The sequence below is a fragment of the Bradyrhizobium sp. LB11.1 genome (genome assembly GCF_040549385.1).
Classification (GTDB): domain Bacteria; phylum Pseudomonadota; class Alphaproteobacteria; order Rhizobiales; family Xanthobacteraceae; genus Bradyrhizobium.
In genome coordinates this window covers 1-56494 of sequence record NZ_JBEPTH010000020.1, presented here as the reverse complement: position 1 = coordinate 56494, position 56494 = coordinate 1, and the positions used below count along the sequence as shown (strand labels likewise).

The window sequence follows — 56494 nt, the reverse complement described above, 5'->3', positions numbered from 1 at the left end:
CACCCTGGAGGAGCGCCTGGTCTACTTGCGTGAGCTGGAAGACCGCCGCAAGGCCATCCTCGAATCAGTCCGCGAGCAGGGCAAGCTCGACGCGGCACTGGAAGCCTCCATTCTCGCCGCCGACAGCAAGGCGCGCCTCGAGGACATCTATCTGCCGTTCAAGCCGAAGCGCCGAACCAAGGCCGAGATCGCCAGGGAAGCCGGCCTCGAGCCGCTCGCCAATCAGCTGATGGCTGAGTCCGGCAACGATCCCAAGGTCGTGGCGGAAGCCTTCATCAACGCGGAGAAGGGCGTTGCGGACGCGGCTGCCGCGCTGGACGGCGCCCGTGCCATCCTGGTTGAACGCTTTGACGAGGACGCCGATCTGATCGGCGTGTTGCGTGAGGAGATGTGGACCAATGCGCGCATGGCGTCCAAGGTGCGCGACGGCAAGAAGACTGAGGGTGAGAAGTTCGCCGACTACTTTGAATTTTCCGAGCCACTGACAAAATTGCCGTCGCATCGCATCCTCGCGATGTTCCGCGGCGAGAAGGAAGAGATCCTCGATCTTCAGATGCAGGCCGAGGCCGAGGCGCCGCCGGCGGGCGTGCCCGGGGCCTATGAGCTGAAGATCATGAAGCGGTTCGGCATTACCGACCTCAAGCGCGCCGGCGACCGCTGGTTGATCGATACCGTGCGCTGGGCCTGGCGCACCAAGATCCAGGTGCATCTCAACATCGATTTGCGCATGCGGCTGTGGAATGCGGCCGAGACCGAGGCCGTGCGCGTGTTCGCCTCGAACCTGCGCGATCTCCTGCTGGCCGCGCCGGCCGGCACCCGCGCCACCATGGGTCTCGATCCCGGCTTCCGCACCGGCGTCAAGGTCGCCGTGACCGACGCGACCGGCAAAGTGGTCGATACCGCCGTGATCTATCCGCACGAGCCGCAGCGGCAGTGGAACGAGGCGCTCGCGATCCTCGGCAAGCTCGCGCTGAAGCATCGCGTCGAGCTGATCGCGATCGGCAACGGCACCGCCTCGCGCGAGACCGACAAGCTCGCCGGCGATCTCGTCAAGGGTCTGGCCGAGCTGAAGATGACCAAGATCGTGGTGTCGGAAGCCGGCGCGTCGGTCTATTCGGCCTCCGCCTTCGCCTCGGAGGAGTTGCCGGGCCTCGACGTCACCCTGCGCGGTGCGGTCTCGATCGCCCGCCGCCTCCAGGATCCGCTCGCCGAACTGGTCAAGATCGAGCCCAAGGCGATCGGCGTCGGCCAGTATCAGCACGATCTCGGCCAGGCCAAGCTCGCCAAATCGCTCGACGCGGTGGTCGAAGACTGCGTGAACGCGGTCGGCGTCGACGTCAACACCGCTTCGGCGCCGTTGCTCGCCCGCGTGTCGGGCGTAGGCTCCGGCCTGGCGCAGAGCATCGTGGCGCACCGTGACGCCAATGGACCGTTCAAGTCGCGCAAGGCGCTGAAAGAAGTGCCGCGGCTCGGCCCCAAGGCGTTCGAGCAGTGCGCCGGCTTCCTGCGCATCCTCGGCGGCGAGGACCCGCTCGATGCCTCCGGCGTGCATCCGGAAGCCTATCCGGTGGTGCGCCGGATTCTCAGCGCCACCAAGAGCGACATCAAGGCGCTGATCGGCAGCAGCGAGGTCGTCCGCACGCTGAAGCCGAAGGATTTCGTCGACGAGACCTTTGGTCTGCCGACCGTGACCGACATCCTGCGCGAGCTGGAGAAGCCCGGCCGCGATCCGCGTCCGGCGTTCAAGGCCGCTGTGTTCAAGGAGGGCGTCGAGGAGATCAAGCATCTCCAGAAGGGCATGATCCTCGAGGGCACCGTGACCAACGTCGCCGCGTTCGGCGCCTTCGTCGATATCGGCGTGCACCAGGACGGCCTCGTGCACATCTCGGCGATGTCGAAGACCTTCATCAAGGATCCGCGCGAGGTGGTGAAGCCCGGCGACATCGTCAAGGTGAAGGTGCTGGACTTCGAGGTCGCCCGCAAGCGCATCTCGCTGACCCTGCGCCTCGACGACGAGGTCGGCGCCAAGAAGGACGCCCCCGGCATGCAACGCGACAACACGCGCAACACCGCCCGCATGACGTCGTCGGCGCCGCGCAAGCAAGACGCTTCCGGCGGCGGTAGCGGCGCGCTCGCCGAGGCGATGCGTCGTGCGGCGGAGAAGAACGGCGGCAAGCGGGCGTGAGTCTTCACCTCTCCCCGCGCTTCTGCGGGGAGAGCTGCTCGACGTGTGTGAGCTCCATCCACGCCGTCATTGCGAGCGCAGCGAAGCAATCCAGAATCCCTCCGCGGAAACAGTCTGGATTGCTTCGCTGCGCTCGCAATGACGAGGAGAGCGCGACGCCTCCCTGACTTCCGCGTCAGAATCTGGCGCGTTTGTAAGTTGAAGGTGCTTGTCCCTTCCTCTCATCTGATCCTCTTGGCGCGGCAGAAATATTGCCCCGCAGCACGGAGGATGCTTCGATGGACAACAGGCTTCTCAAACGTCTCACCGCGGTGACGATCGTCGCAGCGATGGCGCTTGCTTCACCAGTGCTCGCCCGAGGTGGCGGCGGAGGTGGCGGTCACGGCGGCGGCGGCTTCGGCGGTGGTGGCCATTTCGGTGGCGGCGGCATGGGCGGGATGCACGCTGGCGGCATGGGCGGGATGCACGCTGGCGGCATGGGCGGGATGCACGCTGGCGGCATGGGCGGGATGCACGCTAGCGGCTTCGGCGGAATGCATGTCGGCGGCGGCATGGGTGGCGGTGCGCACTTCGCCCATGTCGGCGGCCCCGGCTTTAGTGGACCGGCCTTCGGCGGCGCACGCTTCGCACATGCGGCGATCGGGCCGCGCTTCGCCGGCGCCGGCTGGCATGGTCGGCCCTTCATCGGCCGGCATGCCTTCTTCTTCCACCACCATCATTTTCGCCGTTTCGCCGTCTTCGGCGCGCCTTACTACTACTCCAACTACTACGACGATGGTTGTTGGCGCAGGAGCTTGACGCCCTCAGGGTGGCAATGGGTCAATGTGTGCGGGGAGAGTTGGTACTAGCATCGCTGGACCGCACCATTGTCGCGATCGCCACCGGGTGGTTCCGCTCAGCCCCGGAACGGGATAGTCTGGTGGCGATCGTCGCGCGGAGTTTGTCATGACCGGAGGCCATCGCCGCATCCTCGTCGTCGAGGACGATCCGGAAACCGCAGGGCAGCTCGTCGAAGAGCTGACGACATCAGGCTATGACGTCGATCTTGCGGCCACGGGCCGTGAAGCCCTCAGCCACGGCGTCGCGCGCGACTATGCCGTGATCACGATCGACCGCATGCTGCCCGATATCGACGGCATCACCGTGATGCGGCAGATGCGCGACGATGGCGTTGTCTCGCCCTTCCTGATCATCTCCGCGCTCGGAGAGGTCGACGACCGCGTGCGCGGCCTGCGCGCCGGCGGTGACGATTATCTCGTCAAGCCGTTCTCCTTCGTCGAGCTGCTCGCGCGCCTCGAAGCGCTTGGTCGCCGCAGCGAGACCATCGCCAAGGAAACGATTCTGCGCGTCGGAGATCTCGCGGTCGATTTGATCGCGCGCAATGCCAGCCGTCGCGGCCGCAAAATTCCGCTGCTGCCGCGCGAATTCCAGCTGCTCGAATATCTCGTTCGCAACGAGGGGCGCGTGGTATCCCGCGCGATGCTGCTCCAGCATGTCTGGGACCTGCATTTCGATCCGTCCACCAACATCATCGACGTCTACGTCGGGCGCGTCCGCCGCAAGGTCGACGATGCCCAGGCCTATCCATTGATCCATACCATCCGCGGCATTGGATATTGCCTCCGTGCTCCTGGCTAACACGCTCCGTTCCTCCACCTTCCGCCTGGCGCTGATCGCGATTGCGATCTTCGGCCTGATCGTCGCGGCGATCATGGCCTACGTCTATTTTGGCACGCTCGCCTATGTGCGAAGCCGGGTCGGCGATGTCGGCGATCACGATGGCTTCATTGCGATGCTCGAGCTTGCGATGATCGCAGTCGCCGTGCTGCTCGTGGTGCTGGCCGGTCTCGCGGCCGTACTGGTAACGCGACGCACGGTCGGGCGGATCGAGGAGATCAATGCTACCAGCCGCGCCATCATGCTGTCCGGCCTCGACCGGCGCATTCCCCTGCGCGGCAGCCACGATGAATGGGACCGCGTTGCCGAAAACCTCAATCAGATGCTCGATCGCATCCAGACGCTGATGGGAGAGGTCAAGCAGGTCAGCGACAATGTCGCCCACGATCTGCGCACGCCGCTGACGCGCATGCGTGGTCGGCTGGAAAAGGCCTATCACCACGAGCGCAACAGCGAGGCCGATGCCGGTCTGATCGGTGATACCATCGCGGATCTCGATGCCGTGCTCGGCATGTTCGCCTCGATCACGCGGATCTCGGAGATCGAGACTCGCGCCCGCAGGAGCGCGTTTCGCGCACTCAACCTCGCCGAGATCGCCGGCGAGGTGGTCGAGCTCTACGACGCCGCCGCCGAGCAGGTCGCGACGCGCCTGAGCCTCGGCGGTGACCGCGAGGTCGCCGTGATTGGTGATCGCGATCTGTTGTTCGATGCCATCGCCAATCTCGTCGACAACGCGATCAAGCATGGCCGCGCCGGCGGACAGGTCACCGTGATCTGCCGCAATGCCGGCAACAGTGCGATGATCGCCATCGCCGATGATGGTCCAGGCATTGCCGCCGACCAGCATGATCACGTGTTCAAGCGCTTCTACCGACTCGAGCAGAGCCGCTACACGCCGGGCAATGGCCTGGGCCTGAGCCTGGTCGCGGCGGTGTCGCGCCTCCACGGCGCCGACATCGCGCTGCATGACAACGCGCCGGGCCTGACGGTCCAGCTCAGCTTTCCGAGCGCGCTATAGCTCGATCACGCCGCGGCGCGCTGCATGCGCCACCGCGTCGGTGCGGCCGGTGGCATCCAGTTTGTCGAGCAGCGAGCCGACATGGAATTTCACGGTATGCACGGAGATGTTGAGCTGCCGCGCGATCATCTTGTTGGAGGCGCCCTCCGCCATCAGAGCCAGCACGTCGAGCTCGCGCTGCGTCAGCGCGATGTCTTCCGGCATGCTGCGGGGATCGCGCGCGACCACCGTCGCCGCAGCGGTCTCGCCGGGCGCGGCAAGGCGGAGCCCCGCGACACTGCCGAGCAGCGTCGCGAGGCGATCGGCGAGGGCGGGATCGTCGACCTCCAGGGACAGCACGATATCCGGCGTCTTGTCTTCGCTCACGCCTCCGGCCTCTCGCCGATCGTGACCTTGAAGATCGCCGGATCGCCGCCGCGGCGGACCGCGACATCGACCACCTGGCCGACGCTCGCGGGTCCCAGTGTCCGCAACAAGGCGCGCACGCCGGAGAGCTTTTGGTCGTTGACCGCCACGATCACGTCGCCCTGGCGGATGCCGGCTGTGGCCGCCGGACCGGCCTTGTCGACATTCATCACCATCGCGCCGATGCCGTCGTCGAGCCGCAACGGCTGCAGCCCGAGCCCGAGATAGCCGCGGGCGATGCGGCCTCGCGTCTCGAGCTGGGTCGCGACGCGCTCGATCGTGGCCGTTGGAATCGCCAGCACGCGCCGCGGTCCCAGTACGGCCATGCCGAAGGCCTCGCCCGATGCATCGAGTGCAAGGCCGCCCTCCTGGCTCGGACGCAGGCGAACATCGAGCTCGATCCGCGCATCGATTTCGCCGCCGCGCAAGGAGCGCCAGCTCTTGCCTGAAATCGACACCATCCCAAGCGCCGCACTCGCCGCATCGCGGTTGGTGGCGACCACGACCGACAGCGCGCCGAGGGCAGGGACCGTCGTGGCCAGCTTGACCGGGGCGATGGTGGTATCAGCGCGCAGCACGGCGATATCGGTCGTATGGTCGCGGCCGACGATTGTGGCGGTAACCGTGCTGCCGTCTGCAACCACGATCTGGACGTCGCCTTCGTCGGCCAGTGCCTCGTCGGCAGTCACGATCAGGCCTGATTTCCAGACGAAGCCGGTTGAGCGGGAGCGATGCGAATGTACGGAGACGACGGACGGCGCGATGCGCGCCACGACATCCGCAAGCGCGGACGAGAGTGAAGACAGAGGCGTGGGTTCGGTCATGGAAGGCTCCTGTAAGCTGTCCACAATCTGGGATGTCGCGGGCGATTGCGAAACTGGCCGGGTGGCCAGTCCCCTGGCTGATCACGGCCGACGACCATGTGAGGGGAGCCACTCACGGGAACGTGTAGCAATCCCAAAATGCGCCATATGGCTTTACACGGATGCGCGCAACGAAGCCCGCCAACGCTGCAGGAGAATTCCCAAACCACAAATACGCTCTTCGAAGGCCGATCGCTTGCTGGCAATAATGCCCCATGGTAGCACGCGCTGGATCGTGCCGCCTGTTAAACAAGACTCAGCTCCTTCGGAAGTTATTCCCCGACATGACCGATTTTCGCGGCGTCTTCCCCTATCTCGTTTCGCCTATCGGCACTGACGGCACCGTGCGAACGGACGTCCTCGCGAAGCTTTGCGACGATCTGATCGGCGCGGGCGTGCACGGGCTGACGCCGCTCGGCTCGACCGGAGAGTTTGCCTATCTCAATGCTGCGCAGCGCACCGTGATCGTGCAGACCACGATCGAGGCCGCGAAGGGCCGCGTGCCGGTGGTGGCGGGCGTTGCGTCCACCTCCACGGCGGACGCGGTGGCGCAGGCGCAGACCTATCAGAAGCTCGGCGCTAACGGCATCCTGGCAATCCTCGATGCCTATTTTCCGCTCGCCGACGCCCAGATCGAATCCTATTTCCGTGGTATCGCGGACGCCGTGGATATCCCCGTCGTCATCTACACCAATCCGCAATTCCAGCGCTCCGATCTCACGCTGGACGTCATCGCGCGCCTCGCCGGGCATCCGCGCATCGGATACATCAAGGACGCCTCGACCAACACCGGGCGGCTGCTCTCGATCATGAATCGCTGCGGCGATGCTCTGCGCGTGTTTTCGGCCTCGGCCCATATCCCGGCCGCTGTGATGCTGATCGGCGGCCTCGGCTGGATGGCGGGACCAGCCTGCATCATCCCGCGCCAGAGCGTGGCGCTCTACGACCTCTGCCGGGCCGGCCGCTGGGACGAGGCCATGGCGCTCCAGCGCAGGCTATGGCGCATCAACGAGGCCTTCGCCCGCTTCAATCTCGCAGCCTGCATCAAGGCCGGCCTCGCGATCCAGGGCTACGACGTCGGCGACCCCGTCCCGCCGCAGGCCGCGCTGACGGCTGACGCGCGCAAGGTGGTGGAAGCGGCATTGCGGGAGCTTGATTAGCAAGCCGTCGTTCCCGACACGATCGGTGCCGTAGGGTCGGCAAAGCGAAAGCGTGCTCACCATCTGATTGCGTCCGTCGAGCAATGGTGGGCACGGCGCTTTCGCGCCTTTGCCCACCCTACGAAATCGCAGATTTACGAGACGGCATGCCGAAATCGTGGATATGCCGCCCAAAACCGCGGCTGGTATGCCTCAAATCGATCCGCTAAAAGGCAGCCGCATTTCAAGAGACTTCAAGGACCCAGCGGAATGAACATTCTTCCCGGCAATTTGCGTTTCGGAGCGGGCCAGCCCGTCAAGCGTTTGGAAGACCAGCGGCTGCTCACCGGGAAGGGGCAATTCATCGACGACAAGCCGGAGGACGGCGCGCTGTGGTTGCATGTGCTGCGCTCGCCGCATGCGCACGCGAAGATCGTCTCGATCGACACCGGCGCGGCTGCGTCGATGCCGGGCATCACTGCGATCTATACCGGCGTTGACCTCATCAAGGACGACGTCGGCACCATCCCGACTCTGAGCATCTTCACGCGCCCCGACGGCAAGCCGATGACGGTGCCGCCGCGCCGGCTGCTCGCTCATGAAGTCGTGCGTTACACCGGCGAGGCGGTGGCGGCGGTGGTGGCTTCGTCGCGAGCAGAGGCCCAGAGTGCGGCCGAAGCGATCGTGATCGAGTATGACGTGCAGCCCGCGGTTGTCGATCCCGTCGAGGCCGTGAAGCCCGGCGCTCCGGTGGTGTGGCCGGAAGCGCCTGACAATATTGTCGGCGCGATGAGCTATGGCGACGCCGCGAAGGTGGATGAGGCTTTCGCCAGGGCCGCGCACACGGTCGAGCTCGATCTCGTCAGCCAGCGCCTCGTGCCTTCGGCGATGGAGCCGCGCTCGACCATTGCCGAAATCGACAAGAAGACCGGGCGACTTCTGCTCCATGTGCAGTCGCAGACCCCGGCCTCGACTCGCGACGTGCTCGCCGAAGCCGTGCTGAAGCGTCCCAAGGACAGCGTGCGCGTGCTGGTCGGCGACATCGGCGGCGGCTTTGGCCAGAAGACCAATCTCTATCCGGAAGACGGTATCGTCGCCTATGTCGCGACCAAGCTGAACAGGAAGATCCGCTGGCGCGGCGACCGCACCGACGAATTCGTCGGCGGTACCCATGGCCGTGATCTCACCTCGACCGCGTCCTTCGCACTCGATGAAAAGGGCAAGGTGCTGGCCTATCGGGTCAAGTCGATCGGCTGCACGGGTGCGTACTCCTCGGGCGCGGCCAACATCATCCCGCTGGTGCTCGGACCGTTCGTGCAGACCGGCGTCTACGATCTGCCGCTGGTGCATTTCGAAGTACAGTCGGTGATGACCAACACCGCACCCGTTGGCGCTTATCGCGGCGCGGGCCGGCCCGAGGCCGTCTTCATCGTCGAACGCCTGTTCGACGCGGCCGCGCGTAAGATCGGCATGGATCCGCGCGCGATCCGCAAAGCGAACTACATCAAGCCGGCACAGCTGCCCTACACCAACGCGGCCGGGCAGGTTTACGATTCCGGTGCCTTCGCGCACATGCTCGATCGCGCCGTGAAGCTCGCCGACTGGGACGGCTTTGCTGCGCGCAAGAAGGCCGCGAAGAAGAAGGGCCTGCTCTACGGCCGCGGCCTGACCTCCTACATCGAATGGACCGGCGGCCGCGCGCATACCGAAAAGGTCAGCCTGCATGCGACCTCGCAGGGCCGCGTCGTGCTGCATTCCGGCACCATGGCGATGGGGCAGGGGTTGCAGACCACCTACACCCAGATGATCTCCGACACGCTCGGCATCGCCATGGACAAGATCGACGTCGTCCAGGGCGACACCGATCTCGCCATGGGTTTTGGCAGCGTCGGCTCGCGCTCGCTGTTCGTCGGCGGCACGGCAGTTGCGGTCTCCTCCAATGATCTGATTCAGAAGGCGCGCGAGAAGGCGGCGAACGTGCTCGAGACCTCGGTCGAGGACATCGAATATCAGGATGGCATGCTCACTGTCGTCGGCACCGACCGCCGCATCAGCCTGTTCGACATCGCCGAGAAGGAGAGTGGCTCAAAACTCAGCGTCGATTCCGAGGGGGAGGTCGATGGTCCCAGCTGGCCGAACGGCACGCATATCTGCGAGGTCGAGATCGATCCCGAGACCGGAATGTCCAAGGTCGTGCGCTATACCACCGTCGACGACGTCGGCGTCGCCGTGAACCCGATGCTGGTGACCGGCCAGATCCATGGCGGCGTCGCGCAAGGCATCGGCCAGGCGCTCTATGAAGGCGTCTCCTACGACGCCGACGGACAACTCCTCACTGCGAGCTACCAGGATTACTGCATCCCGCGCGCCGACGACGTGCCGCCGATCGTGGTGACGCTGGATGATTCCGCGCCCTGCCGCACCAATCCGCTCGGCGCCAAGGGCTGTGGCGAATCCGGCGCCATCGGCGGCCCGCCTTGTGTCACCAACGGCGTGATGGACGCGCTCGCCGAGCTCGGCATCACCCAGCTCAATACGCCCCTGACGCCGCAGAAGATCTGGAAGGCGATCAAGGACGCGAAGGTGAGCTAGTTGCTCGGTGCGTAGCCCGGATGGAGCGAAGCTCCATCCGGGCTACGAAGCCCGTCAAATCCCCAACATCATCTTTGCAATAATGTCGCGCTGGATCTCCGACGTGCCGCCGAAGATCGTATAGGCCCGGCCGTTGAGATATTCCGGCACCACGGTCAGCATGTCCTCCGGCATCGCCGGCTCGTGGTTGAGCTTGTAGAGCGGGCGCATCGGCTCGACAATGAGCGCATCGTGGCCGATCACGTCGACGCCGAGTCGCGTCACTGCTTGCCGGATCTCGCTGTTGCGCAGCTTCAGGATCGACGACACCGCGCCGGGGTTCTGCCCGGTCTGGAGCGCCGAGAGCACGCGCAGCTCCGTCATCTCCAGTGCGTCGATGTCGACCTCGACCTCGGAGATGCGCGTGGCGATATCCGGACTGTCGATGGCGCGTCCTGTGAGATCGGACTCCGCTAGCTCAGTGATGGCACGAAGTCCCTCGCGCAGCTTGGCGGAGGCAATGCCGGCGCCGCGCTCGAACTCAAGCAGGTACTTGCCGTAGGTCCAGCCCTTGCCTTCGTCGCCGACGCGGTTGGCCACGGGCACGCGCACATCGTCGAAGAAAACCTGGTTGACCTCGTGGTCGCCGCCGATGGTCAGGATCGGCCGCGTCGTGATGCCCGGCGTCTTCATGTCGATCAGGATGAAGCTGATGCCGTCCTGCTGCCGCGGCCCGTCGCTGGTGCGCACCAGTGCGAACATGCGGTTGGCATAGTGCGCATGCGTGGTCCAGATTTTCGTGCCGTTGATGATGTAGTCATCGCCGTTGCGCACCGCGCGTGTCTTCAGCGACGAGAGATCGGAGCCGGAGCCCGGCTCGGAATAGCCCTGGCACCAATAGTCCTCGCCGGAGAGAATGCGCGGCAGGTAGAAGTTCTTCTGCTCCGGCGAGCCGAAGCCGATGATGACGGGCCCGACCATCTTCACGCCCATCACGTTGACATTGGGCACGCCGGCGCGCGCGCTTTCGCTCTCGAAAATCCAGCGCTGCGCCGGGGTCCAGTCCGGGCCGCCATGGTCGACCGGCCAGCCCGGTGCACCCCAGCCCTGCTTGTGCAGCGCGCGCTGCCAGGCCATGCCGATGTCGGGGTCGGAGAACACCGACGGCGTCAGCGCGGTGGCGCGCTTCATCTCCTCGGTGAGATTCTTGGTGATGAAACCGCGCACCTCGCTCTGGAAGGCGCGCTCTTCGGCATTGAACGACAGGTCCATGATGCGCTCCTCGTGTCAGGCCGGCTGGTCGGTGCGGCCAAGCTGGGCATGGCGGCCGTAATGGTGGGCGGTGCCGCCGAACAACGTGTCGAAGGCGATGAGGCGCTTGAAATAGGCGCCGACCTCGAGCTCCTCGGTGACACCCATGCCGCCGTGAAGCTGGATCGACTGCTCGCCGACGAAGCGCGCACATTTACCGATCTTGGCCTTCGCAGCTGACGCCGCCCGGGCACGCTCGACTGGCGCGCTATCGGCCTTCAGCGCGGCGCGCAGCGCCATGGAACGCGCTTCGTCGACTTGGATCGCCATGTCGGCGAGGCGATGACGGATAACCTGGTTCGCGGACAGCGGCCGGCCGAACTGCTTCCTGATCTTGGTGTAATCGAGCGTGGTGTCCAGCAGCGTCTGCATGATGCCGACGGCTTCCGCGCCGAGCGCGGCCATGGCGCGATCGACGGCCCATTCGATCGCCGGCAGCGCGTCCTTGCCGTCGCCGAGCAGTGCGTCTTCCGGCAGCTGTACGTCGGAGAGTTCGATGTTGCAGGCGCGTCCTCCGCCGAGGCGCGGATAGTCGGAGATCGCGAGGCCCGGCGCCGTTGCCGGCACCAGAAACAGGCCGATCCGCCCCGACGGTCCCTGATGATCATGCAAGTGCGCGGAGACGATGATCTGGTCGGCGGCGTGGCCGTCGAGCACGGCGATCTTGCTGCCGGAGAGATGCCAGCCTTGCGTCGTCTTGTTGGCTGATGTCGCGACCTTGGCAAGATCGAACCGCGCGGCGCGCTCGGAATGTGCAAACGCAAGTTTCAATGACCCATCCGCGATCTTGGGCAGGCTCGCCTGCTGCTGCGCCGTGCTGCCGCATTTGTCGATCAGCGCGGCCCCGAGCACGATCGTCGCGATATAGGGCTCCGACACCAGCCCGCGGCCAAAGGCTTCCATCAAGATTCCGATCTCGACTGGGCTGCCGCCGAGACCGTCAAACTCTTCCGGGATCGGCAACGCGAGCCAGCCGAGCTCGGCGAACTGCTTCCACACCGCCGGAGTGAAGCCGAGCGGATCGTTCGCCGTCTTGCGGCGATGCTCGGCATCGTAGCTCTCGGCCACGAAACGTTCCGCGCTCTCGCGCAGCAGCCGTTGCTCGTCGGTGAGATTGATATCCATTGCGTCTACTCCGCGGCCGCCGGCTTGCGCACGGAGGGATGCAGTCCGGATGGATCGACGACCATGCCGAACTCCTGAAGGTTGTGGGCGTGACAGAGCTGATGCAGGGCAAAGGCCTGGTCGATCGCGGCGGGCTGGCCCATCACGTCGACGGAGCGGTTCACCGCCTCCTTGGTCAGCTTCAGTGCAAAGGACGGCTTTGCCGCGATCCGGCGCGCCAGCTCCAGCACCCGCGCGGACAATTCCGCGCGCGGCACGACCTGGTTCACCATGCCGAGTTGGTGCGCCTCCTCGGCGCTCCAGCTGTCGGCGGTGAACAGAAATTCCTTGGCCTTGCGCGGGCCGAGCTCCCAGGGATGCACGAACCATTCGACGCCGCAGACGCCCATGGTGACGACGGGATCGCAGAACTGCGCGTCGTCGCTGGCAACGATGAGGTCGCAGGCCCAGGCCAGCATCAATCCGCCGGCAATGCACTTGCCGTGCACCTCTGCAATCATAGGCTTGGCGAGGTTACGCCAGCGCCGTGTGATCTGGAGATAAATTTCCTGCTCGCGCGCGAAGCGGCCGTGCGCGTTCGCTTCGGCAAAGCCGCCCCAATTTCCGATCGGCGGAAAATCGACGCCTGCGGCATTCTTACCCCCGGGGCGCAGATCGTGGCCAGACGAGAAATGCGGCCCATTGCCGGCGAGGATAATCACCTTGACTGCATCGTCCTGGACCGCCGCATCGAAGGCGGCGTTGAGGTCGTAGGTCATTTGCAGGTTCTGTGCATTGCGTGCGTCGGCCCGGTTCATCACAATCCGGGCGATCGCTGGCTCCGGCCTCTCCACGAGGATGGTCTCGAACGAGGACATGGCGCGCTCCCCTTGTGTTTTTCGTCTTGTTTGCTTCGAGTTGACTATGTCGCCCGGTGCTAGGCAAGAGGCTTGCGTCAGCCGGCTGCTTTTCGCGCCGTCAGCGCGGGACAGCTGGCGTCCTGCGGGCCCAATCTGGTAGTTTGCGCCCGATTCCATCGGGAGAAATGTGATGCGCAAGATCCTGACCGTGCTGGCAGCGCTGGCTTCGCTCAGCCTCACCAATTGCGGCTACAACGCGATCCAGAGCGAGGACGAGCAGATTAAGGGCAACTGGTCCGAGGTGGTGAACCAATATCAGCGCCGCGCCGACCTCGTGCCCAATTTGGTCAATTCGGTGAAGGGCTTTGCGCAACAGGAAAAGGACGTGTTGCTCGGCGTCACCAATGCTCGTGCCAAGGTTGGCAGTATCCAGGCGACGCCGGAAGTGCTGAACGATCCTTCCGCCTTCCAGAAATTCCAGGCCGCTCAGGGCGAACTCTCCGGCGCGCTGTCGCGGCTTCTCGTGGTTACGGAGAACTATCCCCAGCTGAAGTCGGACGCGCTGTTCAAGGATTTGATGTCGCAGCTTGAAGGCACCGAGAACCGCATCACGGTCGCGCGCAACCGCTACATCAAATCGGTGCAGGAGTATAACGTCACCGTCCGATCGTTCCCGAACAATCTCACCGCGATGATGTTCGGCTACAAGGAGAAGCCGAACTTCTCGGTCGAGAATGAGAAGGAGATATCGACCGCGCCGAAGGTCGATTTCAATCCCGCGCCTGCGCCGTCGAAGTAAGCGCGTTCGCCCCCGATGCGCGCCCCACCCACCGCCGTCATTCCCCGCGAAAGCGGGGAATCCAGTACGCCGCGGCTTCTCCGTATATCGCTGGCGTCTCTGGAATACTGGATCGCCCGGTCAAGCCGGGCGATGACACTGAGGGTGTGGTGTGCGGCCAACGTTGCAGCGCTCCTCCTGGCTTTCGCCTCTCCTGCCTCAGCTGATGTGGCGGTGCCGCAGCTCACCGGCCGTGTGGTCGACCGGACCGGTACGCTGTCGAGCGGCGACGTCGCCGCGCTGTCGCAAAAGCTCAGCGATTTCGAGACGCGCAAGGGCAGCCAGATCGCCGTGCTGATCGTGCCGACGACGGACCCGGAGACGATCGAGCAGTTCTCCATCCGCGTCGCCGGGGCCTGGAAGATCGGCCGCAAGAAGGTTGACGACGGCGCGATCCTCGTCGTTGCCAAGAACGACCGGCATCTGCGCATCGAGGTCGGCTACGGCCTCGAGGGCGCGCTGACCGACGTCACCTCGCGGCGGATCATCGACGAAGTCATCACGCCGAAATTCAGGGACGGTGATTTCGCCGGCGGCATCTCGGCCGGTGTCGAGCGGATGATGCGCGTCGTCGATGGCGAGCCGTTGCCGGTTCCCTCACGCAGCGTGAATTTAGCCAATCTCGACGAGATCGGGCCGCTCGCGCCGGTCGTCCTGTTTGCCTCGCTCATCGTCGGTGGCTTCCTGCGCGCGCTGCTCGGGCGATTGCTGGGCTCGGTCGCGACCGGCAGCGTGATCGGCCTCCTGGCCTTGCTCATCATCGGATCCGGCGCGTTAGCCTTACTCGCTGGGATCATCGGCTTCGTGCTGTCCTTCATCGCCGATCTGTTTCCGGCATCGACGGGTTCATCGCGAGGCGGCTCGTGGTCGAGCGGCTCCTCGTCCGGTGGCTGGAGCAGCGGATCATCGTCCAGTGACAGCGGCGGCTTCAGCGGAGGCGGCGGCAGCTTTGGTGGCGGCGGCGCCTCGGGGAGCTGGTAGTCATGAGCATTGGGCGTATCGTCAGACATCTCTTCCAGCATCACTGGCGCGCGAAGCGGGTGTTCCCGCAAGCGGTGCTTGAGCGCGTCGAGCGGGCAATCAGGCAGAGCGAAGCAACGCATTCCGGCCAGATCCGCTTCGTCGTCGAAGGCGCGCTCGACGGCCGTCCGCTGTTCCGCAACCAGCATGCCCGCGAACGTGCGCTCGACGTGTTCTCGCATCTGCGCATCTGGGACACTGCGCACAACAACGGCGTTCTGATCTATCTCCTGCTCGCCGACCGCAACGTCGAGATCATCGCCGACCGCGGCATCGATGCGAAGGTCGGCGCTGCCGGCTGGGAGACGATCTGCCGCGCGATGGAATCGGAGTTCGGCTCCGGCCAGTTCGAACGCGGTGTGATCGATGGGATCTCGGCAGTGTCGCGAGAGCTGGCAAAGCATTTCCCGCCGGACGGGACGCATCCGAATGAGCTGCCGGATAGGCCGGTGGTGATGTGAGGGCCGCTCTCTCCGCCGTCATTGCGAGCGCGCTCGCAATGACGAATTAATCGTCCAGCTTGTTCAGATCCCGCACTGACTGCATGATCGGCTCGAAGTTTGAGCGCGCATCCAGCGCGTCGAACAATTGCGCGGTATCCTCCAGCAGACTGTGCGACCGCGCGATGGCAATGCGTACGTCGTCCTGCGGCGTGTCCGACAGCCTTCCGTGCCCCGACAGCAGGATCTTCGTGTTCAGCCCCTTGATGCGTTCCAGAGACTGGATGTAGTCGGAAATGCTGCCCGAGCCGAACACGCCGCCCATCACGCCGCCGGGCATCACGGTGTCGGCGGCGAACAGCAGGCCCTTGTCCTGGTCAAACAGCGTGATGCAGGCCGAGGTATGGCCCGGCGTGTACATCACGTTGAGGCGGAAATTGCCGAGGTCGATCAGATTGCCTTCCTCGAGCCAGATGTCGATATTGATCGGTACGTTCGGCTCGTTGAACATTTTACGCAGCATCGAGAAATCGTCGCGCAGCATGATCTTGTTGGCGGCGAGCCGATGGGCAGCGACATAGGTGCGGCGCTCGTTGAAGTGCCAGGCCGCGCCGATATGGTCGAGATGCTCATGGCTCAGCACCACCATGTCGATCTTCTCCGGCGGGCATCCGACGAAGCTCAGACATTCCACCATCGCCGGATAGTTCGAGGACAGGCCGACATCGATCAGGATGGTGCGCGCCGAGCCGCGCACCAGGTAGGCGTTGGCAGCGCGGTTGGAGAAGCGGATCTGGTAGACATCGTCCGCCGCCTGGATCAACGAGCAGATGTCGTTCTTCATCAGGATCGGGAATGCGCTCGGCTTGCGCTCGCTCATGATTGCGCTCCCCGGTAGGTGACCGCGTTGGAGGCGCGCAGGCGTTTCGACAGTGCGTCCATCACCATCAGCGCGAACGCCGGCTGCTGGCTGACGAGATAGACGAAGCGGGCGTGGTTGATCCGCATCACCTTCGTGTTCGGCGCCGATGCGATCGCCGTGGCCGAACGGGCCGAGCCGTCGATCACGGCCATCTCGCCGAAGAACTCGCCCTTGCCGAGCTTGATGATGCTGGTCTTGTTCGCGCCGTCGAGTTTGGCGATCTCGACCTCGCCGTCGAGTACGACGAATAGCTCGCGGCCGGTCGAGCCTTCCTCGAAGATGACGTCATCCACACCAAACGCGTTGATGCATTTCTCGATCGTCATGGCACCCTCAAACGCCTTCTGGCCGACGGGACCGCCCATGTTAACCGCGGAACAGTGACGGGCAAACAACCCCTTCGGCTAAACCCGGCGGTCTGCCGCAGGGCAGCATCGGCTGACAATTTGTTGCACGCCGCCACGCCGGTTCCACTTTCCCGACCCAATTCGGCCTCGGACGAGTTCCTAAAATTTCGGTAAGCGGGTCCCGAGGTAAGGAATTCGCAAGCAATGAAAGTTACCAAAAAGTCAACCTAGACTGGAGTATTTGAGCCGTGAGCGAAGCAATGCCCGAACTGGCCGGCCAGGCTACTGGTGCCACTGACGCCGCCGCAACCGCGCCGCAGGCCGTCGAGGCTGCCGCCGGCATCGAGGCCCCCTCGATCGCCCCAGATCATGAGACGCCGCCCAAACCGGATGCTCCGAAGGTCGAGCCGCCAAAGATCGAGGCATCAAGAATCGAGGTGCCCAGGATCGATGCTGCACTGCAGGCCGAGCCCAAGCCGGAGCCCAAGCCCGGCAAGCTGATCGTGATGGCGCCCTCCGAGCGGTCCTGGGACCATGAGGAGTTCGCCCCGCATGTGAAGGCGGACGAGGTGCGTGATACCGGCGGCAAGCGCCGCCTATCGGCGATGGCTGCGGTGGTGGCCATCGCGGCTGGTGTCGGAGCCATCAGCGGCGCGCTCGCGACCGCCGGCATGATGCATTTCGCCAGCCCGGCGCCGGCGCAAGTCGCCGATACCAGCGCGCTGGATGCGTCCGTCTCCCGGATCGATGCCGACATCGTCGCGCTCAAGGCCAATGTCGAGCACAGCTCGAAGACTGGCGTCAGCCAGTTCAATCGGGCCAACGACCGTCTCGACAAGCTTGAGAAGGCGCAGGCCGAACCGATGGCCAAGCTCGCAAAGCTGTCCGAGACCGTCGACAAGCTCCGCACGCCGCCGGCCGCGGCCGCGCAGGCCGCAGCGGCAGTGCCCGCGAAGGAGACCACCGGCTCGATCGCGCCGGCTCCGACCCAAGTTGCGACCGCCGCTGCCGCGCCCAAAACGGAGTTCGGCCGCCTGCCGACGATTGACGGCTGGCGGCTCCGCGATGTCGCCAATGGCGGCGCGCTGATCGAGGGCCGGGATGGCCTGTACGAGGTCTATGCCGGCGATCCCATCCCCGGAATCGGCCGCGTCGATGCGATCCGCCGCCAGGACGGCCGCTGGGTGGTGGTCACCAGCAAAGGCATGATCGTCGCGCGTTGAGCGCTCGATATCCGACTTGCCACAAGAGGCGCTTCACCACGATGTGAAGCGCCTTTTTGCTTGAATAGGCGGACTTGCGCGGTGTTAGTGAAGGCATGAGCCGCGTGTTGCGAATTCTCGTTGCTGTCGTCGTGTTGTTCGGCGGTGGCAGGTCGTTAGCTGCGGAGAATGCGCAGCTAACGCGCGGCACGGCGATAATCGATCCCGACCTCCTGCGCAAGCTCGACCAGAGCGGTGCTCTGTCGATCTCGCGCCTGTTGCAGCCCGAGCGGAACGCGGACGTTCCGCGGACCAGCGATCAGCTGTTCGCGTCGCTGCCGCAACTCAAGGAGATTCCGCCGGCGATCGATGCGGAGTTCGATCGCTATATCGCGCAGCACAAGCAGGCTTCCCCGAGCGAGACCATCGGCGTCGGCGACAGTTTCGACGTCCAGCTGTTCGATCGAGCCGTCATGAAAGCCGCCAACACGCGCTTCGTGCTGGCCGGCATCGTCAACCGCATGGACCGCGCCTACGTGTCGGAAGAGTCCTGCGGCGAGATCCGGCTTATCTATCGCCTGACGCGGTTCGAGACCAGGCCGGATGGCAGCAACAATGTGACGCGCCTGCCGATGACGTTCAATCTGGTGATGAAGGCGAGGGATGCGCGCCAGACCGATCAGAACGGGAAGCCCGTCACCTGCGCGGAGGTCGCGCGGCGCTGGCTCGGCAATGGCGATTGGCAAGGATTGATCGGCAGCCGCACCGTTCCCTACGATGCGATGATGGATCGCATCGAGACCAATATTCAGATCTCGATCGCACCGAAATCGACGCTGCACGATTTCCGCTCCGACTATCTGCTCAAGGTGTTCAAATACGACGCGGCCACCAGGACGTTCGAGGAATCGACGCTGGAGAACCAGATCGACCGCGATCGTATCCTTGCCGATGACGCGCTCCGGCGCGACTTCAAGGCCTGGCTGCTTGCGCCCGCGAATCTTCGCGACTTCGATCGCGGCACCGTGCTGATCCCGGAGGAATTTCTCGCCAAGGCCGCGATTGCACCGACGCCGGCCGGCTTCGATGCGTCGGACCTGCAGCCTGAGTTCGGAATGATGCAAGGGGAAGGCAAAGGCGAGGGCAAAGGTGGAGACAAGAGCGATCCCGTCTTCACTGATAACGATGTCGTCGGCGCGCTGGAGCAGGCTGCGACACGCGGCATCACCATGGAGAATATCCGCTCGGTCGCGGGCTTCCAGCGCCGCCTCAACGATGTCACCTGCTCGGGCTGCCACCAGACCCGCGGCATCGGCGGCTTCCATTTCCCGGGCGTCGACTGGCTCGCGGACAAGGCCTCGAATTCCATTATCGTGCCGGCCTCGCCGCATTTCTTCGGGGACCAGCTCCGCCGCCGCGACATCCTGACCGCGTTCGCCGCCGGCAAACGCCCTGATTTCTCACGCGGATTTGCCAGCCGGCCGCAAACCCGCGGCGCCAAAGAGCTCGCCGGCACCGAATATCAGGACGGTTGGGGCGCGCATTGTTCTTTGCAAAATGCGGGATCGGGAACGCCGGATAGGAGTTTTACGTCATGGACCTGTGCTAAAGGTCTCACCTGTCAGGCCGCCGCGGCCTCGAGCCGCATTGGCATGTGCTTCATCAAGACGCGCTAAACCGATTTGGATGACCCATGACGGACTCCAGCGATGCCAACAAGGAGCGCAATCGCGAGATCGCGCGGAATGAAGAGGCCAAACAGGTCACCGGCAGCATCCGCGTCAGCACCTGGGCGGTCGCGGTCGTCGTCATCATCGGCGGCATCCTGTTCACGCTCGGCTGGCTGGCGCTGAAATAGCGGAACGCCTCACTTCGCGTAATTCGTCATTCGCTTGCCGGGCAAGAGCTCATACGCCGGCTTCCAGCCGGGCAGCGCGGCGATGCGGCCGAGCCAGGCGTGGATGGTGGGATGGCTCGTCGCGAAATCAAAGCCGTGCTCGTCGCTCGGATAGTGCAGATAGGCCATCATCGAGATATCCGCGACGGTCGGCTTGCTGCCAATGGCAAAGGCATTGTGCTGGAGATGTCCGTCGAGAATGCCGAGGAAGTCCTCCAGCCGGCGGCGAAAGTGCTTCAGCACCTGCGGATCGTTTGTCTCGGTGAAGGCCCGCATGAAGCGGTAGGTCGCCATGTAGCCGGTGAGCTTGTGGTTGTCCCAGAACAGCCAGCGCAGCAGTTCGAATTTTTCCGCTTCCGTCTCGGCACCAAAGCGCCCGTATTGATCCGCCAGCTTGAGCAGGAGAGGCGCAGTCTGCGTCATCTTCACGCCGTCCACCTCGAGCACGGGAATCTCGCCCATCTCATTCACGGCCTTGCGCCATTCCGCCGTGCGCGTGGTGCCGCCGCCGAAATCGGTCCAGACTGGCTCGAATTCTTCGCCGCAAAGTGTGAGCATCAGCGCCAGCTTGTAACTGTTGCCGGATTCGGGGAAGTAGTGCAGGCGATAGCTGGGCATGGGACCTCACACGGCGAATGTGGTCGTGAGGTTATACCGGGATAGCACGGCATCGTCATTGCGAGCGAAGCGAAGCAATCCAGCAATGCATCCGCGGTGGGATTCTGGATTGCTTCGCTGCGCTCGCAATGACGGCGTATGCGGCGCGAGCAGGCCTACCCCACAGCCCCCTTCGACCGCAGCTGCTTGATCGCGGCCTCGTCGTATCCCGCGCCACGCAAAATCTCGTCACTGTGCTCGCCGACGCCCGGCGGCTTGCGCGGTTGCACCTTCTTGGTGCCGTCGATCCAGATCGGGCTGGAGATGGTGAGCATGGTGTCGTTCTCGAACGGCACCAGCACCTCGTTGTCGAGCATCTGCTTGTCGTTCGGAATGTCGTCCAAAATGCCGACGATACCGAACACAAGGCCGTTTCCGTCGAGGACCTTGCGCCATTCGGCGAGATCCCTGGTGGCAAAGGTCTCGTCAAAGATCTTGATCAGCTCGATCGAGCGGGCGTGGCGGTCGGGCTTGGTGGCGAAGCGCGGATCGGCGATCAGATCCTCGCGCCCGAGGCATTTGGCGAGCGTCGGCCATTGCCGCTCCTCGTTGAGCAGCGACAGGATCAGCCAGCGGCCGTCCTTGCATTGATAGTGATTGGCCACTGCGTTGAGCGCGCGCTCGCGCGGCCGCCGTTCGCCGAATTTGGCGCCGCAGAGCTTTGCCTGCGCCAGCACGCTCGCCGCCCACACGCCATTGGCCATCAGGTTGGAGGCGACATGCGAGCCCTTGCCGGTCTTCTCGCGCTGATACAGCGCAGTGACGATCGCGCTGTACAGCGCCATCGCGCAGGGATGGTCGCCCATGCCGGCGACCGAGCGGGCCGGCGTCGTGTCGATGTCGGCGCGGACGAGATCCATCAGGCCGGAGCGCGCCCAATAAGCGTTGCTGTCGAAGCCGGGCTTGTTGGCTTCCTCGCCCTTCTCGCCATAGCCGGTGAAGGAGGCGTAGATCAGCCGGTCGTTGAGATGGGCGAGATGGTCATGGGTAATGCCGAGCTTGGCCCGCACCGGCGGCGGCATGTTGGTGATGAAGACGTCGGCCTCTTCGACCAGCTTGTAGAGCACGGCCTGCGCCTCCGGCTTGGAGAGGTCGAGCGCAAGGCTCTTCTTGTTGCGAGCCTCGAGCAGCCAGGCGAAATTGTGCTCGCCGGTGGGATAGCCCGGCAGGTTGGGCAGATTGCGGTAGGGGTCGCCGGCGCCGGGCGGCTCGATCTTGATGACATCGGCGCCGAAATCGGACAGCACGGTCGCCGCCGCGGGCGCCGCGATGAAGCTCGCGCAGTCCAGAACCTTGAGACCTGCAAAAATGCCCTTTTCCATCGCGGCGTTGCTCCTCGCTCTTGTTGTTTCCCGCGCGCTGGAATTGGCGCAGGCTACGTCATGGCAGCATTAGACCGATGTTTTGCCGGGATGCAACGGCGCCGGGCGCAGGGCTCGCTGCGCTTATTCTTCCCCTGCGAGCAGGGCGGCGTTGCCCCCGGCGGCGGCCGTGTTGATCGTCACGGTCTGCTCGGTGGCGAAACGCGCGAGATAGTGCGGGCCGCCGGCCTTGGGGCCGGTTCCGGACAGGCCGTTGCCGCCGAACGGCTGCACGCCGACCACGGCGCCGATCATGTTGCGGTTGACGTAGATGTTGCCGACCTGGACGCGGTCGATGATGGCCTCGACCGTGTCGTCGATGCGGGAGTGGATTCCGAGCGTCAGCCCGTAGCCGGTGCGCTCGATCGCTTGCAGCACGCGCTCGAGAGTCTCGGCGCGGTAGCGCACCACATGCAGGATCGGGCCGAATACTTCCTCGGTGAGCTGGCCGGCATCCTTGAGTTCGAAGATGTGCGGCGCGACGAAGCAGCCCTCCGGCGCGATGCCGGCAAAGTGCAGCCTCGCCTCGCTCTTCATCCGCGCGATGTGCGCATCGAGCCGCTGCTTGGCCTCGGCGTCGATCACCGGTCCGATATGGGTCGCGACCTCGAAGGGGTCACCGATCCGCAGTTCGCGCGCTGCGCCCGCAATCATCTCGATCATGCGGTCAGCGACGTCCTCCTGCACGAACAACAACCGCAGCGCCGAACAGCGCTGGCCTGCGGAGCGGAACGCGGAGATGACGACGTCGTCGGCGACCTGCTCGGGGAGCGCGGTCGCATCCGCGATCATGGCATTGATGCCGCCAGTCTCCGCGATCAGCGGCACGATCGGTCCGTCCTTGGCGGCGAGCGTCCGGTTGATGTGACGCGCGACCTCGGTCGAGCCGGTGAAGACGACACCGGCGATATCGGCGTGCGCGGTCAGCACGGCGCCTATGCGCCCGTCTCCGGTGACGAGATGCAGTGCGCTCGTGGGAATGCCGGCCTCGTGCAGCAGGGCGACCGCCGCGAGCGCGATGCATGGTGTCTGCTCGGCGGGCTTTGCGACGACGCTGTTGCCGGCCATCAGCGCCGCGGTGACCTGGCCCAGGAAGATCGCCAGCGGAAAGTTCCACGGCGAGATCGCGACAAACACGCCGCGACCGCGCATGGCGAGCGCGTTGCTCTCGCCGGTCGGGCCCGGCATTGCGACCTCGCTGCCGAACAGCTTTCGGCCCTGCGCGGCATAATAGCGGCAGAAATCGGCGGCCTCGCGCAGCTCGGAGAGGCCGTCGTCGAGGGTCTTGCCGCCTTCGCGCTGAAGTAACGCGATGAAGTGCGCGCTGCGGCTCTCCAGGAGATGCGCGGCCTGCTCCAGTGCCACCGCGCGTGTCGCTGCCGGCGTCCGGCTCCAGGTCACGAAGCCCGCGCGCGCCGCGGCAATCGCCGCATTCGCCTGCTCGGGCGTTGCGTCAGTCACCGCCTTGAGGTCTGGCGTCGCCGCCTTGACGTCGGCGAGCAGACGGTCGAGCGCCGCGCGCTCCCCGAACTCGATACCGCGTGAATTATGCCGCTGCGGTGCGAACAGATCACCCGGCAGCGGAATCTTGGCATGATGCGCGTGATCCGGCCGGACGATGAGATCGGCCGGACGCTTCAGGAGCGCCGGGACCGGGACGCGGTAGTCCGACGCCTGCGCCACGAAGGACGAGTTGGCGCCGTTCTCGAGGAGACGCCGTACCAGATAGGCGAGCAAATCGCGATGGCTGCCGACCGGGGCGTAGGTGCGGTAGGCGATGTCGGGGTGATCCTTGGCGAGTTGCTCGTAGAGCGCCTCGCCCATGCCGTGCAGGCGCTGGAATTCGAAGCCGCCGCTGTCACCGGCCAATTCCAGCACGGTTGCGACGGTGAGCGCGTTGTGGGTTGCAAACTGCGGGAAGATGCGCGGCCGCAGACTCAAAAGCTTTGACGCGCAGGCGACGTAGTTCATATCCGTCATCGCCTTGCGGGTGAACACCGGATAGCCGTCGAGACCGCGCTCCTGCGCACGCTTGATTTCGGTGTCCCAATAGGCGCCCTTGACCAGCCGCACCATCAGCTTGCGGTCATGCCTGCGGGCAAGCTCGTGGGTGTAGTCGATCACCGCGCTGGCGCGCTTCTGATAGGCCTGGATCGCAAGCCCGAAACCGTCCCACCCCCTGAGCGAGGGATCGGCGATCGTTGCCGTGATCACATCGAGCGACAGCTCCAGCCGGTCCGCCTCCTCGGCATCGACGGTGAAGTTGAGATCGTGCGCCTTGGCGCGCCGGGCCAGATCCAGCAGTTGCGGCACCAGTTCGGCCATCACGCGCGCGCGGCTGATCGCCTCGAAGCGCGGATGCAGCGCCGAAAGCTTGACGGAGATGCCGGGCCGGTCGGGCAGGGGATGGTTGCCTGCCGCCTTGCCGATGGTGTCGATCGCGCTGGCATAGGCGTCGAAATAGCGCTGCGCATCTGCCGCCGTGCGGGCGCCTTCGCCGAGCATGTCGAAGGAATAGCGCGGCCTCTCGCCGGAGCGCGGCTTGCCCCGCTCCAGCGCCTGCGCGATGGTTTCACCGAGCACGAAATGATTGCCCATCAGCCGCATCGCCTGGCGTGTAGCGGTGCGCACTGCGGGCGCGCCCAGCCGCTTCACCAGACGGCCGATCGTGCCATCGGGTGTCTCGCCGGGCTGGATCACCCGCGCCGACAGGCCGAGCGCCCAGGCGGAGGCGTTGACCAGGAACGCCGTGGACTTGGTCTCATGATGGATGAAATCGCCCTCGCCGAGCTTGTCCTCGATGAACTGGTCGGCGGTGCGCGCGTCCGGTACGCGCAGCAGCGCTTCCGCCAGCACCATCAGCGCCAGCCCTTCCTTGGTCGAGAGCGCGAACTCCCGCAGCATGTCCTCGACTCCGCCAAACCGGTCATCGCGCTTGCGGATAGCCTCGATCAGCCGGGTCCCGGTGCGGTCGATCCGCGCTTCCTGCGGTGGGGCAAGATGCGCCGCCGACAACAGGCGTGCAGCGATGTCGGCATCATCGGGCGCGTAGGGGGCAGTGAAGAGCGGCGGGATGTTCGGCATGGCGTGTCCTGTGGCTCAAATCACAATAAGGCCCGCACGACCGTAGTTCGATAGACAAGATAGCCATTTTGCCTTAGGAAATGAAGATCGTTGAGGCCTTGGCCAATTAAAATATGGAACTTGATCGGATCGACCGGAAAATCCTCTCGATTCTGCAGGAGGATGGGCGAATTGCCAATGTCGAGCTTGCCGAGCGCATCGGGCTGTCGCCGACCTCGATCGGCGAACGGCTGAAGCGCCTGCAGCGCGAGGGCTTTGTCGAGGGCTATGGTGCGCGGCTCAATCCGCACCGGCTTGGGCTCGGTCTTCTGGTGTTCGTCGAGGTGCTGCTCGACAAGACCACGCCAGACAATTTCGAACGGTTTGCGCGCGCGGTAAAACTCGCGCCCGAAGTGCTCGAGTGTCACATGGTTGCAGGCGGCTTCGACTATCTAGTGAAGGCGCGCCTTGCCGACATGGCCGCGTATCGGCGCTTCCTCGGCGAGACCCTGCTCGCGATGCCGGGCGTGCGCGAGACACGCACCTATGCGGTGATGGAGGAGATCAAGCGCGACGCACCGTTGCCGGTCGGTTGACGAAATGCGGTCGCGATTGTCAATGCTGCGGCGTTGAACAAGCGGTCTTCGCGGGAAAATAGCTCTCCGTGTGCAGTCGCAACGCCTGTCGTCGAATGCACTGGCCGTCTTCTAAAATTTTCTTGGCCCAACTCCCGGACAGATCCGGGAGGCAGCAAAGGCTGACGGGCTTATACTTTGAGATTCTCTGCGGAGCTCTTGCCTCGGTTTGCGATCTCTTCGTATTCCACCGTCTGTCCTTCGTTCAGGGACGAGAGACCGGCTTTCTGCACTGCCGAGATATGCACGAACACATCCTTGCCGCCCGACGCAGGCTGGATAAATCCATAACCCTTCGTCGGGTTGAACCACTTGACCGTACCTTTGGGCATCACGACTTCTCCGCGGGTCTTCCTCCGAGATCTCGAACCGCCAGTCCCCGCCAACCGGCCGGTTCGGTCCTAACAAGATACGCGGAATGTCGCGGGCTTGGTAGATCAAACCACATCGGCATTTCGCGGAAATTCGCTCAACTTCGCGGCGTTTTTACCGGTTTTGCCCGTTTCGCGGTCAATTGGCCCGCGCACTGTCAATAAGTCGCGGCCAGATAGTCCACGATCTTGCCGACGTCGGCATCGTCGATCGGTGCGCCATAGACCTTGATCATCTTGGTCACCTCGGCTTGCCAGAATCCTTTCTTGTCCTTCATCGGCGGCTGCGTGGCGATGTAGTCGGACGAGTGGCAGGCGGCGCAATTGCCCTGAACCACCTCGAGATTGGGCCCGGGTTTGAAGGCTGCTATCTCATCCGGCGTCTTGTAATTGACCGGCGCGGCAAGGGCCGAACCCACCGCGACTCCGGCGGCAAGTGTGATGGCGAGGAGAACGGTGCGCTGCATGATCATTCTCCTCAGGCCACGCTGACGCGGACGGTTTCGACGACGTTGCGCAAATAGCCCGCCGGGTTCCAGCGCGGCGTCTCCGGCTGCGTCTCGCCGGAATTGCTGGTGGCGCGCACCTTCAGCTCGCGCTGGCCCGTGGCAAGCTTCACCGGCAGCTTCCATTCGCGGAACGAGTAATTGCCGAGATCCTTGCCGAGCTTGGCGGCGGTCCAGGTCTTGCCGCCATCGGTGGAGACCGACACGTCCTTGATGCCCTTGCCTCCGTCGAAGGCGATGCCGCGCAGCGTGGTGCGCCCCGCCTTCAGCTTGGCGCCGTCGGGAATGCTGGTGATGAAGGAGCGGATGGTGAAGCGGTTGATCGGGATCGTCGCCTTCGGCGCGGTGCCGGGCGCAATCGAATTGTCCGGCGTGTCCGGAATCCGATAGGCCGACTTCATCCAGAAGCCGTCATAGACAGTGTCGACGACCGTGATCTCGTTGAGATGCTTGACCCAGTAGGTGCCGTAATAGCCGGGCACGACCAGCCGTAGCGGGAAGCCGTTGAGGAACGGTAAATCATCGCCGTTCATGCCGTAGGCCAGCATCACCTCGCCGTCGGTGGCGTGCGTGAGGTCGAGCGCCTTGGCGAAGTCGGGCGTCTTGTCGCTGACCGGGCCGTCCATGCCCGCGAATACCACCTGCTTCGCGCCGGCCTGCACGCCCGCCATCTCGAGCACGGTCTTCAGCGGTACGCCGCGCCAGCGCGCATTGCCCATCGCGCCATTGGCGAGCTGGCCGCCGGCAACGCGCGGCTCCGAGAATCCACGGCTGTTGCCGGAGCACTGGTTGACGGCGACGATCTCGGTCGCCTTCATCTTCCTGATGTCCTTCAGCGACAGCTTGAGCGGCTTGTCGACCTTGCCCTTGACCTCGAGCGTGAACTTGTCGGGGTCGAGATCGTAGGGGAGGCCGGCGAGGTGATAGCGCACGAAGAACGCATTATTCGGTGTGATCGGGCCGTCGTTGAACACCGCGAACGGCGTCTCGAGCTGCGGCGGCCGGCCGGTCTGGCCAATCATCGGCCGCTTCTGCGGATATTTCACCAGCGGCCGCTCGCCATTGCCGAAGGGCAGCGTGACGGTGTCGAGTGCCAGTGCTTGGGTGGAATTCAGTGTGGCCGCCATAGCGGCAAGTCCTGCTCCTTTGAGCAGGTCGCGTCGATCGAACATGTCGTCTCCTCCCGGAGCTTTTCGTTGGCTCGCGGTCATCACCGCGATCCCGTGCCCATCTGTCGCAACGACCGAGGCGAAGTCAATTCGTGCTTTCGCAGCAAGCCCATGCCATTGCGCTGCAGCAAGCCGGTGTTACGCGCGATGACTCTTTCTTCACCTCTCCCGCTTGCGGGAGAGGCCGGGTGAGGGCTTTCTACTCTAGGGGATTGTTCAACTGCGGAGATACCCTCTCCCCGACCCTCTCCCGCAAGCGGGAGAGGGAGCGCACCTTTCGCGCGGCTGCCGCTTACGCCGCGACTCGCTCGCCGCCTGCGATGAGGGCGGACAATGTCCTGGTGTCGGTGATGACGCGCACGACCATTGGCGCGTCGCGGCCGCGGATCGCGACCTCCTGCTTCGGCAGCGTATCGTCGTGAAGGCCGGCGGTGCGTCGGACTTCCTCGGAGACGATCGCCTCGCAGGCGAGCGTCTTGGTCATGTCCTGGAGCCGGGCTGCGACGTTCACGGCGTCGCCGAGTGCGGTGAAGACGATGTGGTCGCGGTAGCCGATGTCGCCGATGATGACCTCGCCGCCGTGGACGCCGATGCCGAAGCGGATCGGCTGGCGCAGATCGTGGCTCAGGAGCTCGTTGAGCTCGTCCACATGGGTCGCAATGCCGGCGACGGCCTTCAGTGCCTGCCGGCAGGCGGTCTGCGGATCGCTGGTGAGGCCGAACAGTGCCAGCATGCCGTCGCCGACGAACTGGTTCGGCTGGCCGCCATTCTCGATCACGGCCTGCGACACCGCGCCGAGAAAGCGGTTGACGATGAAGACGGTGTCGAACGGCAATCGCTTCTCGGCAAGCTGCGTAGAGCCGCGCATGTCCACGAACAGGCTGACGAGATAACGCTCCTGGCCGATCCTCGCCGGCGAGGACGCATGCGCGTTGGCCGACAGCATGTGCGGCATGAACAGCTGGAAGAAGGAGAGGTCGGCGGTCGGCCGCAGCTGGCAGGCGAGGCGGATCGATGGATCGGCGGTACCGACGCGGGCCAGCACGAAGGCCTCGCGCTGCGATGGTTCGGGCAATGTGTCGTGGTCGCCGATGATGCGGATGCGGCAGGTCGAGCAGCGGGCGCGGCCGCCGCAGACGCTGGCATGCGGCACGTTGTTGCGCAGGCTCGCTTCCAGCACCGAGAGACCCTTGGGTACGCGCACCGTTTTGCCGTTGCCGTAGGACAGCGCGATCATGCCGCCGCGCCGCTCGCGCCAGCCGCGCACGCCGCGCGCGAGCAGCACCAGCCCAAGCAGGCCGATGTAACTGAAGGTGAGACCGCCGGTGATACGGTCCAGCGTATCGGCCTCTGCGACTGTGCCGACCTGGCGTTGGGTGAAATTATGCGTGCGCCACTCCCCGTCCTCGCTTTCGGCGGCAACGCTGCGGCCACCCTGGTAGATGCCGAGCAGCGCCAGCGTCGGGATCAGGACCGCGGCCGCCAGCAGATACGGCGCCGCGCGGATGAAGAACGGTTTGAGCCGGAGCCAGAAAAAGATGCCGATGCAGCCGTGCACCCAGGCGACGATGAGCAGGATCGTCATCGTCCAGAGCCGGCCGGGTGCCGCGACGAAGAACAGATAGAGCTCCTGCGGATACAGCTTCTCGTGCCCGTACATCGTCTGGCCGAGCCGTACGCCGATCACATGCGCCATGACCAGCGCGGGGATGCTTAAGCCCAGCACGAGCTGCAACGGCTCGATCGTCCGCCAGCGGAACTGCCGGCGCTGGTACATCGCATAGACGCCGAGCCCCATATGAATGAGGGCGGCGGCGTAGAACACGATCGCGACGGGCAGGAACTGCCAGAACGTCGTGTGATAATAGACCCCGATCTGCATGTCATCGACAGAGATATTGCCGAGCGCATGGTTGAGGAAATGGCTGAGCACGTAAGAGAACAGGATGACGCCGCAGACCAGCCGCACCTGCCGCGCGCTGGTGGAGCGGACGAGTTCGGGCAATCTTGAAAGGGCGGTGGCGGCCATGATTCTGTTGTACCAGTTCACTGAGGAGAACAGCCAGCGGAGAGTTAAATTCCGCTGGCGGACGGCCGGCGGGATCACATAAGCGACAAGGTTACGTAACGGTAAGGATCGTATGGTGGCAAAGCATTCCGCTGTCGTCCCGGACAAGCGCGCCCTAAGCGCGCGCAGATCCGGGACCCATAACCACAGGGAGCCATTTGGCGAAGACTCGGAGTTACCAGTTCGTGTCCACACTCGTCCCTGTGGTTATGGGTCCCGGGTCGAGCTTCGCTTGCCCGGGACGACGGTGCCCACATTGACTCCCCCTCCCAAGTCGGGGAAAAGCGCCGCCGTGACGATCGCTCCCGACATCACCGTGAAGCCCGGCGGCATCGCGCGCCAGCCGCTCGTCATGGCCGCGCTGGTGATCGCCGCAATGACGGTGCTGCGCATCGTCTATGCCTCCGCGATCGAGCTGCGCACCGACGAGGCCTATTACTGGACCTGGTCAAAGGAGGGAGCGCTCAGCTTCCTCGATCATCCGCCCGGCGTCGCCTGGCTGATCCGCTTCGGCACCGCGATCTTCGGCGACACCGTGCTCGGGGTCCGCTTCGGCGGCATCGTCGCAATGCTGGTGACGCAATGTCTGCTCGCCGACATCGTCCGCCGCCTCACCCATGACGTGCGCGCGATCATGGTTGCGGTGCTGATGCCGGAGGCCGCGCTTTATTACGGCCTGCTGATGGCCAAGGTCGCGCCCGACGTCGCCATGATCCCGTTTGCAGTGGCGATGATGTGGTCGCTGGTGCGGCTGGTGCAAAGCGGCGACGGTCGCTGGTGGCTCGCGGCCGGGCTGTTCGCGGGCCTGTCGCTGCTGTCGAAATTCACGGCGATCATGTTCGCGCCCGCGGTCGCCGCCTTTCTGCTGGTGCCGGATTGGCGCTGGCGCTGGCTGCGCAGCCCCTATCCCTGGCTCGCGACGCTGATCGCGATCGCTGTGTTTTCACCGGTCCTGATCTGGAACGCGCAGCATGACTGGGCCTCGTTCCGCTTCCAGGGCGTGCGCGCCACTGCCAATTACGGCATCTCGCTGCGCACCATCGGCGATTATATCGGCCTGCAATTCGGTCTCGTCGGTTTTGTCATGTTGCCTGTGGTGCTCTCAGGCCTCGTGATGACGGCGTGGCGCGGCTATCGCAGGCGCGAGCCGGTGGCGATTCTGCTGTCGACCGCGGTGCTGGTGCCGTTCGTCTATTTCTTCTTCAAGTCGCTGACACTCAGGGTCGGCGATACCTGGCCGATGTTCATGTGGCCGACAGGCTTTGCTGCTGCCGCGGTGAACCTTGCGATGATGCCCAGAGAAGGCTGGTCGGCTCGGACGATCCGGTCGAGCATCTTCTGGGTGAAGACGGCACTGGTGTCGGGAATCGCCTTCGTCGTGATCGTGTTCCTCTATTATGTCGTAGCACCCTGGAATTTCCTCGGCAGAATGGATCCGATCGGCGCCGAGGCCGGCTACGAGCAGGTCGCCGCGCGCGCACAGGCCGCGCTCGACGAGACCGGCGCGACCTGGATTGCGACCACGGATTACCGCACCTATGCCATGATGCGCTGGCTGTTCCGCGGCCGCGTGCCGGTGGTCGAAATCAGCGAGCGCGGTCGTTTCCAGGATTTCCGCGATCCCGGCATGGACCGGATCAAGGGGCACACGGGACTCTATATCGGCCGCCAGCCCGACGATCGTTCGTCCCTTTGGGATTTGATCCCCGCGACGCGCGCGCCATTGGCGCAGGTCGAACGCCGCTGGCGCGGCGTCCTGATCGACACCTACACAATCGACAAGCTTACCGGATGGACCCCGGACCTCTCGCCGCCAAGGGACTCGCCGCTGTTCCAGTGGCGGGTGCTGGCGGGAGAATTTGAAGCGCGTTTGCTCGCCTAGCGCGGCTCCTCGTCCTCTTTCCTCCTCAACAGATCCGTCGCCAGATCCGACAGCTTTGGCGGCGGCAGGGCTGCAAACGGCAGCGGCCTTGTGACGTCGATTGCGGCCAACCCTAGCCGCGCGGTCAGCAGTCCGTTGAGCATGCCTTCACCCAGCCGCTGCGACAGTTTTGCTGCAATCCCATGCCCGAGCATCTGCTGTACCAGGCTGTCGCTTGCGGCGAGGCCGCCGGTGATGGCGAGATGGGCGATGACGTGGCGGAGCAAGCGGATCATGCCGAGCGCGCCGGGCCGGCCGCCGTAGAGCCGGGCGAGCTGCCGGATCAGGCGCAGCGAGGCCACGAACACGAAGAGCACGTCGAACAGCGCGCGCGGCGATACCGCCGTGACGATCGACACTCGCTGCGCCGCCGACGATACCAGCCGCCGTGCTTCCGCGTCCAGCGGCGACATCAGTTCGCGCTCGGCGAGCCGGATCATGTCGGCGCCGTCGATGATCTCGCCTGAATGACTTTCGAGCGTGGCGCGGGCGCGCGCGAGCTGCGGATTCTGATGTGCGATCGCGATCAGCTCCTGCACGACGACGCGACTTTCTTTGCGATTGTCGCTGGCGAGCACCTCGGCGGCACGCCGATGCAGCTTCTCGATCGTTGCAAGGCGTGCCAGCCCAAACGCCTCGCGCCCGATCACCACCGCGAGCGCAAGCGTGGTGACGAAGGCGAGCGCGAGCCCGACGAAGCCGAGGCTCTCGCTGCGCGCAAACAGATCCTCGATCAGACGGACGACGCCGAGCCCGGTGCCGAGCAGCGTCAGGCCGGCGACGCCGGACCAGAACAGTGCGCCCCAGGGAAAGCCGCGTCGCGCCGGGAGTGCCGTTTCAATCGGCACCGGCAGCGTCGCCGGATCAGGCTCCGGTGTGATCTGGATGGTGGCGCGACTGATCCGGCTCGTCTCGTCGGCTTCGGTCACGACGACACCGGGATCGTCGAGCCGGAACGTCGCGGGCCGCCGCGGCTGGGATCGGTCGTTCATGCGAGCTTGTCTCCGATCAGGAACTGCAAGGCACGGTCGAGGCGGATGTGTGGCAACGTGGGCTCGCTGCCGCCCTCGCGTTCTAGCTTCGGCGGGCGGAAGCGCAGGAAGCGGAAATCGCTCTTCTCGGCGGCTTGCGTCGACAATCCGCGGAAAGCATCCGTGCCGTTGAACAGCGGTTCGGGATCCAACGGCAGATCGCCTGGAAAAGTCGCGACCTCCGTGTTGCCGTCAAAGAACTCGCCGCCGGCGCTTTCGCCTGCGGCCGGCGTTCCCAGGATCGAGGGCAATTTGTCGCGGCCACGGCTGACTTGAGCCTCCCGGGTGGCGCGGACAGCAGCGAGTGCCACCACATCGATTTGCGCGCCGGTATTTTCCGCACGCGCGAGCGCGGGGGTCACCGCGCAGCGCAGCACGGCCTCGAGCCGATCGTGGCTGGAATGATGCAGATGATCTGCTTTCGTCGCCGCGAACAGGATGCGGTCGATGCGCGGCCGGAACAGGCTGGAGAGGATCGTGCTGCGGCCGATGTTGAAGCAGTCGAGAATGCCGGCCAGCGCGGCTTCGAGATCGTGCAGCGCTTCGGGTCCGGAGTTGAATGCGGAAAGTGCATCGGCCAGCACGATCTGACGATCGAGCCGGGCAAAGTGATCGCGGAAGAACGGCCGCACCACCACGTCCTTATAGGCCTCGTAGCGCCGCACCATCATCGCCCACAGCGATCCCTCCGGCGCCTGGCCGCCGACGGGCACGTCGAGCGGCGCGAAGGTCAGCGCCGGCGTGTCGGCGAGACTGCCGGGCATCAGGAAGCGACCGGGCGGCAACAGGCTCATGGCGAAGCGCTCGTCGCGGCAGGTGCGCAAATAGCTGGTGAAGAGCTTCGCGGCCGTCCGCGTCGCCTGCTCGTCTTCGCGCGCTTCGGGTTTGAGCGTTGTCAGATGCGCGTGCCAGTCGGCGGCCAGATGCGCGCGCGGCGCTTCGTGCGACAGCGCAAGGCTCTCCGCCGACCATTGCTCAAAACTCTTTTGGAGCAGCGGCAGGTCGAGCAGCCATTCGCCGGGATAGTCGACGATGTCGAGCGTCAGTGTGCGGTCGGCGCCGTTCGGGCGCTGGTAGTGGATGACGAGACGCAGCTCGCTGATGTCGACGGTCGAGCTCGGCCAGCGCCGGTCCTCGATCAGCGCGTGAAGATGGCTTTCATAGGAAAAGCGCGGTACGGCATCGTCCGGCTGCGGCGCCAGATGCGCTCGCGCGATCCGGCCAGAGGCATAGGCCTCGAACACCGGAAACCGGCCGCCGCGCGTCAGCCCGTGGATCAGCGCGGTGATGAAGACGGTCTTGCCGGCCCGCGACAGGCCGGTGACGCCAAGCCGCACCGTCGGGTTGAAGAAGTGCTCGCCATAGTCAATCAGCGCCCGGGCCGACAGGCGCGCCTCCTCGACCATATTCTGGAAACTGAATGCCATATGAACGTGATTGATGAACCTGATTGATCTCGGGCGGGCGGAACAGTGATGCCGTTCACAAAAGTGGCAATTGCGCGGGGAAAATCAAGCTTCATACTTCCACCGCCTTTGTCGGCAAATCAACTGATTGAACGACGCGCCGGTCCCGAAAGACCCATAGAAGAGTGGCCTTGTATTTGCTTTGCGGATTGCCATGACCGTCTTCAGATTGAAACAACTTGCGTTCACATCCGTCCATGCCGCGGCCGACGTGGTCGGCTCGCATTACGACCGCGCGGAACTGATCGCCGACGGGATCATCCATGCGACCGGCGTCCTCGCCGGCATTATTGCCGCGACGGTGCTGGTGGTGCTGGCAGTGGTCTACGCCGATGCCACCGATATTGTCGGCGTCTCGATCTACGTTGCCGGCCTGCTCTCGATGCTGGTGTTCTCGGCGACCTATAATCTCTGGCCCGTCTCTCCGGTGAAATGGCTGCTGAGGCGGTTTGACCATTCCGCGATCTATCTCCTGATTGCCGCGACCTACACGCCGTTCATTCTGGAGGTGAAGGACAGCGTGTTCGCGCTGACGCTGCTGATCTGCGTCTGGTGCGTCGCGATCGTCGGCATTGTGCTGAAGCTTCGCTATCCAGGCCGGTTCGACCGCGTCGCCGTCGGCATCTATCTCGCGATGGGCTGGAGCGGTGTGATGCTTTACGATGCCGTGGTCAGGGCGTTGCCCGCGCTGGCGCTGGGTTTGATCCTGGCGGGCGGCCTGCTCTACAGCTTCGGCGTGATCTTCCATGCCTGGCGGCGGTTGCGTTTCCAGAATGCGATCTGGCACGGCTTTGTCTTGGCTGGCGCGGCGTGCCATTATAGCGCGGTGCTCGACCTCGTGTTGAGCTGAGCAGGTTCCGCGAAGCGGCACAAGCGGCGCGATATGAGACAAGAGGAGACGTCGCATGCAGGTGACCGGCAAGGTCGTGGTCGTCACGGGCGGCGCAAACGGCATCGGCAAGGCGCTGTGCGAGGCCTTTCACAAGGCGGGTGCGGCCAAGGTCGTGGTTGCGGACATGGACTCCGCCAACGCGCGCGCCGTCGCCGCCACGGTGGATGGCGCGGCCTTCAAATGCGACGTCGCGCAGGAGAAAGACATTTTGCACGTCATCGAGGAGACCGAGCGGCAGTTCGGCCCCATCGCGCTGTTCTGCTCCAATGCCGGCATCGGCGGCGGCTTCGATCCGATGTCGGTCAATGCCGGCGGCGCCTCCGACGAACCCTGGCAGCGCAGCTGGGCGATCCACGTCATGGCGCATGTGTACGCGGCGCGGCATCTCATCCCCCGCATGAAGGCGCGCGGCGGCGGCTATTTCCTCAACACCATCTCGGCCGCAGGTCTGCTGTCGCAGGTCGGCAGCCCGGCTTATTCCACGACGAAGCACGCCGCTGTCGGCTTCGCAGAGAACCTCGCGATCTCGCACAAGGCTGACAATATCAAGGTCTCGATCCTCTGCCCGCAGGGCGTCGACACCAACATGCTGCGTTCGATCCCCAAGGGTCCGCAATCCGGCGATGGCGATCTCACGCCCGAGCAAGTGGCGAAGGATGTGCTCGCCGGCCTCGATCAGGAAACATTCCTGATCCTGCCGCACCCCCAGGTGCTCGGTTATATGCGCAAGAAGACTGAGAACTACGACCGCTGGATCGGGGGCATGGCCAAGATCCAGGCGAAGATGCGGGACGAGTTCGGGAAGTAGGGTTCCCGTAGCCCGGATGGAGCGCAGCGCAATCCGGGAATCGCGCAGACAGAAAGACCGCCCCGGATTGCGCTGCGCTCCATCCGGGCTGCCCGCGTAGCGCCGCGATCAATGCTTCTGCCCGTACAGCACCGGCACCGCCGAATCCACGACGACCTCGACGAGGCTGGTGCCTTCGTGTGACATCCCGCGCTTGAGCGCCTCGGCGAGCTCCGCAGCCTTGCTCACCCGCACCGCGTGGCAGCCCATGCCTTCGGCGAGCCGGACGAAATCGATGCCCGGCAGCTCGAGTCCCGGTACGTTCCGCACCTGCATCACCTGGCTGAACGAGCGCATCGCGCCGTAGCCGGAATTGTTGATGACGACGATCGTCAGCGGCAGTTTTCGCTGTGCGGCAGTCCACAACGCCTGGATCGAATACATCGCCGAGCCGTCGCCGATCAGGCAGATCGTGCGGCTGTTCGGCTTGCCGAGCGCCATGCCGACCGCAGCGGGCAGCGAATAGCCGAGGCCGCCACTCGCCATGGTGTAAAAACTGTCCTGGCCGCGCATCGGCAGGAGTTTTTGCATCGCCGGCCGATGCGAGGGCACTTCTTCGACCAGTGACGCGCCGTCCGGCATCGCCTGCGACAGCGAGTGCAGCAGGAATTCCACCGGCAGCGGATCGGCAGCCTGCGGCGTCGGTGGCAGCGTGCGCCCCTTTGGCATGGCGCGTTTGCTCTCCGGCAGGAGATCGAGCAGTGCGCTCAGCGCCGGCTTCATGGTCGCGATGATGCTGGTGCCGACGGGGGTCACCGCGGCGGCATCCGCATCGTCGGTGATCTGGAAGATCGCCGCATCGCCATCGAAGATCGCGGCATGGCCCTCGACATGGAAGGTGAACACCGGCGCGCCAATGACGACGACGACGTCGTGCTCGCGCAGTGCATCGGAGAGTTGTGCCGGCGAGGCATGCAGGAAGCCTGCGAATTGCGGGTGACGCTCGGGGAATGAGCAGCGCGCCGAGAACGGGCTGACCCAGACGCTCGCCTTCGCCCTCTCGGCGAGGCGCACCATCAAATCAACCGCGCCGGCGCGATCGACGCCGGGGCCGACGACGAGGGCAGGGTGTTTTGCGGAACCGAGCGCGGCAACCAGCGCTTTCATCGCCGCCGGTTCGGGCCCGATCTCGCGGCTGACCTTGCGCGCTTCGATTGGAGCTGCTGCATGCGCCCAGTCGTCGATCGGGATCGACACGAAGGTCGGCCCGCACGGCGGCTGCATCGCGGTGTAATAAGCGCGCGCGATTGCGGCCGGCACGTCCTCGGGCCGCGCCGGCTCGACGCTGTACTTGACGTAGGGCCGCGGAAACTCCGACGCGCGCTCGGCATAGAGGAACGCCTGCAGCGGCAGGATCGAGCGGGCTTGCTGGCCCGCGGTGATCACGAGCGGCGTCTGGTTGCGGTGTGCGGTGTAGATGTTGCCGAGCGCGTTGCCGACGCCGGCGGCCGAATGCAGGTTGACGAAACCGGCATTGCGCGTCGCCTGCGCATAGCCGTCGGCCATGCCGACCGCGGAGGCCTCCTGCAGTGCCAGCACGTAATCGATGTCGTCGGGCCAGTCGCTCAGGAACGGTAGCTCGGTCGAACCGGGATTGCCGAACACCTTTTTGATGCCGAAGGAGCGCAACAGGTCGAGCGTCGCCTGCTTGACGGTGACGGACTTGCTGCCGGTCTTGCCGTTCTTCGCCATAGTTTCCGTCCCCTGTTGTTTATTGGCGCGCTAGTAACCCCACCCGTCATTGCGAGCGAAGCGAAGCAATCCAGAAACTTTCCTCGGAGGCAGTCTGGATTGCTTCGTCGCTTCGCTCCTCGCAATGACGAGGAGAGAACGCTACCACACCGCCGTGCCCTTCATCGTCGGCTGCCCTTCCGCATTCGCGGTCCACAGCTCCATGCCATCAGCGGTCTCGTTGGCGTTAATGGAAAACTCCGTGCCTTCGAACAGCGGCTGCAGGCCACGATAGGTGAATTTCTTCGGCGGCTTGCCGCCGCCCAACTTTGCCGCCATCTCGATGATGAGCGCCGCCTGCAAGGGCCCGTGGAAGATCAGGCCCGGATAGCCCTCGACCTTGGTGACGTAGTCGCGGTCGTAATGGATGCGGTGGCCGTTGAAGGTCAGCGCGGAATAACGGAACAGCAGCACGGGATCGGAGACATGGGTTTCGCGGTGCTGCGCCTTCGGCGGCGGAGGCGGGGCCTTTGCGGTCGCGGGCGCGCTGCTCGTCATCTCGCGATAGACGATGTCCTGCCGCTCGCGGATGGCTACGCCACGCGGCGAGGAGATGCTGTGCTCGACCGAGACGAAGCACAGCGTGCCGGTCGAGCCGGTCTTCACCTGTACGTCCGCAATGCGCGAGGTCCGGGTCGATTCATCGCCGACGCGCAAGGGCTGCAAAAACTCGACCTCGCCGCCGGCCCACATCCGGCGCGGCAGCGGCACGGGTGGCAGGAAACCACCGCGGGCCGGGTGACCGTCGGGCCCGAGCATCGACATCGGAAACACCGGCTGCGCCAGGCACCAATGCACCGTGAATGGCGCGGCGTCGCCCGTCCTGGCTTCGCCAACCTCCTGGAACAGCGTCGCGCGCAGGCCCATGACGAGATGGGCGGTGACGACGTCGGTGGCTTCCGTGCTGCGGCCGATCCATTGCCTGAGATGATCGATGTCGAGCTTCTCGGTCATGACGCCTCGCTCTTCCTACTTCTTGGGATTTTCGCCGATGGCGGGCACCGCGCCGTAAGCGCGCGTCTCGCCGACGATGATGGGCGCCGGCGCGGGATAGCTGATGCGGCCGTTCGGCGTATCCACCTCGATACGTCGCAGATGCGGATGGTTGGCAAGGTCGGCCATGGTGTTGACCTCTGCGAATGCGATGTCAGCATCCGACAGCCGCTTGAGCAGCTCGTCGCGCGTCATCCTGCCGAAGATATCCGCGACCGTCCTGTCGGTGAAATCGCGATTGCGCACGCGCTCCACCATGTTGGTGACACGGGGATCGGCGGGCAGATCCGGCTGGTCCAGCACTTCGGCGCAGAGCGTCTTCCACTCGCGCTCGCTCTGGATCGAGATCAGGATGTCCTTGCCGTCCTTCGATGTGAACACGCCATAGGGCGCGATCGATGGATGGCGCAACCCCATGCGCTTGGGCGGATTGCCGGCCTCGGAATTGAGTAGCGGCACGGTGCACCAGTCCGCCATCACGTCGAACATGGAGATGCGGATGTCGGCGCCTTTGCCGGTGCGCCCGCGCGCGATCAGCGCCTCCAGGATCGCTGCATGCGCGGTCGCGCCGGTCGCGACGTCAACGATCGACATGCCGACGCGCGAGGCCCCGTCGGGATTGCCGGTGATCGAGGCGAGCCCGCTCTCGGCCTGGATCAGCAGATCATAGGCCTTGCGATGCGCGTAGGGGCCTTCGTCGCCGTAGCCGCTGATCGTGCAGGAGATCAGCTTTGGATAGTCCTTCAGGAGCCGCTCGCGCGAAAAGCCGAGCTTGTCCATCGAGCCCGGCTTGAGGTTCTGCACCAGCACGTCGGCGCTCGCGATCAGCTTCTCGAGTTCCGCGCGCCCCTCTTTGGTGGCGAGGTCGACCACCGCTGACTGCTTGCCGCGGTTGAGCCAGACGAAATAGCTGCTCTGGCCTTTGGCCGCCGCGTCATAGCCGCGGGCGAAATCGCCTTCGGGCCGCTCGATCTTGATCACTTCGGCGCCGGCATCCGCCAGACGCGACGAGCAGAACGGTGCGGCCACAGCCTGCTCGACCGCAATCACCCTGATCCCGTCCAATGCTCCCATGATGCGGCCTCAGTACGAGCGGGGCATGCCGAGGACATGCTCGGCGACAAAGGACAGCACCAGATTGGTCGAGATCGGCGCGACTTGATACAGCCGGGTCTCGCGGAATTTGCGCTCGACGTCGTATTCCTCGGCGAAGCCGAAACCGCCATGGGTCTGGATGCAGGCGTTCGCCGCCTCCCAGGACGCATCGGCTGCCAGCATCTTGGCCATATTGGCCTCCGCGCCGCAGTCGAGTCCGGCCTCGTATTTGCGCGTCGCTTCCTTCACCATCAGCTCGGCCGCGCGCATCGAGGCATACGCCTTGGCGATCGGGAATTGAATGCCTTGATTTTGGCCGATCGGCCGGCCGAACACCGAGCGCTCCTTGGCGTAGTTGGTGGCCTTGGCGATGAACCATTTGGCGTCACCAATGCATTCGGCCGCAATCAAAATGCGCTCGGCATTCATGCCGGAGAGGATGTAGCGAAAACCCTTGCCTTCCTCGCCGATCAGATTCTCCGCCGGCACCTTCATGTCGGTAAAGAACACTTCTGTGGTGGCGTGATTCATCATGGTGCGGATCGGGCGGATCTCGAGGCCGTTGTTCTTAGCCTCGCGCATGTCGACGATGAACACGGACAGGCCATCGGTGCGCTTCTTCGCCTGTTCCTTCGGCGTGGTGCGCGCCAGCAGCACCATCAGGTCGGAATGTTCGGCGCGGCTGGTCCAGATTTTCTGACCGTTGACGATGTAGCCGGCATTGCCGTCCTTGCGCGCAAAGGTCTTCAGCGAGGTGGTGTCGGTGCCGCTGGTCGGCTCGGTGACGCCGAACGCCTGCAGGCGCAACTCGCCGCTTGCGATCTTCGGCAGGTACTTTGCTTTCTGCTCGTCGTTGCCGTGCCGCAGCACGGTGCCCATCGTGTACATCTGGGCGTGGCAGCCGCCGCCGTTGCAGCCGGCGCGCTGGATCTCTTCGAGGATCGCCGCCGCGGCCGAAAGCTTCAGGCCCGCGCCGCCATATTCCTCGGGGATCAGCACCGAGAGATAGCCGGCCTGCGTCAGCGCATCGACGAAGGCCTTGGGGTAGTCCATCTCGCGATCGAGCTTGCGCCAATATTCGCCGGGAAATTGCGCGCAGAGCTTTGCGACGGCTTCGCGGATGTCGGCGTGATCTTCGCTGTGGGGTTCTTCACTCATGGCGTTTCCCGTTGGGTGCGGCAGTTAAGATAACGCCGGCCGATCCTCTGGCGTTGTGAAAACAATGCCAGCCCCCTATGCTCATTTGCTATAGCGTATGGAGTAGCCTTCCAGGATTGGCAAGCATGGATTTCCGGCAGCTCAGGACCTTCAGTTGCGTGGCGGAGCTCGGTAGCCTGAGCAAAGCGTCCGACACGTTGCGCGTGGCGCAGCCGGCGCTCAGCCGGCAGATCAAGCTTTTGGAACACGAGCTGCGCGTCGAGCTGTTCACCCGCAACGGCCGCGGCATGGTGCTCACCGAGGCCGGCCGCCTGTTGCTGGCGCGCACCTCCGGCATCGTGCGGCAGATCGACCAGATCCGCGACGACATCCAGTCCGCCAAGGGGCCGCCGTCGGGCCAAGTCGTGCTCGGCCTGGTTCCGACCGTGAGCTGCGTGCTGTCGGCGCGCTTTGCGCGGCGCTGTGTCGAAAAATATCCCGGCATTTCGCTGCGCATCGTCGAGAGCTACAGCGGCCATATCGTCGAATGGCTGCACCGCGGCGAGATGGACCTCGCCATCCTCTATGGCCGTTCCGCCGATCTGCATCTCAATGTGCAAAGCCTTGGCCGCGACAACATCGTCGCGGTCGGTCCGCGCGGCTGCGGGCTCGCGCGCAAGAAGAACGTCGATATCGGCTGGCTGCTGCGGCAGCGGCTGGTGCTGCCCAGTCATTCGCACGGCCTCCGCGCGCTGATCGAGAGCGCGGCCGCCCAGCGCAAGATCAAGCTCAACGTCCAGCTCGAGGCGGACTCGTTTCGTGTGCTGACGAGCCTGGTCGAGGAGGGGCTCGGCTTCGCCTTGCTGCCGCCCTCGTCGGTCCACGCGGAGGTCGCGGACGGACGGCTGGAAACCGCTGTCGTCTCCAAGCCGATGACGCGCGAGCTCATTTTCGCCTCTCCGATCGACCGCCCGGCCTCGACGGCCTCGCTGGCTGTCACCGCACTGTTGCGCGACGAGGTCGCCGCCTGCCGCAAGGAAGGCGTGTGGGACATCAAGCTGAGTTAGATGTGCTTGTGTCCTAGAACAGTCAGGCGCCGTGTGGCCTTCGCATCTGGCGCGACCTGTCATGCCGAAATTTTATAGCTGAAGGTCTCGCCGGGCCTGCCGATGCGCCTGTAGCGCACATGCGCATCCAAGACCTCGTCATTGCGAGCGCAGCGAAGCAATCCAGAATCCCTCCGCGGCGGCAGCCTGGATTGCTTCGCTGCGCTCGCAATGACGGCGGATAGAACTCAGCCCGGGATTCTCACCGGCAGCGACTCATATCCCTTGATGAAGCTCGAATAGATCCGCTTCGGCTCGCCGACCACCTCGATGCGATCAAACCGCTTCAGCATCTCCTCCCAGACGATCCGCAGCTGCAGTTCGGCGAGGCGCATGCCGACGCAGCGGTGGATGCCGAAGCCGAAGGAGAGATGGGTGCGCGGCCGGGCGCGGTCGATGATGAACTCGTTCGGCTGCTCGATCATCTCCTCGTCGCGATTGCCCGAGACGTACCACATCACGACGCGGTCGCCCTTCTTGATGTGCTTGCCGCCGATCTCGGTGTCGGCAAGCGCGGTGCGGCGCATATGCGCCAGCGGGGTCTGCCAGCGGATCACCTCCGGCACCATGGTGTCGATCAGCGCCGGGTTGGCGCGCAGCTTGTCGTACTGCTCGGGATTCTCGTTCAGCGCCAGCACCGAGCCGGTCATGGTGTTGCGCGTGGTGTCGTTGCCGCCGACGATGAGCAGGATGATGTTGCCCATGAGGTTGTCGGGATCCATGAAGCGCGTGGCGTCGCTATGGGCCATCAGCGACAGCAGATCGTTGCGCGGCGCCGAGTTGACGCGCTCGTTCCACAGCTTCGACATGTAGGCGTAGCACTCGTCCATCTCGCGGCGGCGCTCTTCGGCGGATTCGACGATGCCGCTCTTGGGCAGCGCGGTCGCGACATCCGACCAGCGCGTCAGCTTGCGCCGCTCCTCCCAGGGGAAGTCGAACAGGGTCGCCAGCATCTGGGTCGTCAGCTCGATCGAGACGCGCTCGACGAAATTGAAGGTCTCGTTGCGCGGCAGATTGTCGAGCACGGTCTGCGAGCGCTGGCGGATCAGCTTTGCCAGCTCATCCAGATGCGTCGGTGTGAACATCGGCGACACCGTCTTGCGCTGCGACGAGTGCCTGGGTTGGTCCATCGCGATAAAGCTCGGCCAGTCATAGCCCTCAGGCACGTCACGGATGCCGATGCCGCCGAGCGTCGAGTCGGACGAGAACAGGCCGTGATTGGTATCGACATGCATGATGTCGTTGTATTTCACCACCGACCAATATGGCGCGATCGGTGCGTTGGTGCAGTAATGCACCGGCTCTTCCTTGCGCAGCCGCTCGAACCACGGCCACAAGGTGTCGTCCTGGAACAACCTGGGCGCGCCGGGGTGAAAATTCTTCAGCGGTGTCGCATAGGCTTCCTCGCGCGCGCGCCGCATGCGTTCGGCCTTGTCGGCCTTGACCGGGGTCTGAATGTTCATGGGCAGTCGCTCCAGTGTGTACGGTCACGCCGTCGCGCAGGCGAGGCGAGGGGCGTCGTCGCAAGTGCCAATGTTATACACTATAATTCAGCGGTCACACCGCAATCTTGATCGGCAGCGTTTCCAAGCCCTTCACAAAACTCGAATACACCCGCTTCGGCTCGCCGACCACGTCGATATGGTCGAACCGCTTCAGGATCTCTTCCCAGATAATCTTGAGCTGGAGTTCGGCAAGCCGCAATCCGACGCAGCGGTGGATACCGAAGCCGAAGGAGAGATGCGTGCGCGGGCGGGCGCGGTCGATGATGAAATCGTAGGGCTTCTCGATCGCCTGCTCGTCGCGGTTGCCCGAGACGTACCACATCACGACCTTGTCACCTTTCTTGATCTGCTTGCCCCGGAACTCGAAATCGACGAGCGCGGTGCGGCGCATATGCGCCAGCGGGGTCTGCCAGCGGATCACCTCCGGCACGAAACTGTCGAGCAGCGCCGGGTTTTCGCGCAGCTTGCGGTACTGCTCCGGATGCTGGCTCAGCGCATAGATCGAGCCCGACATGGTGTTGCGCGTGGTGTCGTTGCCGCCGACGATCAAAAGAATGAGATTGCCGAGGAAGTTCCGCGCGTCCATGTCGCGGGTCGCAGCGCCATGCGCCATCATCGAGAGCAGATCGCTCTTCGGCGGCTGCTCGATGCGCTCCTTCCACAGCCGCGCGAAATAGCCGGCGCACTCCGCGAGCTCGGCCTGCCGCTCGTCCTCGGTCGCGACCAGGCCGTCGGGACCGGGAATGGTGGTGGCGATATCCGACCACCGCGTCAGCTTGCGGCGGTCCTCCCAGGGGAAGTCGAACAGCACCGCCAGCATCTGCGTGGTGAGCTCGATCGAGACCTGGTCGACCCAGTCGAACACCTCTCCGCGCGGCAGATTGTCCAGGCACTCGGCCGAGCGCTGGCGGATGTTGAGCGCGAGGTTGTCTAGATGCGTCGGCGTGAACATCGGTGCCACGGTCTTGCGCTGCGCGGCATGCCGCGGCGGGTCCATCGAGATGAAGCTCTCGCGGCGCAAGTCGGGATCGATGTCGCGGATGGTGATGCCGCCGAGCGAGGAGGCCGAGGAGAACACCGAATGGTTGGTCTCGATCTCCATGATGTCGTTGTAGCGCGTCACCGACCAGTACGGGCCGAACATCGAGTCCTTGCAATAGTGCACGGGATCTTCGCGCCGCAGCCGATCGAAATAGGGCCAGAACGTATCGGTTCTGAACAATTCGGGATCGCCGGGATCGAACTGCTCCAGCGGAAGTGACGACGCGCGCTCGCGCAATGCGTCGATCTTTGCCGCGCTCTCGATGGTCCCGTGCATGACCGCTCTCCCTGACATGAGCCGCGCGATTTTCTTGAATTCTGCGCTGCGGCATTTGAAGCACAATTACAACGCGTTACGTGCTTCGGAGCAAGCGACAGTTTTGCCACAAGCGAGGTGCGTAGCCCGGATGGAGCGGAGCGAAATCCGGGATTCGGCGCGCAACTGCCACTGCCCCGGATTGCGCTGCGCTCCATCCGGGCTACGAACCTCGCAGCGTGATCTCCCGCACGCCGTCTGGCGTGAAATCGTGCCAGAAATCGCTTGAAACCGAGGCAAATCGAACCCGCCCATCTTGGGGACCGACCAACCTCTGATCTATAGTTTGCCCGGATCAGATCCGCATCCCGAGGTTGCTGCCGTGAACGACATGCAATGGGCCCCTATCGGCCCATCCGAACCGGTCCCGCCGCCGCTGCCGCCCTCGCGGGTCGACTTCACCGGCGATCGCTCCAAGTTCCGCAAATTGGTCACCAAGGGTGCCATGCTGGAGCTTGTCACCTTCGGCTTCTACCGGTTCTGGCTCGTCACCGACATCCGCCGCCATCTGTGGTCGAACACCGCGATCGACGGCGATGCCGCAGAATATACCGGCCGGGCTAAGGAGCTCTTGATCGGTTTCCTGGTCGCGCTCGCGATCCTGGTGCCAATCTACGTCGCTTATTTCCTCGTTGGTATCGAGTTCGAGCGCTGGAAGGGCTTTGCTTCGACGCCGCTGTTCATCTCCTTCTACGCCTTCGGTCAGTTCGCGATTTTTCGCGCGCGGCGTTATCGCTTGACCCGCACGGTCTGGCGCGGTGTGCGCTTTTGGATGGACGGCTCCGGATGGGCCTATTCGTTTCGCGCGATGCTGTGGGGCCTGCTGGTGTTCCTGACGCTCGGCCTGGCGCTGCCATGGCGCGAGGCGTCGCTGGAGCGCTACAAGATGCGGCATACGCATTTCGGCGATCTGCAGGGCGATTTCGAAGGTGACGGCTGGGAGTTCTTCAAGCGCGGCTGGTGGCTGTGGCTTCTCACGCCGATCGCGATCGTGATCTTCCCGCTCGCGCCGTTCCTCTACGGCGAGTTCAAGGCGCGCGAATGGCGCTGGTGGCTCAACGGCATCCGCATCGGCGGCATCAGCCTGTCCTCGGATCTACCGCACAACGCCTTTTACGGCCTTTACTGGAAGGTGGTCGGCTGGTGGCTCTTGCTGAGCGTCCTGTTCGGTCTCTACGTCGCCGGTGCTGCCGGACTTGTCGCCCAAGTCGGCGGGGCGACCGCTGGACCCGACGCAATCGCGCGGAGCATCCCGCTTCTCGCAGCGATGGTGATCGGCTATTTCGCTCTCGCGCTCGCATTGAACGTCGTCATGCGCATGTATCTCCAGCACGATATGTGGCTGAAAGCGCTGGAAACGCTTGAAGTGCATGATATTGGCGCCGCAGCCGATGTCCGCGCCAGCGGCGAGCTGGCCAGCGCGCTCGGTGAAGGCTTTGCCGATGGTCTCGATGTCGCAGGATTCTAGATCGTGAGTGATGTGTCCGCCGAGCCCGGCGCCGAGACCAAGTCCGGACAGCCGGCGATCTTCTTCGACGGACTATCGAGCCGCCGCCGGCATGTCATGCTGACACTGGGTGACGCGCTCGAGATCGCCGAGCCGGGCGAAGCACAGGCAGGCCGGACCGTCACACGCTGGGCCTATGACGAAATCCGTCGCGCCGACGGTCCGGCCGGCATCTTGCGCCTGACCTCAAAGTCCGCGCCGTCGCTGGCGCGTCTCGAGGTTCGCGATGCTGTTTTCTCGGCTGATCTCGCCGGACGATGTCCGCGGCTTGACGAACACCAGGCCACTGGCCGCGGTGTTGCAAAAATCGTCGGCTGGTCGGTTGCGGCTGCCGTCTCGATCGTCTGCGTCGTGCTGTTCGGCGTGCCGCTCGCCGCGGATCGTCTGGCGCCGCTGGTGCCGAAACCGATCGAGCGGCGGATCGGTGATGCGTCCGAGGTCCAAATGAAGACCATCTTCGGCCGCGAGTCCTGCAGCGATCCGGCGGGGCAGGCGGCCTTTTCGAAGCTCGTCAACCGCCTGCGTGACGCGGCTGGACTTGACGACGATTCCATGACGGCCGGCGTGCTGCCGAGCTCAGTGCCGAATGCGTTCGCGCTGCCGGGCGGCAAGGTCTTCGTGCTCAACGCCCTGCTCGAGAAGGCCGAAGGTCCCGACGAGATCGCCGGCATCCTCGCCCACGAGCTCGGCCATCTCAAACACCACGACAATATGCGCGGCCTGATCTACAACGGCGGCACGTCATTCCTGATCGGCCTGCTGTTCGGCGACGTCACCGGTTCATCGGCCGTGATCTTCGCCTCGCGCAGCCTGGTCGAGGCTTCCTATTCGCGCGAGGCGGAGACCAATGCCGACACCTTCGCGATCGACATCATGCACAAGCTCGGCCGCTCGCCGAAGCCCGCGGCCGAGTTGATGTTCCGCATCACCGGCAAGGAAGGCGGATCAGGCTTCACGATCCTGGCAAGCCATCCGCTCACCGAGGACCGCCTCGCGCGTATGACAAAGGAAGACCGCTCCGCCAGCGGCCCGCCGCTGCTGACGGACAAGGAGTGGCAGGCGCTGAAGGGCATTTGCGGCAGCGGCAAGATCTGAGCGGGATGAGATCAGGCTCGATCGTTGCAACGACGGAAGTGCGCTCCCTCCCTCGCTTGCGGGGGAGGGTTGGGGAGAGGGTATCTCCGCAATCGAGAACCCCCAAGAGGAAGGAGCCCTCACCCGGCGCGTTGCGCCGACCTCTCCCGCAAGCGGGAGCGGTGCACCGAGCCCGCGGCCGCCTGATTCAACCTGAGTCCATTCCGCTTCATCGCGTACCGTAAGCGCGGTCGCCGGCGTCGCCGAGGCCCGGCAGGATAAAGCCGTTCTCGTCGAGGCCTTCATCCACCGCGGCGGTCCAGATATGCACATCCGGATGCAAGCCGCGCAGGCGCTCGAGTCCTTCCGGCGCCGCGATCAGGCAGGCGAGGCGAATGTCCTTGGCGCCGCGCTCCTTCAGCCGGTCGACCGCGGCGACGGCCGTGTTGGCGGTCGCGACGACAGGCGTCACCACGATCGCGAGGCGCTCGCTGAGATCCGATGGCGACTTGAAGAAGTACTCGACCGCGGCAAAGCTTTCTGGCTCGCGGTAGAGGCCGATATGGGCGACGCGCGCGGTCGGCACCAGATCCATCATGCCGTCGACGAAGGTGGTGCCGGCGCGCAGCATCGGCACGAACACCAGCTTCTTGCCGGCGATCTTGGCCGAGTGCATCGTCGCCAGCGGCGTGTCGATCACGGTATCAGTGAGCGGCAGGTCGCGCGTCACTTCGTAGCACAGCAGCATGCCGATCTCCTTGATCAGCTCACGGAATGACTTTGTCGAAATCGATTTGTCCCGCACCAAGGTCAGCTTGTGCTGCACCAGCGGATGATCGACGATCGTAACGCCTTCCATGATCGGATGCTCTTGCTTTTCCCTTCTCCCCCTGTGGGAGAAGGTGGCGCGAAGCGCCGGATGAGGGGTACTCTCCGCAAACTCAGTGAGAGATATTCTCGCAGAGAGAACCCCTCACCCGGCTTCGCTTTCGCGAAGCCACCCTCTCCCACAGGGGGAGAGGGTTTAGAACACAGTGCCGTCGCTGATCACCTTGAGCGGCGGTGAACCATCGGGACGACGCGAAAACGCGATGGCGCGGCCCGCGGCCCAGGTGCCGCCTTCCAGGATGCTCGCGAGCGGCAGCGACTCCGGCGTGCGACCGAGCTTGGCGCGAACAAGTTCGGCAACACGATCCAGCAGCGCGACCGTCAGCGCGCGCCACTCCACCACGAGCAGCGAATCCACCGCATGCGCACGATCGGCATCCGCGGTATCGCGCAAGCGCAGCACCTCGTGATCGACGAACAGGCCGCCGTTGCGATATTCGGCAAGCCCGGTCAGGCCGTCGATGTCGGTGACCTCAAATCCCGCGCGCTGGAGCGGCTCGATCAGCGAATAGCTCAGCCATTGCGACAGCTTGTGCAGCGGCACGAGCCCGGCGGTCGCATCATCCGCCTTGATCGCCGGATGGCGCCAGCAATCGCCAAGCGGGACGCCTGCGAGGTCGAGCCGCGATGGCCAGATCGGTCCGAGCTGGTTCAGCACCGCGGACAGGATCGCGGGCGCGGGAATGGCGCCGTCCGTTGCCTGCGCGGCGATATGGTCGAACAGCCCGCCAGGCCGCGGCGTGTCGTGCATGCCGAAAATGTCGGCGCGCGCCGCGACCTGCCGGCCGAGGCGGCGCAGCAGATCCGTGCGCCCGTCGAGGCCGAGCAGCGGATTGGCGTCGCTCGCCTGGAAGGCTGAGGTGAGCACGGCGAGCGGCAGTTTTGCGAGCACGTCCGCATCCACTCTGAACGGCGAGCGCGTATCGACAGAGAAAAGCCCGCCGGCAAACATGTCGAGGCTCGCGATCGCCAGCCCCTCGGACCGGCCGATGCCTTGCCCGGTCACGGCGTCGCGATAGCGCCACGCAGCACCGGCGCCGGCATCGAGCAGCACGCTGACGATGGCGAGGTCGAACTCCGCGCGCGCCCGTGCAGCACGATCCGGCCACGACGCCGCGTCCGCCAGCTGCGCCCAGCGGTCGACACCGCCGAACACAAAATGCCGCCAGCGCGCGTGAAAGGGAATGTCGAGCGTCGGATAGGCTTTTCGCGTGACAGCCAGCACGGCGTCCGCGACGCCATCCATGCGATCGAGATCAATGGTGAAATGTGTGAGCCCGTTGCGCAGGCCGATGTCGAGCATTTGCCCGGCGCGCGTCCGGACCGCCTTTGCGGTGAGCAACGCGCGTGCCTCTCGTTCCAGAACGTCCGCCATCAATCGATCAATATTTTTCCAGCGAACGTCCGACCACGCCATCGACGTCCTTCTCGGGCGCGATGTCGGTCGTGTAGTAGCCGGCTGCTTTCTTCGCGGCGATCTCGACATGCGCATCGGCCGGAATCAGCTCCAGCGGAATCGGCACACGCTCGACGATATCGATGCCTTGCGAGGTCAGCGCGTCGTATTTCATGTCGCTCATCGACAGGAAGCGGTCGATGCGCTTCAGCCCTAGCCAGTGGATGGTGTCAGGCATCAATTGCTGGAAGCGCGCGTCCTGGACGCCGGCGACGCATTCCGTGCGCTCGAAATAGGCGGCGGCCGCGTCGCCGTCCTCCTGGCGCTTGCGCGCATTGTAGACCAGGAATTTGGTAACCTCGCCGAGCGCGCGGCCTTCCTTGCGGTTGTAGATGACCAGCCCGAGCCCGCCCTCCTGCGCGCCCCGCGCGGATTCCTCGATGCCGTGGATGAGGTAGGGCCGGCAGGTGCAGATGTCGGAGCCGAACACGTCGGAGCCGTTGCACTCGTCATGCACGCGGCAGGTGATCTTGGTGCGATGGTCCGGCAGTTTGGTGACGTCGCCGAACATGTACACCGTGGTGCCGCCGATCGGCGGCAGAAACACCTTCATGTCCGGCCGGGTCACGAGCTCGGGGAACATGCCGGCGGTCTGTTCGAACAGCGTGCGGCGCAGCTCCGTCTCGCCGGTCGCAAAGCGCTCGGCAAGGCCGGGCAGATACCAGACCGGATCGATTGCGATCTTCACCACCGAGACGCTGCCGTTGGCGTGCACGACCTCGCCGTCGGCGCGCAGTCGCTTGGCCGCAAGCGCCTCGCGGATTTCGGGCAGGTCGAGCCGTGCGCGCGTTACCGCGATGCTCGGGCGGATATCGACACCCTCGGCGATGTCCTTGCCGAAATTCTCCGCGACGAGATGACCCCAAGGATCGAGCGCGACGATTTTTGCGGGATCGCTCCATTGCGGAAATGGTCCGATGGTCGCGGCCGGAAACGTGTTGGTGAGATCAGGACGCCGGATCGGATCGAGGGCGCCGGCCGAGACGGCAAGCGCGCGATACATCGCATAGGAGCCGCCATGGCTGCCGATCACGTTGCGATCCTGCGCCCGCGACACCGTGCCGATGATCGGCCCGCGAGCGCGCGCATCGGCTGCACCCCAGTGAATCGGAAAGGCGGCCTTGCGGCCCGGCTCCGGATGGGAGGTGAGGCGGATGTGATCGGTTCGGTTCGCGCGGCTCATGGCCAAACTCCCAAAAAGCCAACGGCCCGCCGTTCGGACGGGCCTGGCTCGCTCGCGCTGCCGGAACAGGGCTCCGGCGACGCAATCCAACATATTGTAGCGGCCAGCCACGACCGACAAGTTAATCGTATGTGGCGGGCAGGGCCGATTATCTCTTGATTATATAGGGATTGGCCGGCCTGACGGGAATGGCGCGGCGATGCCGATTGGCGATTTGCCGGCGGTCATCTTCATTTAAGATATTGATATAATTATAGTTTTCTAATCAGAAACCGGTCGAGCCCGCAAGCCTGCGCCGCGCGCAGGCCAATCGCGACATGACCTCGCCCGTCGGCAGCGACGTCACCTCGGCGATCTCCCGGTAGGACAGCGCATCGATCTCGCGCAGCACCAGGATCTCGCGTAGCCGCCGTGGCAGGGTCTCGATGGCACAGCGGAGCGCGGTCACATCGACGACGGTAATTTTGTCGGCGCGGTCGTCCGTTCGGAGGACGGTACCGGCGACTGCATCAGGTAACCGCTCGTGTGCGACGACATCACTTTGCCGATCGCGTCGCCGCCGGGTGGTCAGCCATGTCCGATAGCAATTCCGCACGCCCTTCAACAACCGGGTCCGGCCGCTCCGGCCGGCATCGCCATCGGTCCGGAGAAAGGCCGCCTGCACGATGTGCTCGGCGGCCTCCGCGTCGCCGCTCAGGAAGCGCGCAAAATTATAAGCCGAGTCGAGCGTCAGCATGCCGTCCCGTTTCGGATTGACACCGTTCTGCATCGATAGCCCCGCGCGATCCCGTGTTGTTGTGCGCGGCTCTCTTCGCCCGCATGGCGGCGGGTCTCAATGGATCGCGCGTGGTCTTTCGCTGGAATCGCAATCCTCCGGGAAGCCCAGTGAAATCATCGGCTTCCGATTACACCTCCCCAACGTTTTGACGGGATTTCCATGCTGCACGAACCGGAATTGATCGACAGGTCCACGGCAGCTTCCACGGCGCAGCTCGCCAGGCGTGCCAGGTTCGGCGCGTTCGAGGCCGATCCGCGCAGTGGCGAGCTGGTCAAGAACGGCCGGCGGGTGCGTTTGCAGGAGCAGCCGTTTCAGTTGCTCTCGGCGCTGCTGGACCGGCCGGGCAAATTGGTGACGCGCGAGGAGCTGCGCACGCTGCTCTGGCCGCAGACGGTGGTCGATTACGATCACGGGCTCAACAAGGCCGTGAGCAAGATACGCGAGGCGCTCGGTGATTCCGCGGAAAGCCCGCGCTTCGTCGAGACGGTGGCGCGCCGCGGCTATCGCTTTCTCGCCGACGTCACCGTCGTCGTCGATGGGAGCCCGGCGCGCGATCCCGATCCGCCTCCAGTGGCGCCGCAGGTCGCGCCTCCGGTACGGCCCGTCGTCGGTCGCCGTCATGGCCTCTTCGCCTCGATCGGTCTGATCCTGCTTCTCGCCGTGGCGTTGCTGGCCTGGCTCTCTTCCTGGCGCGAGGTGCCGCAAGCGATCCATTCACTCGCGGTGCTGCCGCTGGTCGACACCTCCGAAGATCCGTCGCAGGACTTCTTTGCGGACGGCATGACCGGCGAGCTGATCACGCAGCTCGGCAAGGTCGACGCGCTCAGGGTGATCTCGCGCACCTCGGCGATGACCTACAAGGGCGCACACAAGTCGCTCGCGACCATCGCGCGCGAGCTCAATGTCGATGCCGTGATCGAGGGCAGCGTGATGCGCGCGGGCGGGCGCGTGCGGATCACGGCCCAGCTGATCCATGCCCCCGACGACAGCCGCGTCTGGGCCGACTCTTATGAGGGCGATGTGCGCGACGCGCTGACGCTCCAGGTCCGCGTCGCAAGCGCGGTGGCCGGCCAGGTGCGCGCCACGCTGAACCATGGCGAGCGCGCCGCCTTCGACAAGGCGCGCAGCATCGATCCGCTGGCCTACGAAAATTACCTGAAAGGCCGCTACTTCCTGAACAAGCGCACCGGCGACGGCCTCAGGGCCGCGATCAGATATTTCCGCCAGGCTATCGAGATCGACCGCAATTACGCCGAGGCCCATTCCGGCCTTGCGGATGCCTATGCGCTCGCCGGCGATTGGGAATACGGCGTGCTCTCGACCGCGGAGGCGTTCTCCAAGGCGACCGCTGCGGCCAGCAGGGCGCTCGAGCTCGACGGCACACTCGGCGAAGCGCACACCTCGCTCGCTTTCGCGCTCGATCTCTACGGCTGGGATTGGGATGTCGCTGCTACCGAATACGAGGCCGCCATCCGTCTCAACCCGAGCTATGCCACGGCGCACCATTGGTACGCCTGGCATCTGATGCTGATGGGCAAGACCACCGAGGCGCTGCAGCAGTTCAGCCAGGCGCAAAGCCTCGATCCGCTCTCCCTGATCATCGGGGCTGACATCGCCGACGCCCTCTGCATCAGCCACGATTTCGACGCGGCGGTCGCGCAGAGCCGCAAGACGCTCGAGCTCGATTCCCGATTTGCCGTCGGCCATTACGAGCTCGGCCAGGCCCTGGTGCAGCTCGGCAGCTTCGACCAGGCGATCGCCGAATTCAGCAAGGCCATCGAGATCTCCGGCCACAGCAGCGTGTTCGATTCCAATCTCGCCTATGCTTATGCCGTCTCCGGCCGCAGGGACGATGCCGGCAGGATTGCCGCCGACATGGCGATACATGGCGACACCTATCCGTCGGCGCAGGCCAACATCGCGCTCATCTATGTCGGCCTCGGCGATCGCGATGCCGCGCTCGACTGGCTCGACAAGGCCTATGCCGCCCGCTTCAATCCCTCGATCCTGCTGCGGCCCGCCTTCGATCCGCTCCGCAGCGATGCGCGGTTCAAAGGCCTCATGCACCGCATCGGGCTAGGCAAAACCTAGCCAATCAGACATATCGTACGGCTCCGGCCTCGTTTTCGGAGTGCGCCATGTCTGCCACCAATATGTCTGCCACCAGTATGTCTGCCGCCAGCTACATCGATCCTCGCAATGGAAAGCTCTATTCGCTCGACCAGCCGCGCTGGTGCTCGGACGAGCGCACGCCGCTGCTGGTGACGCCGGGGGCGGGGATCTCGCGCGCGGACATCGACGGCCGCACGCGGTCGCTCTGGCGCTACCGGGCGGCGCTGCCGGTGGAGATCAAAAATCCCATCACGCTTGGCGAGGGCTGCACGCCGCTCGTGCAGCAGGATTGGGGCGATCTGCGGCCGTTCTTCAAGCTCGAATGGTTCAATCCGACCAGCAGCTTCAAGGACCGCGGTTCTGCGGTCATGCTGTCGTTCCTGCGGCAGATCGGCGTCGACGCCATTCTGGAGGACTCTTCGGGCAATGGCGGCTCGTCGATGGCAGGTCTCGGTGCTGCCGGCGGCATGCGCGTGAAGATTTTGGCGCCGGCCTCGACGTCGCCGGCCAAGATCGCGCAGGTGCGCGCCTACGGCGCCGAAGTGCAGCTCGTCGAGGGCCCGCGCGAGGAGTCGGAGGCCGAGGCTATCAGGCAGTCGAGCCAGACCTTCTATGCGAGCCACAACTGGCAGCCCTTCTTCCTCGAGGGCACAAAATCGCTCGCTTATGAAATCTGGGAAGATCTCGGTTTTCGCGCGCCTGACAACGTCATCGTCCCCGTCGGTGCCGGCAGCAGCTTGCTCGGTTGCGCCTTCGGCTTCCGCGAGCTGTTGAAGGCGGGGCAGATTGCAAAGCTGCCGCGCCTGTTCGCGGCCCAGCCGCTCAACTGCTCGCCGATCGATGCGAGCTTCAAGGCCGGCGTCGATACGCCGGTTGCGCGCGAGGTCAACAAGACCATCGCCGAAGGCACCGCGATCAAGAATCCGCTGCGGCTGCGCGAGATCATCGGCGCGTTGCACGAAAGCGGCGGCGGCACGGTGGCGCTCACCGAGGACGAGATCGTCGCCGCGCTGCGGCGTCTTGCGCGGCAAGGCCTGTTCGCCGAACCCACCAGTGCCAACGCGGCTGCGGCGCTGGAGACACTCGCCGCCGCCGGCGCCATCAAGGCGAACGAGACCACCGTCGCGGTGCTCACCGGCTCCGGGCTGAAGGCCGCGACCACCGTCGCCGATCTCGTGGGCCGCGACTAGCCTAAGGCCGCTGGTTCTCGGATCACTCTAATGATGGTGCATGCAGGCGTGGACGTAATCCTTGAATGCGGGGTCCTTCTTGGCTTTGAAGAAACCCATCGCACGGGCCTCGTCGCGACACGTCTCCTTTTTCTCGACAATTTCCGGATGTCTCGCCGCCTTGCACTGAAAGCGGAAAGGTCCTGGCGGGTATTGCCTGCAGTTTTGCGCTTCGGCAGCGATTACAACGCTGCCAAGAAGTATTGAAGCGCCTATCAGTGTTCTGATCATGAGGCACCCGGACTGATGTCTCGCGGCACTCACAGTTAGCATGATGCCGGATCGTCGCGTACAAGCGGTCGAGATCTGGCGTCTACCATTAAGAGGTACTCAAGCGGCGGCGCTTTCGATTCCCCGGGAATCGCCTCAACCGGTGACCAACCGTTTGGCTGCCGCAAGGGGTCAGTCCGCCTGTCAACGCGGAAGCCGAGGAGGTGGTTACGCTAACGCTAACCCACTCGACGAGCTACGAGCATCTCACTCCTTCAAATCATTCACCCGCTTCACCCACGCCCGCACATCAGCGAGCACTTCGGGCAGCACCGATCTCACCTCCAGCACGGTCATGCCGGGCTTGATGCGGGGATCGTAGAGCACATTGAGGATGTACTGGTCGTAGACGTCGAAATAACCCATCGACACATTGTCGTTGAACATCGTCCACGGCACGCTCGCGGTGTCGTTGATGGGCCCGAGCGACTGCAGCAACTCCTCATAGGCGCAGTCGAGGAAGGTGAAGTCGCTGATGTCGACGGTGAGGATCACATCGGAATGCTCGATCTCGAAATTGTCGTTCTTGCGGAATCCGGACAGGCATTGCGGATCGAGCGAGGTGCGGATATCGCGCGCCTTCTCCGCGCCGTAGAAGCTGGTGATGGTGCGATAGAGGTCGCGGTCGCGTACGAGCTTGACCCGCACATTCGCCGCCTCGCTGGTGTCGGTCATGGCGATGTCGAGATGCTGCACGCGCGTGCCGATGTCGGCCACGACTTTCGCGAGCTGCGCCTTGCGGTCGGCGCGGTCGGTCTCGGCGAACACGCGCACCGGCCCGTCGAACTTGCGGATGCGGTCGACGCGGCCGGCGAGGTGATATTCGGCACCGAAGGCGGTCTTCAGGAAGCCGTCGACGATCTCGGCGTCGGTAAAGCTCTTCTTCTCGACACGCTGACGCGAAGCGATCGCGGGCAGTTCGCCGGCGGTCGCCTTCGTAGCGGTGTCCGGCACACATGTGAGCGCTGCAAACGCCAATAGGGCGAAGCGAAGGGCAGCCGAAGGCAGGGTCAAAGCGCGCATCGTTGCGCAACGCTGCCGTATTCGCGAGGCCCGCACAAGTCCGCAAATTCACCCGCCCTGCGGGTTCCTGCCGCTTTCAAGCGCGGTGCCGTAGCAAGGGTGGGCAAAGGCGCGGAGCGCCTCAAAATCGTGGGCACGCCAAAGGACCGCGCGTTCGCGCGATCCTCCGGCTTTGCCCACCCTCATATGGGGCATTTTGAGTCAAGGCTCTTGCGTAGGTCTGGGTCAGGGTTTGACGATGCGAGGGCGGCGCGCGGAGCCATG

The 56494-nt window shown here is 64.6% G+C and carries 49 protein-coding genes (1 of these 49 cut by a window edge); 22 read left to right on the top strand and 27 right to left on the bottom strand.

Annotated features, from left to right (window positions below; translation table 11 throughout):
* The 4 genes from ABIA96_RS33055 to ABIA96_RS33040 form a co-directional block, all read left to right on the top strand.
* On the top strand, positions 1–2185 hold the 3' portion of the coding sequence (locus ABIA96_RS33055) for a Tex family protein (RefSeq protein WP_354141103.1). It extends 155 nt beyond the left edge of the window; 2185 of the gene's 2340 nt are visible here — the last part of the coding sequence; its start codon lies beyond the left edge, outside the window; it ends in the stop codon at positions 2183–2185.
* A 278-nt stretch (positions 2186–2463) separates the two neighbouring features.
* Positions 2464–3033, top strand: a complete 570-nt coding sequence (locus tag ABIA96_RS33050) for a hypothetical protein (protein ID WP_354141102.1) — start codon at positions 2464–2466, stop codon at positions 3031–3033.
* A gap of 97 nt (positions 3034–3130) precedes the next feature.
* Positions 3131–3823, top strand: a complete 693-nt coding sequence (locus ABIA96_RS33045; protein ID WP_354141101.1) for a response regulator transcription factor — start codon at positions 3131–3133, stop codon at positions 3821–3823.
* The gene (locus ABIA96_RS33040) at positions 3810–4880 is read left to right on the top strand and encodes a sensor histidine kinase (protein ID WP_354141100.1); all 1071 of its coding nucleotides are present in this window, start codon (positions 3810–3812) and stop codon (positions 4878–4880) included. Before ABIA96_RS33045 ends, ABIA96_RS33040 begins: the two co-directional genes overlap by 14 nt.
* Here the strand turns inward: ABIA96_RS33040 and ABIA96_RS33035 are convergent.
* Both ABIA96_RS33035 and ABIA96_RS33030 read right to left on the bottom strand, forming a co-directional pair.
* Entirely contained in the window at positions 4875–5246 is a 372-nt protein-coding gene (locus ABIA96_RS33035; protein WP_354141099.1) for a response regulator transcription factor, read from the bottom strand. The genes ABIA96_RS33040 and ABIA96_RS33035 overlap by 6 nt on opposite strands.
* Complete coding sequence (locus tag ABIA96_RS33030) at positions 5243–6109, bottom strand: S1C family serine protease (RefSeq protein ID WP_354141098.1); 867 nt, start codon at positions 6107–6109, stop codon at positions 5243–5245. The genes ABIA96_RS33035 and ABIA96_RS33030 overlap by 4 nt, the downstream gene beginning before the upstream one ends.
* A 323-nt stretch (positions 6110–6432) precedes the next feature.
* Between ABIA96_RS33030 and ABIA96_RS33025 the strand changes: the two genes are divergently transcribed.
* Together ABIA96_RS33025 and ABIA96_RS33020 are read left to right on the top strand one after the other, a co-directional pair.
* Positions 6433–7308: a dihydrodipicolinate synthase family protein gene (locus ABIA96_RS33025; RefSeq protein ID WP_354141097.1), complete on the top strand. Its 876-nt coding sequence runs from the start codon at positions 6433–6435 to the stop codon at positions 7306–7308.
* A 249-nt stretch (positions 7309–7557) separates the two neighbouring features.
* Positions 7558–9879 carry a xanthine dehydrogenase family protein molybdopterin-binding subunit gene (locus ABIA96_RS33020; RefSeq protein WP_354141096.1) on the top strand — a complete coding sequence of 774 codons (2322 nt, stop codon included), beginning with the start codon at positions 7558–7560 and terminating at the stop codon, positions 9877–9879.
* Between the two features lie 54 nt (positions 9880–9933).
* Here ABIA96_RS33020 and ABIA96_RS33015 read toward each other — a convergent pair whose 3' ends face one another.
* From ABIA96_RS33015 to ABIA96_RS33005, 3 genes are read right to left on the bottom strand one after another with little or no spacing between them, the layout of a single operon-like run.
* Positions 9934–11130, bottom strand: coding sequence for an acyl-CoA dehydrogenase family protein (locus ABIA96_RS33015; protein ID WP_354141095.1), 1197 nt, complete (start codon positions 11128–11130; stop codon positions 9934–9936).
* Between the two features lie 15 nt (positions 11131–11145).
* Entirely contained in the window at positions 11146–12294 is a 1149-nt protein-coding gene (locus tag ABIA96_RS33010; RefSeq protein ID WP_354141094.1) for an acyl-CoA dehydrogenase family protein, read from the bottom strand.
* A gap of 5 nt (positions 12295–12299) precedes the next feature.
* Positions 12300–13151: an enoyl-CoA hydratase gene (locus ABIA96_RS33005; RefSeq protein WP_354141093.1), complete on the bottom strand. Its 852-nt coding sequence runs from the start codon at positions 13149–13151 to the stop codon at positions 12300–12302.
* A gap of 172 nt (positions 13152–13323) precedes the next feature.
* On the opposite strand from ABIA96_RS33005, the gene ABIA96_RS33000 reads away from it, so the two are divergent.
* From ABIA96_RS33000 to ABIA96_RS32990, 3 genes are all read left to right on the top strand, one after another.
* Positions 13324–13932 (top strand): LemA family protein, encoded by a 609-nt coding sequence (locus ABIA96_RS33000; RefSeq protein WP_354141092.1) that lies wholly within the window; start codon positions 13324–13326, stop codon positions 13930–13932.
* Between the two features lie 132 nt (positions 13933–14064).
* The gene (locus tag ABIA96_RS32995) at positions 14065–14952 is read left to right on the top strand and encodes a TPM domain-containing protein (RefSeq protein WP_354141091.1); all 888 of its coding nucleotides are present in this window, start codon (positions 14065–14067) and stop codon (positions 14950–14952) included.
* Between the two features lie 2 nt (positions 14953–14954).
* On the top strand, positions 14955–15452 hold the full coding sequence (locus ABIA96_RS32990; protein ID WP_354141090.1) for a TPM domain-containing protein: 498 nt from the start codon (positions 14955–14957) through the stop codon (positions 15450–15452).
* 46 nt (positions 15453–15498) lie between these two features.
* Here ABIA96_RS32990 and ABIA96_RS32985 read toward each other — a convergent pair whose 3' ends face one another.
* Together ABIA96_RS32985 and ABIA96_RS32980 are read right to left on the bottom strand one after the other, a co-directional pair.
* Complete coding sequence (locus ABIA96_RS32985; RefSeq protein ID WP_354141089.1) at positions 15499–16311, bottom strand: MBL fold metallo-hydrolase; 813 nt, start codon at positions 16309–16311, stop codon at positions 15499–15501.
* Positions 16308–16679: a Crp/Fnr family transcriptional regulator gene (locus ABIA96_RS32980; protein ID WP_354141088.1), complete on the bottom strand. Its 372-nt coding sequence runs from the start codon at positions 16677–16679 to the stop codon at positions 16308–16310. Before ABIA96_RS32980 ends, ABIA96_RS32985 begins: the two co-directional genes overlap by 4 nt.
* Positions 16680–16960: 281 nt before the next feature.
* On the opposite strand from ABIA96_RS32980, the gene ABIA96_RS32975 reads away from it, so the two are divergent.
* From ABIA96_RS32975 to ABIA96_RS32965, 3 genes are all read left to right on the top strand, one after another.
* Positions 16961–17923 (top strand): hypothetical protein, encoded by a 963-nt coding sequence (locus tag ABIA96_RS32975; RefSeq protein ID WP_354141137.1) that lies wholly within the window; start codon positions 16961–16963, stop codon positions 17921–17923.
* Between the two features lie 95 nt (positions 17924–18018).
* Complete coding sequence (locus ABIA96_RS32970; RefSeq protein WP_354141087.1) at positions 18019–19578, top strand: hypothetical protein; 1560 nt, start codon at positions 18019–18021, stop codon at positions 19576–19578.
* A 17-nt stretch (positions 19579–19595) separates the two neighbouring features.
* Positions 19596–19760, top strand: a complete 165-nt coding sequence (locus ABIA96_RS32965) for a hypothetical protein (protein WP_354141086.1) — start codon at positions 19596–19598, stop codon at positions 19758–19760.
* A 9-nt stretch (positions 19761–19769) separates the two neighbouring features.
* Here the strand turns inward: ABIA96_RS32965 and ABIA96_RS32960 are convergent, their stop codons facing one another.
* From ABIA96_RS32960 to putA, 3 genes are all read right to left on the bottom strand, one after another.
* Positions 19770–20417: a glutathione S-transferase family protein gene (locus ABIA96_RS32960; protein ID WP_354141085.1), complete on the bottom strand. Its 648-nt coding sequence runs from the start codon at positions 20415–20417 to the stop codon at positions 19770–19772.
* Positions 20418–20572: 155 nt separating this feature from the next.
* Positions 20573–21778 (bottom strand): CaiB/BaiF CoA transferase family protein, encoded by a 1206-nt coding sequence (locus tag ABIA96_RS32955; RefSeq protein WP_354141084.1) that lies wholly within the window; start codon positions 21776–21778, stop codon positions 20573–20575.
* A gap of 123 nt (positions 21779–21901) precedes the next feature.
* A complete protein-coding gene (gene putA, locus ABIA96_RS32950) occupies positions 21902–24901 on the bottom strand; it encodes a bifunctional proline dehydrogenase/L-glutamate gamma-semialdehyde dehydrogenase PutA (RefSeq protein ID WP_354141083.1) in 3000 nt (999 codons plus the stop codon).
* Positions 24902–25014: 113 nt separating this feature from the next.
* Here putA and ABIA96_RS32945 point away from each other — a divergent pair, with 113 nt between their 5' ends.
* Entirely contained in the window at positions 25015–25476 is a 462-nt protein-coding gene (locus ABIA96_RS32945; RefSeq protein WP_097657706.1) for an Lrp/AsnC ligand binding domain-containing protein, read from the top strand.
* A gap of 170 nt (positions 25477–25646) precedes the next feature.
* On the opposite strand, the gene ABIA96_RS32940 is transcribed toward ABIA96_RS32945, so the two are convergent.
* The 4 genes from ABIA96_RS32940 to ABIA96_RS32925 all read right to left on the bottom strand — a co-directional run bounded on the left by ABIA96_RS32940 (position 25647) and on the right by ABIA96_RS32925 (position 29590).
* Positions 25647–25847: a cold-shock protein gene (locus ABIA96_RS32940; RefSeq protein WP_247503692.1), complete on the bottom strand. Its 201-nt coding sequence runs from the start codon at positions 25845–25847 to the stop codon at positions 25647–25649.
* A 197-nt stretch (positions 25848–26044) separates the two neighbouring features.
* Entirely contained in the window at positions 26045–26353 is a 309-nt protein-coding gene (gene sorB, locus ABIA96_RS32935; RefSeq protein ID WP_354141082.1) for a SorB family sulfite dehydrogenase c-type cytochrome subunit, read from the bottom strand.
* Between the two features lie 11 nt (positions 26354–26364).
* The gene (sorA, locus tag ABIA96_RS32930) at positions 26365–27564 is read right to left on the bottom strand and encodes a SorA family sulfite dehydrogenase catalytic subunit (RefSeq protein ID WP_354141081.1); all 1200 of its coding nucleotides are present in this window, start codon (positions 27562–27564) and stop codon (positions 26365–26367) included.
* A 289-nt stretch (positions 27565–27853) separates the two neighbouring features.
* A complete protein-coding gene (locus tag ABIA96_RS32925; RefSeq protein ID WP_354141080.1) occupies positions 27854–29590 on the bottom strand; it encodes an adenylate/guanylate cyclase domain-containing protein in 1737 nt (578 codons plus the stop codon).
* Positions 29591–29981: 391 nt separating this feature from the next.
* On the opposite strand from ABIA96_RS32925, the gene ABIA96_RS32920 reads away from it, so the two are divergent.
* Positions 29982–31511, top strand: coding sequence for a glycosyltransferase family 39 protein (locus ABIA96_RS32920; RefSeq protein WP_354141136.1), 1530 nt, complete (start codon positions 29982–29984; stop codon positions 31509–31511).
* Here the strand turns inward: ABIA96_RS32920 and ABIA96_RS32915 are convergent.
* Both ABIA96_RS32915 and ABIA96_RS32910 read right to left on the bottom strand, forming a co-directional pair.
* Positions 31508–32542, bottom strand: coding sequence for a YcjF family protein (locus ABIA96_RS32915; RefSeq protein WP_354141079.1), 1035 nt, complete (start codon positions 32540–32542; stop codon positions 31508–31510). The two genes, ABIA96_RS32920 and ABIA96_RS32915, sit on opposite strands and share 4 nt — an antisense overlap.
* Positions 32539–34008, bottom strand: coding sequence for a YcjX family GTP-binding protein (locus tag ABIA96_RS32910; protein WP_354141078.1), 1470 nt, complete (start codon positions 34006–34008; stop codon positions 32539–32541). The genes ABIA96_RS32915 and ABIA96_RS32910 overlap by 4 nt, the downstream gene beginning before the upstream one ends.
* A gap of 193 nt (positions 34009–34201) precedes the next feature.
* Here ABIA96_RS32910 and trhA point away from each other — a divergent pair, with 193 nt between their 5' ends.
* On the top strand, positions 34202–34897 hold the full coding sequence (trhA, locus tag ABIA96_RS32905; RefSeq protein ID WP_354141077.1) for a PAQR family membrane homeostasis protein TrhA: 696 nt from the start codon (positions 34202–34204) through the stop codon (positions 34895–34897).
* A gap of 55 nt (positions 34898–34952) precedes the next feature.
* The gene (locus ABIA96_RS32900) at positions 34953–35747 is read left to right on the top strand and encodes an SDR family oxidoreductase (protein WP_354141076.1); all 795 of its coding nucleotides are present in this window, start codon (positions 34953–34955) and stop codon (positions 35745–35747) included.
* Positions 35748–35855: 108 nt separating this feature from the next.
* Here ABIA96_RS32900 and mdlC read toward each other — a convergent pair whose 3' ends face one another.
* The 4 genes from mdlC to ABIA96_RS32880 all read right to left on the bottom strand — a co-directional run bounded on the left by mdlC (position 35856) and on the right by ABIA96_RS32880 (position 40763).
* Positions 35856–37478, bottom strand: coding sequence for a benzoylformate decarboxylase (mdlC, locus tag ABIA96_RS32895; RefSeq protein ID WP_354141075.1), 1623 nt, complete (start codon positions 37476–37478; stop codon positions 35856–35858).
* Between the two features lie 141 nt (positions 37479–37619).
* On the bottom strand, positions 37620–38471 hold the full coding sequence (locus ABIA96_RS32890; RefSeq protein WP_354141074.1) for an HTD2 family dehydratase: 852 nt from the start codon (positions 38469–38471) through the stop codon (positions 37620–37622).
* 15 nt (positions 38472–38486) lie between these two features.
* On the bottom strand, positions 38487–39584 hold the full coding sequence (locus ABIA96_RS32885; protein WP_354141073.1) for a CaiB/BaiF CoA transferase family protein: 1098 nt from the start codon (positions 39582–39584) through the stop codon (positions 38487–38489).
* A 9-nt stretch (positions 39585–39593) separates the two neighbouring features.
* Complete coding sequence (locus ABIA96_RS32880; protein WP_354141072.1) at positions 39594–40763, bottom strand: acyl-CoA dehydrogenase family protein; 1170 nt, start codon at positions 40761–40763, stop codon at positions 39594–39596.
* Between the two features lie 125 nt (positions 40764–40888).
* Here ABIA96_RS32880 and ABIA96_RS32875 point away from each other — a divergent pair, with 125 nt between their 5' ends.
* Positions 40889–41809 carry a LysR substrate-binding domain-containing protein gene (locus ABIA96_RS32875; protein ID WP_354141071.1) on the top strand — a complete coding sequence of 307 codons (921 nt, stop codon included), beginning with the start codon at positions 40889–40891 and terminating at the stop codon, positions 41807–41809.
* 227 nt (positions 41810–42036) lie between these two features.
* Here the strand turns inward: ABIA96_RS32875 and ABIA96_RS32870 are convergent, their stop codons facing one another.
* Together ABIA96_RS32870 and ABIA96_RS32865 are read right to left on the bottom strand one after the other, a co-directional pair.
* Positions 42037–43311 carry a cytochrome P450 gene (locus ABIA96_RS32870; RefSeq protein ID WP_354141070.1) on the bottom strand — a complete coding sequence of 425 codons (1275 nt, stop codon included), beginning with the start codon at positions 43309–43311 and terminating at the stop codon, positions 42037–42039.
* Positions 43312–43405: 94 nt separating this feature from the next.
* Complete coding sequence (locus tag ABIA96_RS32865; RefSeq protein WP_354141069.1) at positions 43406–44671, bottom strand: cytochrome P450; 1266 nt, start codon at positions 44669–44671, stop codon at positions 43406–43408.
* Between the two features lie 370 nt (positions 44672–45041).
* On the opposite strand from ABIA96_RS32865, the gene ABIA96_RS32860 reads away from it, so the two are divergent.
* Together ABIA96_RS32860 and ABIA96_RS32855 are read left to right on the top strand one after the other, a co-directional pair.
* Complete coding sequence (locus ABIA96_RS32860) at positions 45042–46178, top strand: YjgN family protein (protein ID WP_354141135.1); 1137 nt, start codon at positions 45042–45044, stop codon at positions 46176–46178.
* Positions 46179–46181: 3 nt separating this feature from the next.
* Positions 46182–47312 carry a M48 family metallopeptidase gene (locus ABIA96_RS32855; protein ID WP_354141068.1) on the top strand — a complete coding sequence of 377 codons (1131 nt, stop codon included), beginning with the start codon at positions 46182–46184 and terminating at the stop codon, positions 47310–47312.
* Positions 47313–47520: 208 nt separating this feature from the next.
* Here the strand turns inward: ABIA96_RS32855 and upp are convergent, their stop codons facing one another.
* The 4 genes from upp to ABIA96_RS32835 all read right to left on the bottom strand — a co-directional run bounded on the left by upp (position 47521) and on the right by ABIA96_RS32835 (position 51554).
* Complete coding sequence (upp, locus tag ABIA96_RS32850; protein ID WP_354141067.1) at positions 47521–48150, bottom strand: uracil phosphoribosyltransferase; 630 nt, start codon at positions 48148–48150, stop codon at positions 47521–47523.
* 165 nt (positions 48151–48315) lie between these two features.
* Positions 48316–49554, bottom strand: coding sequence for a URC4/urg3 family protein (locus ABIA96_RS32845; protein WP_354141066.1), 1239 nt, complete (start codon positions 49552–49554; stop codon positions 48316–48318).
* 7 nt (positions 49555–49561) lie between these two features.
* On the bottom strand, positions 49562–50818 hold the full coding sequence (locus ABIA96_RS32840; RefSeq protein WP_354141065.1) for a GTP cyclohydrolase II: 1257 nt from the start codon (positions 50816–50818) through the stop codon (positions 49562–49564).
* A 265-nt stretch (positions 50819–51083) separates the two neighbouring features.
* On the bottom strand, positions 51084–51554 hold the full coding sequence (locus tag ABIA96_RS32835; RefSeq protein WP_354141064.1) for a sigma factor-like helix-turn-helix DNA-binding protein: 471 nt from the start codon (positions 51552–51554) through the stop codon (positions 51084–51086).
* A 201-nt stretch (positions 51555–51755) separates the two neighbouring features.
* Between ABIA96_RS32835 and ABIA96_RS32830 the strand changes: the two genes are divergently transcribed.
* The 3 genes from ABIA96_RS32830 (at position 51756) to ABIA96_RS32820 (ending at position 55144) form a co-directional block, all read left to right on the top strand.
* A complete protein-coding gene (locus ABIA96_RS32830) occupies positions 51756–53687 on the top strand; it encodes a winged helix-turn-helix domain-containing tetratricopeptide repeat protein (RefSeq protein ID WP_354141063.1) in 1932 nt (643 codons plus the stop codon).
* A 77-nt stretch (positions 53688–53764) separates the two neighbouring features.
* A complete protein-coding gene (locus ABIA96_RS32825; protein WP_354141134.1) occupies positions 53765–54898 on the top strand; it encodes a threonine synthase in 1134 nt (377 codons plus the stop codon).
* A 30-nt stretch (positions 54899–54928) separates the two neighbouring features.
* The gene (locus tag ABIA96_RS32820; RefSeq protein WP_354141062.1) at positions 54929–55144 is read left to right on the top strand and encodes a hypothetical protein; all 216 of its coding nucleotides are present in this window, start codon (positions 54929–54931) and stop codon (positions 55142–55144) included.
* A gap of 270 nt (positions 55145–55414) precedes the next feature.
* Here ABIA96_RS32820 and ABIA96_RS32815 read toward each other — a convergent pair whose 3' ends face one another.
* Positions 55415–56230 carry a DUF2927 domain-containing protein gene (locus ABIA96_RS32815; RefSeq protein ID WP_354141061.1) on the bottom strand — a complete coding sequence of 272 codons (816 nt, stop codon included), beginning with the start codon at positions 56228–56230 and terminating at the stop codon, positions 55415–55417.
* Positions 56231–56494 lie beyond the last annotated feature (264 nt).

What these genes read in the sequence shown, in the direction of transcription:
- ABIA96_RS33050 (WP_354141102.1), top strand. Translation starts at nt 2,464, where the DNA reads ATGGACAACAGGCTTCTCAAACGTCTCACCGCGGTGACGATCGTCGCA.
- ABIA96_RS33045 (WP_354141101.1), top strand. Translation starts at nt 3,131, where the DNA reads ATGACCGGAGGCCATCGCCGCATCCTCGTCGTCGAGGACGATCCGGAA.
- ABIA96_RS33030 (WP_354141098.1), bottom strand. Translation starts at nt 6,109, where the DNA reads ATGACCGAACCCACGCCTCTGTCTTCACTCTCGTCCGCGCTTGCGGAT.
- ABIA96_RS33025 (WP_354141097.1), top strand. Translation starts at nt 6,433, where the DNA reads ATGACCGATTTTCGCGGCGTCTTCCCCTATCTCGTTTCGCCTATCGGC.
- ABIA96_RS33020 (WP_354141096.1), top strand. Translation starts at nt 7,558, where the DNA reads ATGAACATTCTTCCCGGCAATTTGCGTTTCGGAGCGGGCCAGCCCGTC.
- ABIA96_RS33015 (WP_354141095.1), bottom strand. Translation starts at nt 11,130, where the DNA reads ATGGACCTGTCGTTCAATGCCGAAGAGCGCGCCTTCCAGAGCGAGGTG.
- ABIA96_RS33010 (WP_354141094.1), bottom strand. Translation starts at nt 12,294, where the DNA reads ATGGATATCAATCTCACCGACGAGCAACGGCTGCTGCGCGAGAGCGCG.
- ABIA96_RS33005 (WP_354141093.1), bottom strand. Translation starts at nt 13,151, where the DNA reads ATGTCCTCGTTCGAGACCATCCTCGTGGAGAGGCCGGAGCCAGCGATC.
- ABIA96_RS33000 (WP_354141092.1), top strand. Translation starts at nt 13,324, where the DNA reads ATGCGCAAGATCCTGACCGTGCTGGCAGCGCTGGCTTCGCTCAGCCTC.
- ABIA96_RS32995 (WP_354141091.1), top strand. Translation starts at nt 14,065, where the DNA reads ATGACACTGAGGGTGTGGTGTGCGGCCAACGTTGCAGCGCTCCTCCTG.
- ABIA96_RS32990 (WP_354141090.1), top strand. Translation starts at nt 14,955, where the DNA reads ATGAGCATTGGGCGTATCGTCAGACATCTCTTCCAGCATCACTGGCGC.
- ABIA96_RS32985 (WP_354141089.1), bottom strand. Translation starts at nt 16,311, where the DNA reads ATGAGCGAGCGCAAGCCGAGCGCATTCCCGATCCTGATGAAGAACGAC.
- ABIA96_RS32980 (WP_354141088.1), bottom strand. Translation starts at nt 16,679, where the DNA reads ATGACGATCGAGAAATGCATCAACGCGTTTGGTGTGGATGACGTCATC.
- ABIA96_RS32975 (WP_354141137.1), top strand. Translation starts at nt 16,961, where the DNA reads ATGCCCGAACTGGCCGGCCAGGCTACTGGTGCCACTGACGCCGCCGCA.
- ABIA96_RS32970 (WP_354141087.1), top strand. Translation starts at nt 18,019, where the DNA reads ATGAGCCGCGTGTTGCGAATTCTCGTTGCTGTCGTCGTGTTGTTCGGC.
- ABIA96_RS32965 (WP_354141086.1), top strand. Translation starts at nt 19,596, where the DNA reads ATGACGGACTCCAGCGATGCCAACAAGGAGCGCAATCGCGAGATCGCG.
- ABIA96_RS32960 (WP_354141085.1), bottom strand. Translation starts at nt 20,417, where the DNA reads ATGCCCAGCTATCGCCTGCACTACTTCCCCGAATCCGGCAACAGTTAC.
- ABIA96_RS32955 (WP_354141084.1), bottom strand. Translation starts at nt 21,778, where the DNA reads ATGGAAAAGGGCATTTTTGCAGGTCTCAAGGTTCTGGACTGCGCGAGC.
- putA (WP_354141083.1), bottom strand. Translation starts at nt 24,901, where the DNA reads ATGCCGAACATCCCGCCGCTCTTCACTGCCCCCTACGCGCCCGATGAT.
- ABIA96_RS32945 (WP_097657706.1), top strand. Translation starts at nt 25,015, where the DNA reads ATGGAACTTGATCGGATCGACCGGAAAATCCTCTCGATTCTGCAGGAG.
- ABIA96_RS32940 (WP_247503692.1), bottom strand. Translation starts at nt 25,847, where the DNA reads ATGCCCAAAGGTACGGTCAAGTGGTTCAACCCGACGAAGGGTTATGGA.
- sorB (WP_354141082.1), bottom strand. Translation starts at nt 26,353, where the DNA reads ATGCAGCGCACCGTTCTCCTCGCCATCACACTTGCCGCCGGAGTCGCG.
- sorA (WP_354141081.1), bottom strand. Translation starts at nt 27,564, where the DNA reads ATGTTCGATCGACGCGACCTGCTCAAAGGAGCAGGACTTGCCGCTATG.
- ABIA96_RS32925 (WP_354141080.1), bottom strand. Translation starts at nt 29,590, where the DNA reads ATGGCCGCCACCGCCCTTTCAAGATTGCCCGAACTCGTCCGCTCCACC.
- ABIA96_RS32920 (WP_354141136.1), top strand. Translation starts at nt 29,982, where the DNA reads ATGGCCGCGCTGGTGATCGCCGCAATGACGGTGCTGCGCATCGTCTAT.
- ABIA96_RS32915 (WP_354141079.1), bottom strand. Translation starts at nt 32,542, where the DNA reads ATGAACGACCGATCCCAGCCGCGGCGGCCCGCGACGTTCCGGCTCGAC.
- ABIA96_RS32910 (WP_354141078.1), bottom strand. Translation starts at nt 34,008, where the DNA reads ATGGCATTCAGTTTCCAGAATATGGTCGAGGAGGCGCGCCTGTCGGCC.
- trhA (WP_354141077.1), top strand. Translation starts at nt 34,202, where the DNA reads ATGACCGTCTTCAGATTGAAACAACTTGCGTTCACATCCGTCCATGCC.
- ABIA96_RS32900 (WP_354141076.1), top strand. Translation starts at nt 34,953, where the DNA reads ATGCAGGTGACCGGCAAGGTCGTGGTCGTCACGGGCGGCGCAAACGGC.
- mdlC (WP_354141075.1), bottom strand. Translation starts at nt 37,478, where the DNA reads ATGGCGAAGAACGGCAAGACCGGCAGCAAGTCCGTCACCGTCAAGCAG.
- ABIA96_RS32890 (WP_354141074.1), bottom strand. Translation starts at nt 38,471, where the DNA reads ATGACCGAGAAGCTCGACATCGATCATCTCAGGCAATGGATCGGCCGC.
- ABIA96_RS32885 (WP_354141073.1), bottom strand. Translation starts at nt 39,584, where the DNA reads ATGGGAGCATTGGACGGGATCAGGGTGATTGCGGTCGAGCAGGCTGTG.
- ABIA96_RS32880 (WP_354141072.1), bottom strand. Translation starts at nt 40,763, where the DNA reads ATGAGTGAAGAACCCCACAGCGAAGATCACGCCGACATCCGCGAAGCC.
- ABIA96_RS32875 (WP_354141071.1), top strand. Translation starts at nt 40,889, where the DNA reads ATGGATTTCCGGCAGCTCAGGACCTTCAGTTGCGTGGCGGAGCTCGGT.
- ABIA96_RS32870 (WP_354141070.1), bottom strand. Translation starts at nt 43,311, where the DNA reads ATGAACATTCAGACCCCGGTCAAGGCCGACAAGGCCGAACGCATGCGG.
- ABIA96_RS32865 (WP_354141069.1), bottom strand. Translation starts at nt 44,671, where the DNA reads ATGCACGGGACCATCGAGAGCGCGGCAAAGATCGACGCATTGCGCGAG.
- ABIA96_RS32860 (WP_354141135.1), top strand. Translation starts at nt 45,042, where the DNA reads ATGCAATGGGCCCCTATCGGCCCATCCGAACCGGTCCCGCCGCCGCTG.
- upp (WP_354141067.1), bottom strand. Translation starts at nt 48,150, where the DNA reads ATGGAAGGCGTTACGATCGTCGATCATCCGCTGGTGCAGCACAAGCTG.
- ABIA96_RS32845 (WP_354141066.1), bottom strand. Translation starts at nt 49,554, where the DNA reads ATGGCGGACGTTCTGGAACGAGAGGCACGCGCGTTGCTCACCGCAAAG.
- ABIA96_RS32840 (WP_354141065.1), bottom strand. Translation starts at nt 50,818, where the DNA reads ATGAGCCGCGCGAACCGAACCGATCACATCCGCCTCACCTCCCATCCG.
- ABIA96_RS32835 (WP_354141064.1), bottom strand. Translation starts at nt 51,554, where the DNA reads ATGCTGACGCTCGACTCGGCTTATAATTTTGCGCGCTTCCTGAGCGGC.
- ABIA96_RS32830 (WP_354141063.1), top strand. Translation starts at nt 51,756, where the DNA reads ATGCTGCACGAACCGGAATTGATCGACAGGTCCACGGCAGCTTCCACG.
- ABIA96_RS32825 (WP_354141134.1), top strand. Translation starts at nt 53,765, where the DNA reads ATGTCTGCCGCCAGCTACATCGATCCTCGCAATGGAAAGCTCTATTCG.
- ABIA96_RS32820 (WP_354141062.1), top strand. Translation starts at nt 54,929, where the DNA reads ATGATGGTGCATGCAGGCGTGGACGTAATCCTTGAATGCGGGGTCCTT.
- ABIA96_RS32815 (WP_354141061.1), bottom strand. Translation starts at nt 56,230, where the DNA reads ATGCGCGCTTTGACCCTGCCTTCGGCTGCCCTTCGCTTCGCCCTATTG.